Source organism: Chryseobacterium nakagawai (assembly GCF_900637665.1).
GTDB classification, from domain to species: domain Bacteria; phylum Bacteroidota; class Bacteroidia; order Flavobacteriales; family Weeksellaceae; genus Chryseobacterium; species Chryseobacterium nakagawai.
In genome coordinates this window covers 980,172-1,037,842 of the sequence record NZ_LR134386.1, presented here as the reverse complement: position 1 = coordinate 1,037,842, position 57,671 = coordinate 980,172, and the positions used below count along the sequence as shown (strand labels likewise).

General features: G+C 35.3%; 54 protein-coding genes and 1 tRNA gene (1 of these 55 only partly in view). 37 read left to right on the top strand and 18 right to left on the bottom strand.

All coding sequences use genetic code 11. The annotated features are described in order from the left end of the window. Window positions 1-43: 43 nt before the first annotated feature. The 6 genes from EL260_RS04690 to mce all read right to left on the bottom strand — a co-directional run bounded on the left by EL260_RS04690 (window position 44) and on the right by mce (window position 4,225). Entirely contained in the window at window positions 44-922 is an 879-nt protein-coding gene (locus EL260_RS04690; RefSeq protein ID WP_123859070.1) for a toprim domain-containing protein, read from the bottom strand. Between the two features lie 348 nt (window positions 923-1,270). Next, window positions 1,271-2,302 (bottom strand): AAA family ATPase, encoded by a 1,032-nt coding sequence (locus tag EL260_RS04685; RefSeq protein WP_123859069.1) that lies wholly within the window; start codon window positions 2,300-2,302, stop codon window positions 1,271-1,273. A gap of 87 nt (window positions 2,303-2,389) precedes the next feature. Further along, window positions 2,390-2,686, bottom strand: coding sequence for a helix-turn-helix domain-containing protein (locus EL260_RS04680; protein ID WP_123859068.1), 297 nt, complete (start codon window positions 2,684-2,686; stop codon window positions 2,390-2,392). Window positions 2,687-2,793: 107 nt separating this feature from the next. Continuing rightward, on the bottom strand, window positions 2,794-3,549 hold the full coding sequence (locus EL260_RS04675) for a hypothetical protein (RefSeq protein ID WP_123859067.1): 756 nt from the start codon (window positions 3,547-3,549) through the stop codon (window positions 2,794-2,796). Between the two features lie 141 nt (window positions 3,550-3,690). Further along, a tRNA-Ile gene (locus tag EL260_RS04670) sits at window positions 3,691-3,764 on the bottom strand. 62 nt (window positions 3,765-3,826) lie between these two features. Then, entirely contained in the window at window positions 3,827-4,225 is a 399-nt protein-coding gene (gene mce, locus EL260_RS04665; RefSeq protein ID WP_047095995.1) for a methylmalonyl-CoA epimerase, read from the bottom strand. A gap of 93 nt (window positions 4,226-4,318) precedes the next feature. Here mce and rbfA point away from each other — a divergent pair, with 93 nt between their 5' ends. The 9 genes from rbfA (at window position 4,319) to EL260_RS04625 (ending at window position 12,703) form a co-directional block, all read left to right on the top strand. Next, complete coding sequence (gene rbfA, locus EL260_RS04660; protein WP_123859066.1) at window positions 4,319-4,678, top strand: 30S ribosome-binding factor RbfA; 360 nt, start codon at window positions 4,319-4,321, stop codon at window positions 4,676-4,678. A 3-nt stretch (window positions 4,679-4,681) separates the two neighbouring features. Continuing rightward, window positions 4,682-5,887, top strand: a complete 1,206-nt coding sequence (locus EL260_RS04655) for an ABC transporter permease (protein WP_123859065.1) — start codon at window positions 4,682-4,684, stop codon at window positions 5,885-5,887. An 80-nt stretch (window positions 5,888-5,967) separates the two neighbouring features. Further along, on the top strand, window positions 5,968-7,755 hold the full coding sequence (locus EL260_RS04650) for an endonuclease (RefSeq protein ID WP_123859064.1): 1,788 nt from the start codon (window positions 5,968-5,970) through the stop codon (window positions 7,753-7,755). Between the two features lie 64 nt (window positions 7,756-7,819). Beyond that, complete coding sequence (locus EL260_RS04645; protein ID WP_123859063.1) at window positions 7,820-8,548, top strand: shikimate dehydrogenase family protein; 729 nt, start codon at window positions 7,820-7,822, stop codon at window positions 8,546-8,548. Between the two features lie 83 nt (window positions 8,549-8,631). Beyond that, a complete protein-coding gene (locus tag EL260_RS04640) occupies window positions 8,632-10,434 on the top strand; it encodes a DUF349 domain-containing protein (protein WP_123859062.1) in 1,803 nt (600 codons plus the stop codon). A 64-nt stretch (window positions 10,435-10,498) separates the two neighbouring features. Next, a complete protein-coding gene (gene ribD / locus EL260_RS04635; RefSeq protein WP_123859061.1) occupies window positions 10,499-11,524 on the top strand; it encodes a bifunctional diaminohydroxyphosphoribosylaminopyrimidine deaminase/5-amino-6-(5-phosphoribosylamino)uracil reductase RibD in 1,026 nt (341 codons plus the stop codon). A 64-nt stretch (window positions 11,525-11,588) separates the two neighbouring features. After that, on the top strand, window positions 11,589-11,753 hold the full coding sequence (locus tag EL260_RS25480; protein ID WP_164466604.1) for a bacteriocin-like protein: 165 nt from the start codon (window positions 11,589-11,591) through the stop codon (window positions 11,751-11,753). A gap of 42 nt (window positions 11,754-11,795) precedes the next feature. Beyond that, the gene (locus EL260_RS04630; protein WP_123859060.1) at window positions 11,796-11,981 is read left to right on the top strand and encodes a bacteriocin-like protein; all 186 of its coding nucleotides are present in this window, start codon (window positions 11,796-11,798) and stop codon (window positions 11,979-11,981) included. 116 nt (window positions 11,982-12,097) lie between these two features. Next, window positions 12,098-12,703, top strand: a complete 606-nt coding sequence (locus EL260_RS04625) for an IMPACT family protein (protein ID WP_123859059.1) — start codon at window positions 12,098-12,100, stop codon at window positions 12,701-12,703. Here EL260_RS04625 and EL260_RS04620 read toward each other — a convergent pair. Continuing rightward, entirely contained in the window at window positions 12,700-13,410 is a 711-nt protein-coding gene (locus EL260_RS04620) for a zinc metallopeptidase (RefSeq protein WP_123859058.1), read from the bottom strand. The two genes, EL260_RS04625 and EL260_RS04620, sit on opposite strands and share 4 nt — an antisense overlap. A 105-nt stretch (window positions 13,411-13,515) precedes the next feature. Here EL260_RS04620 and EL260_RS04615 point away from each other — a divergent pair, with 105 nt between their 5' ends. From EL260_RS04615 to EL260_RS04510, 23 genes are all read left to right on the top strand, one after another. Continuing rightward, window positions 13,516-14,649 carry a GNAT family N-acetyltransferase gene (locus tag EL260_RS04615; protein WP_123859057.1) on the top strand — a complete coding sequence of 378 codons (1,134 nt, stop codon included), beginning with the start codon at window positions 13,516-13,518 and terminating at the stop codon, window positions 14,647-14,649. Window positions 14,650-14,710: 61 nt separating this feature from the next. Continuing rightward, window positions 14,711-14,887 carry a hypothetical protein gene (locus tag EL260_RS25475; protein WP_164466603.1) on the top strand — a complete coding sequence of 59 codons (177 nt, stop codon included), beginning with the start codon at window positions 14,711-14,713 and terminating at the stop codon, window positions 14,885-14,887. A gap of 122 nt (window positions 14,888-15,009) precedes the next feature. Next, window positions 15,010-15,381, top strand: a complete 372-nt coding sequence (locus EL260_RS04610) for an NADH-quinone oxidoreductase subunit A (RefSeq protein WP_045492896.1) — start codon at window positions 15,010-15,012, stop codon at window positions 15,379-15,381. 100 nt (window positions 15,382-15,481) lie between these two features. Further along, entirely contained in the window at window positions 15,482-16,042 is a 561-nt protein-coding gene (locus EL260_RS04605; RefSeq protein WP_002983540.1) for an NADH-quinone oxidoreductase subunit B, read from the top strand. 6 nt (window positions 16,043-16,048) lie between these two features. Continuing rightward, on the top strand, window positions 16,049-16,543 hold the full coding sequence (locus EL260_RS04600; protein ID WP_123859056.1) for an NADH-quinone oxidoreductase subunit C: 495 nt from the start codon (window positions 16,049-16,051) through the stop codon (window positions 16,541-16,543). A 61-nt stretch (window positions 16,544-16,604) separates the two neighbouring features. Continuing rightward, a complete protein-coding gene (gene nuoD, locus EL260_RS04595; RefSeq protein ID WP_123859055.1) occupies window positions 16,605-17,828 on the top strand; it encodes an NADH dehydrogenase (quinone) subunit D in 1,224 nt (407 codons plus the stop codon). A gap of 102 nt (window positions 17,829-17,930) precedes the next feature. Further along, window positions 17,931-18,440, top strand: coding sequence for an NADH-quinone oxidoreductase subunit NuoE family protein (locus EL260_RS04590; RefSeq protein WP_048508762.1), 510 nt, complete (start codon window positions 17,931-17,933; stop codon window positions 18,438-18,440). 78 nt (window positions 18,441-18,518) lie between these two features. Further along, the gene (nuoF, locus tag EL260_RS04585; protein ID WP_123859054.1) at window positions 18,519-19,877 is read left to right on the top strand and encodes an NADH-quinone oxidoreductase subunit NuoF; all 1,359 of its coding nucleotides are present in this window, start codon (window positions 18,519-18,521) and stop codon (window positions 19,875-19,877) included. Window positions 19,878-19,882: 5 nt separating this feature from the next. After that, window positions 19,883-20,755, top strand: a complete 873-nt coding sequence (locus EL260_RS04580) for a hypothetical protein (RefSeq protein ID WP_123859053.1) — start codon at window positions 19,883-19,885, stop codon at window positions 20,753-20,755. 41 nt (window positions 20,756-20,796) lie between these two features. Further along, window positions 20,797-21,795: a 2Fe-2S iron-sulfur cluster-binding protein gene (locus EL260_RS04575; protein ID WP_123859052.1), complete on the top strand. Its 999-nt coding sequence runs from the start codon at window positions 20,797-20,799 to the stop codon at window positions 21,793-21,795. Window positions 21,796-21,879: 84 nt separating this feature from the next. Then, the gene (gene nuoH, locus EL260_RS04570) at window positions 21,880-22,944 is read left to right on the top strand and encodes an NADH-quinone oxidoreductase subunit NuoH (protein ID WP_123859051.1); all 1,065 of its coding nucleotides are present in this window, start codon (window positions 21,880-21,882) and stop codon (window positions 22,942-22,944) included. Window positions 22,945-23,096: 152 nt separating this feature from the next. After that, window positions 23,097-23,654 carry a NuoI/complex I 23 kDa subunit family protein gene (locus tag EL260_RS04565; protein ID WP_034703566.1) on the top strand — a complete coding sequence of 186 codons (558 nt, stop codon included), beginning with the start codon at window positions 23,097-23,099 and terminating at the stop codon, window positions 23,652-23,654. Next, the gene (locus EL260_RS04560; protein ID WP_123859050.1) at window positions 23,654-24,151 is read left to right on the top strand and encodes an NADH-quinone oxidoreductase subunit J family protein; all 498 of its coding nucleotides are present in this window, start codon (window positions 23,654-23,656) and stop codon (window positions 24,149-24,151) included. Before EL260_RS04565 ends, EL260_RS04560 begins: the two co-directional genes overlap by 1 nt. A gap of 4 nt (window positions 24,152-24,155) precedes the next feature. Next, window positions 24,156-24,485: an NADH-quinone oxidoreductase subunit NuoK gene (gene nuoK, locus EL260_RS04555; protein ID WP_045492868.1), complete on the top strand. Its 330-nt coding sequence runs from the start codon at window positions 24,156-24,158 to the stop codon at window positions 24,483-24,485. A gap of 2 nt (window positions 24,486-24,487) precedes the next feature. After that, the gene (nuoL, locus tag EL260_RS04550; RefSeq protein ID WP_123859049.1) at window positions 24,488-26,401 is read left to right on the top strand and encodes an NADH-quinone oxidoreductase subunit L; all 1,914 of its coding nucleotides are present in this window, start codon (window positions 24,488-24,490) and stop codon (window positions 26,399-26,401) included. 2 nt (window positions 26,402-26,403) lie between these two features. Continuing rightward, window positions 26,404-27,897 (top strand): complex I subunit 4 family protein, encoded by a 1,494-nt coding sequence (locus tag EL260_RS04545; RefSeq protein WP_123859048.1) that lies wholly within the window; start codon window positions 26,404-26,406, stop codon window positions 27,895-27,897. 152 nt (window positions 27,898-28,049) lie between these two features. Next, the gene (locus tag EL260_RS04540) at window positions 28,050-29,429 is read left to right on the top strand and encodes an NADH-quinone oxidoreductase subunit N (RefSeq protein WP_123859047.1); all 1,380 of its coding nucleotides are present in this window, start codon (window positions 28,050-28,052) and stop codon (window positions 29,427-29,429) included. Window positions 29,430-29,762: 333 nt separating this feature from the next. Next, complete coding sequence (locus EL260_RS04535) at window positions 29,763-30,836, top strand: hypothetical protein (RefSeq protein ID WP_123859046.1); 1,074 nt, start codon at window positions 29,763-29,765, stop codon at window positions 30,834-30,836. Window positions 30,837-30,869: 33 nt separating this feature from the next. Beyond that, complete coding sequence (locus EL260_RS04530; protein WP_123859045.1) at window positions 30,870-31,373, top strand: DUF4280 domain-containing protein; 504 nt, start codon at window positions 30,870-30,872, stop codon at window positions 31,371-31,373. Window positions 31,374-31,390: 17 nt separating this feature from the next. Beyond that, the gene (locus tag EL260_RS25775; RefSeq protein ID WP_185145893.1) at window positions 31,391-34,636 is read left to right on the top strand and encodes a peptidoglycan DD-metalloendopeptidase family protein; all 3,246 of its coding nucleotides are present in this window, start codon (window positions 31,391-31,393) and stop codon (window positions 34,634-34,636) included. Window positions 34,637-34,653: 17 nt separating this feature from the next. Next, the gene (locus tag EL260_RS04520; RefSeq protein WP_123859043.1) at window positions 34,654-35,787 is read left to right on the top strand and encodes a hypothetical protein; all 1,134 of its coding nucleotides are present in this window, start codon (window positions 34,654-34,656) and stop codon (window positions 35,785-35,787) included. A gap of 97 nt (window positions 35,788-35,884) precedes the next feature. Further along, the gene (locus EL260_RS04515) at window positions 35,885-36,796 is read left to right on the top strand and encodes a hypothetical protein (RefSeq protein ID WP_123859042.1); all 912 of its coding nucleotides are present in this window, start codon (window positions 35,885-35,887) and stop codon (window positions 36,794-36,796) included. 221 nt (window positions 36,797-37,017) lie between these two features. Further along, window positions 37,018-39,336, top strand: a complete 2,319-nt coding sequence (locus EL260_RS04510; RefSeq protein WP_123859041.1) for a GAF domain-containing protein — start codon at window positions 37,018-37,020, stop codon at window positions 39,334-39,336. A gap of 70 nt (window positions 39,337-39,406) precedes the next feature. Here EL260_RS04510 and EL260_RS04505 read toward each other — a convergent pair whose 3' ends face one another. Next, window positions 39,407-40,582: a Pycsar system effector family protein gene (locus EL260_RS04505; protein ID WP_123859040.1), complete on the bottom strand. Its 1,176-nt coding sequence runs from the start codon at window positions 40,580-40,582 to the stop codon at window positions 39,407-39,409. A gap of 26 nt (window positions 40,583-40,608) precedes the next feature. On the opposite strand from EL260_RS04505, the gene EL260_RS04500 reads away from it, so the two are divergent. Both EL260_RS04500 and EL260_RS04495 read left to right on the top strand, forming a co-directional pair. Next, window positions 40,609-44,322 (top strand): metallophosphoesterase, encoded by a 3,714-nt coding sequence (locus EL260_RS04500; RefSeq protein WP_123859039.1) that lies wholly within the window; start codon window positions 40,609-40,611, stop codon window positions 44,320-44,322. Window positions 44,323-44,643: 321 nt separating this feature from the next. Further along, window positions 44,644-45,342, top strand: coding sequence for a hypothetical protein (locus tag EL260_RS04495; RefSeq protein WP_123859038.1), 699 nt, complete (start codon window positions 44,644-44,646; stop codon window positions 45,340-45,342). Window positions 45,343-45,418: 76 nt separating this feature from the next. Here EL260_RS04495 and EL260_RS04490 read toward each other — a convergent pair whose 3' ends face one another. From EL260_RS04490 to ruvX, 5 genes are all read right to left on the bottom strand, one after another. Next, window positions 45,419-46,291, bottom strand: coding sequence for an NHL repeat-containing protein (locus EL260_RS04490; protein WP_123859037.1), 873 nt, complete (start codon window positions 46,289-46,291; stop codon window positions 45,419-45,421). A gap of 58 nt (window positions 46,292-46,349) precedes the next feature. Beyond that, window positions 46,350-47,117 carry a nucleoside triphosphate pyrophosphohydrolase gene (gene mazG, locus EL260_RS04485; protein ID WP_123859036.1) on the bottom strand — a complete coding sequence of 256 codons (768 nt, stop codon included), beginning with the start codon at window positions 47,115-47,117 and terminating at the stop codon, window positions 46,350-46,352. Between the two features lie 200 nt (window positions 47,118-47,317). Beyond that, window positions 47,318-47,875, bottom strand: coding sequence for a DUF5606 family protein (locus EL260_RS04480; RefSeq protein ID WP_123859035.1), 558 nt, complete (start codon window positions 47,873-47,875; stop codon window positions 47,318-47,320). 76 nt (window positions 47,876-47,951) lie between these two features. Beyond that, on the bottom strand, window positions 47,952-48,524 hold the full coding sequence (gene def, locus EL260_RS04475; RefSeq protein WP_123859034.1) for a peptide deformylase: 573 nt from the start codon (window positions 48,522-48,524) through the stop codon (window positions 47,952-47,954). Next, a complete protein-coding gene (ruvX, locus tag EL260_RS04470) occupies window positions 48,521-48,937 on the bottom strand; it encodes a Holliday junction resolvase RuvX (protein ID WP_123859033.1) in 417 nt (138 codons plus the stop codon). Before ruvX ends, def begins: the two co-directional genes overlap by 4 nt. A gap of 115 nt (window positions 48,938-49,052) precedes the next feature. Between ruvX and EL260_RS04465 the strand changes: the two genes are divergently transcribed. From EL260_RS04465 to EL260_RS25880, 3 genes are all read left to right on the top strand, one after another. After that, window positions 49,053-49,529 (top strand): SixA phosphatase family protein, encoded by a 477-nt coding sequence (locus EL260_RS04465; RefSeq protein WP_123859032.1) that lies wholly within the window; start codon window positions 49,053-49,055, stop codon window positions 49,527-49,529. After that, complete coding sequence (locus tag EL260_RS25885; protein ID WP_228445308.1) at window positions 49,510-49,818, top strand: hypothetical protein; 309 nt, start codon at window positions 49,510-49,512, stop codon at window positions 49,816-49,818. The genes EL260_RS04465 and EL260_RS25885 overlap by 20 nt, the downstream gene beginning before the upstream one ends. Before the next feature lie 119 nt (window positions 49,819-49,937). Next, window positions 49,938-50,390 (top strand): archaemetzincin, encoded by a 453-nt coding sequence (locus EL260_RS25880; protein WP_228445306.1) that lies wholly within the window; start codon window positions 49,938-49,940, stop codon window positions 50,388-50,390. A 220-nt stretch (window positions 50,391-50,610) separates the two neighbouring features. On the opposite strand, the gene EL260_RS04455 is transcribed toward EL260_RS25880, so the two are convergent. The 5 genes from EL260_RS04455 to EL260_RS04435 all read right to left on the bottom strand — a co-directional run. Then, complete coding sequence (locus tag EL260_RS04455) at window positions 50,611-52,155, bottom strand: serine hydrolase (RefSeq protein ID WP_123859031.1); 1,545 nt, start codon at window positions 52,153-52,155, stop codon at window positions 50,611-50,613. A 288-nt stretch (window positions 52,156-52,443) separates the two neighbouring features. Beyond that, window positions 52,444-53,724 (bottom strand): hypothetical protein, encoded by a 1,281-nt coding sequence (locus EL260_RS04450; RefSeq protein WP_123859030.1) that lies wholly within the window; start codon window positions 53,722-53,724, stop codon window positions 52,444-52,446. Between the two features lie 10 nt (window positions 53,725-53,734). Next, on the bottom strand, window positions 53,735-56,101 hold the full coding sequence (locus EL260_RS04445; RefSeq protein ID WP_123859029.1) for a TonB-dependent receptor: 2,367 nt from the start codon (window positions 56,099-56,101) through the stop codon (window positions 53,735-53,737). Between the two features lie 2 nt (window positions 56,102-56,103). Next, the gene (locus tag EL260_RS04440; RefSeq protein ID WP_123859028.1) at window positions 56,104-57,393 is read right to left on the bottom strand and encodes a lysine N(6)-hydroxylase/L-ornithine N(5)-oxygenase family protein; all 1,290 of its coding nucleotides are present in this window, start codon (window positions 57,391-57,393) and stop codon (window positions 56,104-56,106) included. 26 nt (window positions 57,394-57,419) lie between these two features. Further along, window positions 57,420-57,671: the final stretch of a GNAT family N-acetyltransferase gene (locus EL260_RS04435; RefSeq protein ID WP_123859027.1), read on the bottom strand. Its footprint extends 1,353 nt past the window's final position; only the last 252 of its 1,605 coding nucleotides appear in the window; the start codon falls outside the window, past its right edge; the stop codon is at window positions 57,420-57,422.

Genomic DNA, 57,671 nt, shown 5'->3' with positions numbered 1-57,671 from the left:
TTTGCACTAATATACCACCATATTTTACCTGTGTTTATTTTACTCACCTTCTCCTTTGTTTGACTTGTCTTTCAGGTAATGGATTTTTGTGTATCATCCAGTCATTTAAGTCTTTAAAATCTGAATATAAAACCCGACAATCTTCTGCGCTTTGATTTTCATTTCTAATAATTTCAACGGCACGATTTCCAGCTTCGTCATTGTCAAAATAAAGCTCAATATTTTCATAATTTCCTAGTGAACTTTTAATATTGTGAATCATCGAAACGGAATTCAAAATGAGATAATCGACAGGTTCTTTTTCTAAAAAATTCTCTACATTTTTAAAGGAAAGAAAATCGAAAAAGCCCTCGAAAATCCGAAGCGATTCTGATCCGTTTTTTATGGTTGAAATATCTTTTTTGCCCAAACAAATTTTAGAATATTTATTGCGGATTTCATAACCGCCAGAATCGTTCTTGAAACCAATTCCGAAATAGTTTTTATCATTCATTCGGTAATGAATTTCGTGTAAGAACTGAGTTTGATTTCCAACTTTTCTTACTCTTAAATATTCCAAAAGTGCAGGATGCTGGATTCCATTAACGTCCAGTATCTCATAATTTTTACTCGGGTTTTTGAACTTCTGATCAGGAATATTTTGATTTAGAAAAGAAGAAAAGTTCTGATTTTCTGCCCAAAGTAAAACTCCATTTACTGAAGTATTCAGATACTTCTTCATAAAGTCAGTATTGTTTCCACCGATTCCTTCTGAGAATAAGTACCACTTGTTAAGACTTTTATTGATTTTAAAAGAGGCTTGGGATTCGTTGGCAAAAGGGTTGAGATACCAAGCTTCTTTTTCATTTTGTTTCGCTGGAAGGTGTCCGAGAGAAAGGAGGACTTCTTCCAACGATATGCTGTTAAATTGTTTGCAGTTCATTTTTGTAATTTTTAATGTTTTTTGGTAATAAATACTAGGTATCCTGACGGTTCAAGCGGAAGGGTTTGGTTTGACTAATTTTTGATGAATTGACGAGTAGCAACGAGGTAAAATCTTAACTAAATAATTTTTCAATTAATTGAATTACAATTATTTGCGTAAAATATTTAATTGAAAATAATATTATTTCGTCTCGTCGTTAAATCATCTTGAAAATAGCTCGTTGCTGAGCGACGATGTAATAAGCGGTACAAATTACCGACGAGACGAATTTCTTAAAACTCAACGTTTATTCAATTCATTTTCAAAATGTTAACCTTAAAACAATCTCGTCGTTTTTCGTTGGTGTTATTGGCTTTTTTTATCGTGCTTATTAATCCTTCTTCGGATTGCAGATTCACTCACAGCCAATCTTTTTGCTATCTCTACATTCGATAGATTTTGATTTTTTAGTTCTAGAATCTCATCGATCCTATCCTTAGATTTTTCACTGATCTTCTTCAAATGTTCATCTTCCGAATTAAGATCAACAAACTTGAACTGTAAGAATGAATTTTCTTTCACTACTTCACATTCAATAACATTATTTTCGTGAAATTCAATCGGATAATTCCTGTTCTTAAGTTGTTTTATATATCTTACGTTCGAACCTTTGACAGATTCTCCGATGCAGAAAACGGTATCACAAAAATTGCTTAGAGCCTTGCTTCCAGCCAGATCCTCTAACTGGATTGGCTTGAAAATATCTCTTTTAGGAGTATGGGCAATGAGCAGGATTGCAAGACTTTTCTTTCGGGATAGGTCTAAGATGAGCTTCATTAGGGATAAAGCTTCTTTGCTTTTTTCATTGGTTGCCGATAAAAAAGTAATGTTATCTATGATCACAACCTGTGCATTTGATTTTTCAACCTGAAACTTTACAGATTCTATGATCAATTCTTCAAATGATCTCTCATCGGATTCTAAATGCTTATTTCTATCAATTTCAACACGAATAAAATCATCGCTGAATTGATGTGAGTTTTCATCTTCATCCGAGTATCTTCTTTGAAATGCTTTTGTTGAAAGCTCAAAATCAAAATAGATTGCAATTTGTTTATACACATCCAAAGTAATTATTGAATGTCCTTTTGTTATGCTGTCCGCCAATTGTACGGCTAAAATTGATTTTCCTTTTCCTGTATTGCTAAATAAAATTGCCACTTCTCCCTGATGCCATATGTTCCCGAAAAGGGGGTTGGGAGTGGGTAGCTTTTTGGCGATCTCTATCCATTCGTTCGCTAAATGATCCATCAGTATATTAATTTCATTAGAACTACTTACTGCACTATTGAACTGACCATCTGAAAGATTGGTCAACCTGTTTGGTTTTTTGTCCATAACTGTTTGATGATTGATAAAATACGGACTTATATCTGTCTCATATTTAGGTTTGAAACAAGAATTATTATAGCCATAACAGAGCGGTTATGCTTTTTTATTGGTACGGTGATTTTTTAAAAGATTTTCTGCATCTTTTTCGGAGTAGATCTTGTTTTCTTTTATCCAGTCGTGCAGTTCGGATCTGAAAAAGAACAGCAATCCATTGGTGGGCTTATAAAAGGGAATAAGTCCGGCAGATGTCAATTTTGAAAGTAGACTGTAGCTTATATTAAGATATTTGAGGACTTCGTTTGAGGTCAAAACATCTTTGCTGTTGATAAAGTTGTCCTTCAGGAGCTTCTTTATTTCGTTTAATTCTTGCTGTAGTTGAACTTGTGTCATATCAGTTGTTTTTGATTAATGACACAAAATTGTAGAAATGAACTTGGATGAAATCTTAGAAATTAACTTCTGACTATGTAAAGTTAATAGATAAATTGTAGAAAAAATTAACTTTTACCAATACTAACACATTGGCTTTTAGAGGACTTCATAGAACCCCAGTTGAGATTTTCATAGTTGTTATTTTTCTTCTTGAATCTTTTAAACAGTAATTGGATACGGATCTGATAAATACCTGTATAATGGTGGATTGCATCAATTAAAGATATAATATCATTATTTGAGAGATCTTCATTTAAATGGATCGTATTTGATTCTGCACTCCGTTTTCCTTCTATGAGTTCAACAAAAAAATCCAGCTCGTATTCGCAAACATCAAAATACTTATTTGCTTCTGCATTGTAAAAAGTCTCAAGCTTTTCTCTCGATCTTTTTGATAATTTTTTATTCGGTTTGTAATTCAAACAATCCTGTGAATTATTGTCCTTATGATAAATAAAATTAAAAACTGATTGAAGGTCATTTAATTTTTCCTGATAAAACAATTGTATAGCTTCGACCTTAAAAATTGATTGTAGATCACAATTAATATGACTTGTGTCCAAACTCTTCACAAATTCTCTGAGAATGAAATAATTTTCGCCTCGTAGAAAATAAATTGCTGGGATCATTAACATTGGCGCGCCAATAACCAAAGGCAAAATTGTAAGCAATGAAAAACCGTTGGCTTCAGAAATTATATTGCAGACTACAGCAATTGCAATGAGTACAGGGAAATAAAAAAAAGCGATATAAAATTTAAGTTTTTCAAAACGGATTGATAAAAATCGATCGAGTGTGTTAAAATATATATTTTCCATCATTATAATTTTTTTCAAAAATACAATTATTTGCAATTAAATGAAAACAATAACTATCTTTGAATCAGCAACTACATTATACTTTTGTTATACTTGAAACCAAAAAAAAGCACCTACATCACTGTAAGTGCTTGATAATTAAAGTGGTCCCACTTGGGCTCGAACCAAGGACAACCTGATTATGAGTCAGGTGCTCTAACCAACTGAGCTATAGGACCTCAAAACTTGGTTAAATTTTGTGTTTGCAAAAATAGTAAAATTTCTTTCACTACAAAATTTTTTATTGCTTTTCTTGGCAAAGTTCTACCAGTACACCGTTTGTTGATTTAGGATGAAGGAATACAACTAATTTGTTATCAGCACCTTCTTTCGGTTCTTCGGAGATAAATTGAAATCCTTCTTTTTTTAATCTTTTTACTTCCTCCAGGATATTTTCAACCCCAAATGCCAGATGATGGATGCCTTCTCCCTTTTTTTCAATAAATTTTGAGATTGGACTTTCAGGATTACTGGCTTCCAAAAGCTCTATTTTACTTTCTCCTGTTTCGTAGAAAGAAGTTACCACTCCTTCTCTTTCCACTGTTTCTTGTTTGTAGGATTCTTTTCCTAATAGTTTAGCAAAAAGTTCGTCAGAAACACCTAAAGATTTTACGGCAATACCGATATGTTCTAGCTTCATAAATACTAATAAATATAATTAATTCGTAAATTTGATACGATCACTGAATTTCAAAGTATCAATTCAAACAAAAGTAGTAAATTTGCATAAATTATGGAAAGTAACAGACAAAGAAAAGTAGCACAGATTATTCAGGAGGACTTCGCAGAACTTTTCCGCAAGCAGGCTGCTGACAGCAAACAAAGTATATTGGTATCCGTTTCAGATGTAAAAGTAACGGCGGATTTGGGTATTGCAAAAATTTATTTAAGTATTTTCCCTCAAGAACACCGTACTGCGGTAATGAAGGAAATTGAGGAAAACAAAACTCAATACAGAAACTTTATTGGCCAGAAAATGGCAAAACAGGTACGTATCATTCCACAACTCAGCTTTTATTTAGATACAGCTCTTGATGACGTTGAAAAACTGGAAAGAGAATTAAGAGGCGAAGGCGACAATCCTGTTTTATAGATCTTGAAGAATATTGCATTTTACATAGCATCCAGATACCTTTTGGCTAAAAAAGGCAGTACCGCTGTTACCTTTATTACATGGCTTTCAGTAGGTGCCATGACGGTTGCTGTGGCTGCAATGTTCGTTATTATTTCAGTTTTCTCAGGGCTTGAAAATCTAAACAAAGATTTAATCTCTAATCTTCATGCTGACCTGACCTTAAAAAGTATATCAGGTAAAACCATTAAAAACCTGGATCAGGTTAATAAAGTTTTAAATAGCAATAAAGAGATTACCAGCTACTCCCGTGTTATTGAAGAAAAGGTATACATCAGCTTTAACGGAAAGGGGGATATAGCCTATTTACGAGGTGTTGACTCTGCCTATACAAAAGTAAATCCTATTAATAAGGAAGTATTTTATGGGAATTACCCAAGTTTCAAATACTCTAACGAGGTATTAATGGAAAACAGTTTGGATAACCGATTGTCAATTCCGGTAGATTCTTCCAACCATTACGCAACGGTTTTCATGCCAAAACCAGGAACCGGAATCATCAGTAAAGAAGAAGATATTTATAATAAACGAGATATTTCAGTAACCGGAGTTTTCCCTGGAAAAGATCAGCTGGACAGCTATATTATCTCCCCTATTGAACTTACAGAGGAATTATTAAGCCTTCCAAAACATTCAGCTTATCAGATTGTTATTAAATTAAGAAATCCTGAAAATGCTGACACCGTAAAACAAAGCCTAATCTCTTCTTTGGGCAAAAATATTGAAATCAAAACTAAGGAGGAGGAAAATGCAGCTTTCTGGAAGATGATTAATACTGAAAAGCTATTTATCTATCTGATTTTTGCACTGGTTATTTTCATCACCACCTTTAATCTTGCCGGAGCTATCATTATCTTACAACTTGATAAAAAAGAACAGGCAAAATCTCTTATTTCATTAGGCTTTCCTTTAAGCCATTTAAGATTGACCTATTTCTACACCGGACTTCTTATTGTAATTTCCGGGGTAATTAGCGGTTTAATATGTGGAACAGCCTTATGTTATTTCCAGCTTTATACGGAATTTTTCAGAGCCAATGAAGTATTACCATTCCCTGTAAAAATTGTTGGAAAAAACTATTTTATCGTAGCTCTTACCGCATCTGTATTTGGCATTACAATCTCTTGGTTCTTCTCAAAAATCAGCAAAGAGTATATTACTAAAAATTAATATATTAAGTTTATACATTTAACACTAAAAACCTTTTTCGGTTTCATTTTTTTGTACCTTTACGCCCCAATTTTAAAAAAATGAAACGAATTTTATCTTTTTTCTTAGCGCTGATATTTATCGGCTCTTTCGCACAGCCTTCTGCTACTTATTATAATGCAGCAAACGGTTTAACAGGTGCTCCTCTTAAAACTGCCCTTAAAGGGATCATTACTTCTGGTCATCAAGATAAGGGTTATGGAGGTCTATGGACAGCCTATTACACGACTGATCGTGACATAAACTCAAATTTTGAAAATGATGGTACAATACTAGACATTTATTCTGAAAATCCTACAGGACAAGACCCTTACAACTTCACTGTAGGTAGCAGTCAATGTGGAACCTATTCTAAAGAAGGTGATTGCTATAACAGAGAACATATTGTACCTCAAAGCTTATTTAATAGTTCTTCACCTATGGTTGCAGATATTCACTTTATTCGTGCCACAGATGGAAAAGTAAATGGAGCAAGATCAAACTACCCTTTTGGCCAGGTAGGCTCTGCTACTTTTATTTCTAAGAACGGTTCCAAACTTGGAAATTCAGTTTCCCCAGGATATGGAGGAACTGTATTTGAGCCCATTGATGCTTTCAAAGGAGATGTTGCCAGAATGATTTTTTATTTTGTAACAAGATACGAAGATAGACTTTCTACCTTTGGTACTGGTAATATGCTTGGTGGCTCGGCTTTCCCGGGACTTGACTCATGGGAGCTTCAACAGCTTTTAGCTTGGAATGCTATGGACCCTGTATCTCCGGAAGAAATTAATAGAAATAACGCAGCCTTTACATTCCAAGGAAATAGAAACCCATTCATTGATAATTCTGCTTATGCAAATTTAATATGGGGAGCTCCAGTTGTTGATAACCAAGCCCCTACAGCACCGACGAATTTAGTAACCAATACACCAACTTCAAATTCTATCTCATTAAGCTGGACAGCATCAACAGATAATGTTGGAGTAACAGGTTATGATATTTATGTAGATAACGTATTTAAATCTAATGTATCTGGAGCATCTACAACAGCTACAATATCCGGATTACTACCTCTTACCCAATATTCATTCCATGTCATTGCAAAAGATGCGTTTGGAAATACCTCCCCACAAAGTAATATTGCAACAGGAACTACTCTTGACGGACCCGTAAACGTAGGAAACTGTGGTGATGAGAACTTTAGTAATATTCCAGCAAATGCAAATGACTATAAAACCAGAACATGGACAAACAATAATGTAAGTTGGACAGCAACCTTTGCAAGAACGGATCAAACCATTAATGGTAAAGCAATAACAATTCAAGGAGGTGATCTAACGAGCTCCAACGTACCTGGCGGAGTTCAGACATTAACAGTAACGACTCAACTTAAATTCAGTGGATCAGATGGCAACCTGAATGTTTTTGTCAATGATAATTTAGTAGGAACAGTCCCTTACAGCGTAACAGCAACAACAACACCAATCAATGTGAATGTTACAGGAAACGCCGTTATTAAAATTGTAAACCCTAGCAATAATAACAGAGTGGCAATAGATGATCTTAAATGGACTTGCTACAACGGATCTTTGGCAACTTCTGAAACCAAGAAAGACAAAGCAGAATTCACCATCTACCCTAACCCGGTAAGAAACAATGAACTGTTTGTAAAAGGTGAAAACCTTAGCAAAATTTCAAAAGCTCAAATCTATGACCTTTCAGGAAAAGTAATTGAATCAATTGCAAACCCTTTTAAAAACTCAAATAAAATCAACCTTAAAGGGTTAGTAAAAGGAACTTACATCTTAAAAACAGATAATTTCTCTACTAAATTTATTGTAGAATAATTATTATAAAATATTTCAAACTAAAGGCCGGATTTATCCGGTCTTTTTTTATAATTTTGATCGTATGGATTCCAATAAAAAATTAGGATTGATAGGACGAAATATTTCCTATTCTTTTTCTAAAAAATTCTTCGAAAATAAGTTCCAAAAGCTTATGCTTAAAGGTTTTTCCTATGATATTTTTGACCTGAGTGAAATCAATGAAGTAGAAAACCTTTTTTCCTCACCTGAATTGTTAGGTTTTAATGTAACCATCCCTTATAAAGAACAGATCATCAGCTATCTTGATGAATTAAGTGATGAAGCCGAAAAAATTGGTGCTGTAAACTGTGTTTTAATTCAAAACGGTAAAAAAACCGGGTACAACACAGATGCTTTCGGTTTTGAAAAGACCCTTCTTCTTCACAAAAAATCATCGCAGGACAAAGCATTGATCTTAGGAAACGGAGGGGCAGCAAAAGCAGTAAAGTATGTTTTGGATAAACATAATATTCCATCACAAACTATTTCAAGAAATGCGGAAATCAATTTTGAAAATCTGGATAAGGAAACCGTACAAGAACATAAGATTATTATCCAATGTACACCGGTAGGCACATTTCCAAATATTGAAGACTGCCTGGCTTTTCCTTTTGATGCACTTTCCTCCGAACATTTAGTTATCGATTTAATTTACAATCCCAACTATACTCAATTTATCATCAATGCTTCCGAAAAAGGAGCAAAAACAGTAAACGGTTATTATATGCTTGAACAGCAAGCAGAAAAAGCTTGGGAAATTTGGAATTTTTAAAAAAAATAACATAAATTAGTACTTTAATTGGCCTTACAGCTATATTTGAAGGATATTAACGCCACTCACATAAAAGATTTGCTATGACTACAGAAAACAATCTTTCTGAAAACGAAGAAAAGAAAAATCCTAACGAAGTATCACAGGAGACATCGGAAAACACAGTTTCTCATGATGCCCATCCTCATGGAGATGATGCTGAACACCTGGAAGAACATGAAGATGTCGAGATTTCTCTGGCTGATGCCCTTAAAGAAATGGAAAAACTCATCAATGCGCCTGATGCCGGTGAGAACTCCAAAAGATTCAATCAACTAAAAGAAAAAGCAAGTCATCACATCCATGATGAAGTGGAAGATAAAAAACACGAGTTTGCAGAAACTGGGAATGCTTCTGAAACGTTCAGTTATGAGCATCCTTCACAAGCTAAATTCTCTGCTTTAATTAATATCTTCAGAGAAAAACATGACCAATTCCAAAAAGGACAGGAAGAAGAGCAGAAAAAAAATCTGGAACACCGTCAAACCATTATTGAAAGATTAAAAAACCTATACACCAATTCGGAACCGGGAATCAATCTTTTCAAATCCATTCGTGAGATCAAAGAAGAGTGGTCAAGAGCCGGACAAGTTGCTAAATCTGAGTTTAAAATTCTTAACAATAATTATTTTCACCATCTGAATCAGTTTTATCAAATGCTTGATCTGAATAAGGAATTTTTGGAACAGGAATACAGCCATAACCTTGAAAAAAGACAGCATATTATTGCCCGTGCACAGGAATTGGAGAATGAACCTGTGATCCAAAAAGCTTTAAATGAACTTCAGTATCTTCATAAACTATGGAAAGAAGAAGCGGAACCTGTAGCAGAAGAATTCCGTGAAAAAACATGGGAAGAATTCAAAGAAATTTCCAATAAAATTCACGAAAGAAAATCTGAACTTTCTGCATCCATTGAAAAAGAACAGGCTGCCAATCTTGAAAAGAAAACTCAGATTATCGCTGAAATTAAAAAACTTTCAGAACCATCTGAAACACCTAATCATAATTACTGGCAAAACGCTATTAAAAGAGTTGAAGATCTTCGTTCCGATTTCCTGAAAACAGGAAGCGTCCCAAGAAAATTATCCAACCAGAATTGGAATGATTTCAAAACAACCCTTAGAGGATTTAATACAACAAAAAATAATTATTACAAATCTTTAAAAGGTTCTCAGCAGGCTAATCTGGAAGAAAAGCTAAAACTGATCCAGACCGCTCAGGATAATCAGAATAACGAAGAATGGGATATTGCTGTTCCATTATTCAAAAAGCTTCAGGAAGACTGGAAAAAAATCGGGCATGTTCCAAAGAGCATGACCAATAAAATCTGGGATGAATTCCGTGACGCTTGTAATGCCTTCTTTAACAATTATAGAGAAAAGAGCAATACTTCTACCGATAACTGGAAGGAAAACTACAAAAACAAAAAAGCTCTTCTGGACGAATTAAAATTGGTTTCCAATGACGAAGGAAGTATAGAAAAAATAGAAGCAATCAAAACAGCTTGGAATAACATTGGAAAAGTTCCAAGAGATAAAATTTCAATCAATTCTGAATTTAATAAAACACTAAGAGAGAAATTAAAGATCAATAAGATCAACGAACTTGAATTGAAAGAAGAAGGATTATCTGAAAATCAACTTACCGACAAAGCAAGAAAGATCAAAAATCAGATTTCTGATCTTGAAGCTGAAATCGTTAAACTTGAAAATAACCTTTCATTCTTCAATAAACCATCAAGAGAAAACCCTCTGTTAAGAGATACTTATAACACTATTGATGAAAAGAAAGCTCATTTGGAAACTTTAAAACAAAATCTCCACAGCATTATTGCCGGAGAATAAATATTAACAAAATAAATAAGGGCGGAGCAAAGCAATTTGTCTTCGCTTTTTCTTTTTTATAAATATGAATAACGACGAACTATATATTAAAAGATGTATTGAGTTGGCTCAAAAAGCCCTGGGCAAAACCTATCCTAACCCACTTGTAGGGAGTGTGATTGTTCATAACGGCAAAATCATTGGGGAAGGATACCATCACAAGGCAGGAGAAAATCATGCAGAAATTAATGCGATCAATTCAGTGGAAGATAAAAACCTGATTCCGGAATCGACGATTTATGTTTCTTTGGAACCCTGTGCTCATTATGGGAAAACTCCTCCATGCGCTTTAAAAATTAAAGAACTAGGCTTTAAAAAAGTAGTTATTGGTGCTATGGATTCTCACGATAAGGTTAACGGAAAAGGCAAAAAGATCATTCAGGATGCTGGCATAGAAGCCGTTTCAGGAATTCTTGAAAAGGAATGCATTGAACTGAACAAAAGATTTTTTACCTATCATGAAAAGAAAAGACCTTACATCATCTTAAAATGGGCAGAATCTGGTGATGGGTTCTTAGATAAAAATTATAAGCCCACTGCTGTTTCTAATGCTTTGGTCAACCAATTCGTCCACCAACTTAGAGCAGATGAACATGCTATTCTGGTAGGAACACAAACAGCTTTAGCCGATAATCCAAGTCTGACTGTAAGAAGCGTTGAAGGAACTCATCCTGTTCGTATTTTAATTGATTTTGATCTGAAAGTTCCGAATGACTTTAACATTTACAACAACGCAGCCAGAACTTTTGTTTTAAACGCTGTAAAAGAAGGAACAGAAGATCATATAGAATTCATTAAAATCAAAAAAGAAAACTTCCTGTCTGATTTGATGGAATCTTTATACAAAGAACAGATTCAGTCTGTTATTATTGAAGGTGGTCGTTTTACTTTACAGCAGTTCATTGATGCAGATCTTTGGGATGAAGCTATTGTTATTAAAAATGAAAATCTGAGATTAGAAAACGGTACAAAAGCGCCAGAATTCAGTCTTATTCCTTACAAAACAGAAAACTACAGAGATAACACCATCTCTTTTTTTAAATCAAAATAAACCCCATTTATCCCATTGAAATGAAATAATTTATTTACCTTAGTAATATCCTAAAAATATTACTATGAAAAATTTAAAGAAAGTTTCAAGACAGAGCTTAAAAAAAGTAAAGGGAGGTATTGCCCCTGAATGCTGTTCATTTTACCCACCTTCATTACAACACTGCTGTGCTACTCCTTCAAGTATGAGTTGTCCACCACCTTGGGCAGACGGATCATTCCCATGCTAATATTATGATATCGTACAAATTAATCAAACTAAAAATATGAGCATGAAAAATTTAAGAAAATTATCCAGAGCCGGGCTAAGAACAATTGAAGGAGGTGCTGTTTTTGTAACATGTACATTACCTAACGGACAACCTACAAGATGCAGAGATAAATGCCCTCAGGATTTTTGTGGCCCAACAAGCTACATGTGCCTGATTCCAATGGATCTTTGTGGAGATGTGATGTAAAAGAATTTCACATTCAAAAACATATAAGCCGTCATATTTTGACGGCTTAATTTATGATGATGATGCAGAATACTAAAGCATTTAATACTTTTGCATAAATAAAGCCGGAATACAGAATGACGTTTGAATATAAAACCATAGAAAAACCCATAGAAAACACTTTATTAAAAGAGAAAGGAAGTAAATTCATAGGATTTGCATTCCCGATTACCAATGAAAAAGAATTAAAAGCTGCATTGGAAAAAATCAGAGAAGAGCATCCAAAGGCCACACACCATTGCTATGCTTTCAGAATGGGATTGAATGGGGAAAATTATAGAGCTAATGATGATGGTGAACCTTCAGGAAGTGCAGGCCTGCCTATTTATAATCAATTATTAGCTAATGAAATCACCAATGTGCTTGTCATTTCAGTTCGTTATTACGGGGGAACAAAACTGGGTGTTTCAGGTTTAGTAAAAGCATATAAAGAATCAGCAAAGATCACCTTAGAGGAAGCCAATATCATTACTAAAGAACTGGAAACCGAAATTGAGATTCAATTCAACTTCAATCAGCAGAATACCATCTTTACCCTGCTTTCAAAATTTGATGCCAAGGTGGTCAATTTTGATGCTAATGAGAACTGCATCCTTACCGCCTCATTAAAACTGGCACAAAAAGAAAGCATCTCAGAAAAGTTATCCGAGATGCAATATATTTTATTTCAATTTAATGATTAATCCCTTCTTCCTCCGAGAAGCAAAGATCCCCAGTAAAGAAGTTGAGCTAAGGATCCCAAAGCTGCCACAACATATGTTCTTGCAGCCCACTTTAGACTATCCTGAACTCCTACAAATTCTTCAGCAGTTACAGTACCTGTATCTTTAAGCCATTTCATTGCTCTGTTACTAGCGTCATACTCTACCGGCAATGTCACAAAAGCAAATAAGGTGGTTACAGCAAACATAGCCACACCAATAGCCAGAATCGCTGTATTTCCATTAGGATTTTCTATTGTTCTGGTAGCTGCCATTATCGCAATACCTGCAATAAGAACAAACTGCATCAGATTGGAACTTATATTAACTACAGGAACCAATTTTGAACGTAAGTTCAACATTGAGTATCCTACTGCGTGCTGTACGGCATGTCCACATTCATGAGCTGCTACAGCTGCAGCTGCTGCATTTCTCTGCATGTACACCCCTTCAGAAAGATTTACTGTTTTATCTGCCGGATTATAGTGGTCCGTTAGCTGTCCGGGAACTGATATTACTTGAACATCATTAATCCCGTTATCTCTCAACATTTTTTCCGCTACTTCTTTCCCCGAAAGACCATTTCGAAGATGTACATTGGAATAATATTCAAATTTTGATTTCAACCTGGACGAAACCCACCAGCTCACCAGCATTGAAATACCAATAATGATATAATAACCCGTCATTTTTATTTAGATTTTGTGTTCAATTTTTAAGCATAATGATATAAAAACTGTGCCAAAGTATAAGATATTATTATTTATATTTGTCCTTAAATTACCTCAAAAAACATGTCTACAATTTCTATTATTGAAGTAAAAACAGCTGCTCAGCTAAAGCAATTCGTAAGGTTTCCAATGGATTTATACAAAAATAATCCATACTACGTTCCATCCTTTATTAAAGATGAAATGAAAATCTGGGATGCAAAGGAAAATCCGGCCTTAGATTATTCAGAGTCCAAACAATATCTGGCCATAAAAGACAATAAGGTAGTTGGAAGAATTGCTATAATTATTAATCATAAAGAAGAAAAGGAATTAGGCATCAAAAAGGTACGTTTTGGCTGGATAGATTTCATTGATGACCAAGAAGTTTCTAAAGCTTTAATTCAGCTTGCCATTGAATATGCGAAAGAGCATGGCATAGATAAGATTGAAGGGCCTATGGGATTTACCAATCTTGATAAAGCGGGAATGCTTACAATGGGGTTTGATAAACTGGCAACCATGATTGGAATTTACAATCATGCATATTATCCAAAACATCTTGAAAATCTTGGATTAACTAAGGAAAAAGAATGGGTAGAATACGAAATGAATTTCCCCAAAGTACTTCCTGAAAAAGTAGAGAAATTCAGCGGGTTAATTGCGCAAAAATACAAACTCAAGGTTCTTAAATTTAAATCTAAGGATGAAATTCTCCCTTATGTAGAGCCTATGTTTAAACTTCTAGATGAAACCTATAAACACCTTTCCACTTATACTCCCATTTCTGAAGAACAGATCAAAACATACAAGGAAAAGTACTTCCCTTTTATTGACAAAAACTATGTTATCTGTGTGGTAGATGAAAACCAGCAGCTGGTTTCCTTTGCTATCACGATGCCTTCTTATTCAAAGGCTTTACAAAAATCTAAAGGAAAATTATTTCCGTTCGGATGGTGGCACTTCTTACAAGCCGGGAAAAAGAATGATCGTGCTAATTTTTACCTGATCGGAATTCATCCTGAATACCAAAGACGTGGAGTAACAGCTATTATCTTTAAAGAAATTTTTGTGCGTTTTACAAGTATGGGAATCAATTTTGCCGAAACCAATCCTGAACTCGAAGAAAACAAAAGCGTTCAACTTTTGTGGCAAGACTACAACCCGGTGAACCATAAGAGAAGAAGAACATACTCACTTGAGATAAATGATAAATGATGAGTAAGTACAACCTTACCCCTTCACTCTAAAACTCCCCACTCTCAAACATTTTCGCCTTATGAAGCCACAACTTATCATTTTCGCTGTTTTAATCGCTGGATTTATCGCCTACAATTTCTTTTTTCAGTCTCACGATGGGAGGACAAATACGGTAATCAATATTGTTTTTGCAAGTGTTCTTTTTGGATATATTGCATTTATGGCTTACGCTCTTCTTAAGAAAATGAAGAAATAACCCGTTATTTTTATTGATTCTAAATTGTACGTTTTCTCTATTTTCATCCTACTTTTAAGCTGATAAATTTCATGCTTTCTTGTTTATTCGTTAAATTTGCAAATTGAGATAATAATGCAAAAATGAATTTACCTGAAAGTTATATTCCAATACTTATCCAGGCTGGTGTAGCAGTAGGATTTGTAGCTGTTTCTTTACTTGGAGCACATTTCTTAGGTCCTAAGCAGAAAAAAGGAGACTCTGTAAAAAACCAAAGCTGGGAATGTGGAGTTCCTAGTGAAGGAAACGCGAGAACACCATTTTCTATCAAGTACTTCTTGACTGCGGTATTGTTTGTACTATTCGATATTGAAATCGTATTCTTTTATCCTTATGCGGTAAACTTCAGAGAATTCGGTATGGAAGGATTCCTGGCTGTACTTACGTTCGTTGCGATCTTCTTCGTAGCGTTTTTCTATGTTTGGAAACGTGGAGCACTAGATTGGGATAAATAAATTTTAACATTAAAAGATTGAATTTATTTAAGTAGTTTAAAGATTGTGAAGGTCTTATTTTTTAATCTTTAAATATTTTAATCTTTAAATATTTACTAAAATGTCAGATAAAAAACCAGTAATAAGAACAGATGCACCTGCTCCCGAAGGCTATGAAGGAGAAGGGTTTTTCGCAACAAAACTGAGCAGTGTAATCGGGATGGCAAGAAAGTTTTCACTTTGGCCATTACCTTTTGCAACCTCTTGTTGTGGTATTGAGTTTATGGCTACCCTGAACCCTACTTATGATGCTTCAAGATTTGGAATGGAAAGAAACTCTTTCTCCCCAAGACAAGCAGATATGCTAATGGTTTGTGGAACTATATCCAAGAAATTAGGACCAGTTCTTAAAGAAGTATATACTCAGATGGCTGAGCCAAAATGGGTGGTAGCAGTTGGAGCTTGTGCTTCCAGTGGTGGTATTTTTGATACCTATTCCGTACTTCAAGGAATTGATAAAATTATTCCGGTAGACGTTTACGTTCCTGGATGTCCTCCAAGACCTGAACAGATCATTGAAGGAGTAATGCAGGTACAGGCTCTTGCAGAAAGCGAAAGCATCAGAAGAAGAGACATGCCTGAATATCAGAAATTATTAGATTCTTACAACATAAGCAACTAAACGGAAATGACAAACGAATTTGTATTAGAAGCAATTACCAGAGAATTTCCGGAATCTGTTATTTCAAGTTCAGAACCTTATGGAATGCTGACCGTTGAAGTGAAGAAAGAAGATATCAAGAAGATCATTCACTATCTTAAAGATTCATCACTGGAATTTAATTTCCTTACAGATATCTGCGGAATCCATTACCCTGAATTCCCAGAAAAGGAAATAGGTGTTGTATATCATTTACATAATATGATGGCCAACTTCAGATTACGTCTGAAGATCTTTATGTCCAGAGAAAATATCGAAGTGGATTCTCTTACTGAACTATATGCCGGTGCTAACTGGATGGAAAGAGAAACGTATGACTTTTATGGGATTAAATTTAAAGGACACCCAGATCTTAGACCTATTTTGAATATGGAAGATCTTGGATACCACCCAATGTTGAAGGAATATCGACTTGAAGATGGTACAAGAACAGACAAGGATGATCAAATGTTCGGAAGATAAAAAGCGAATGGCCAATGGCGGCTAGCCAATAGCCAGAAGCAAATAGCTAAAAGCAATCATTATGAAAGATAACTCATTATCTAATATACTAAACCAGTACGAAAGTAAGGAACAGATTGACGGACAATTATATACCCTCAATTTGGGACCTACCCACCCTGCTACTCACGGGATTTTCCAGAATATCTTAACGATGGATGGAGAAAGAATCCTTCATGCTGAGCAAACGGTAGGATATATCCATAGAGCATTTGAGAAAATTTCTGAAAGAAGAAACTACTCTCAGATCACTACTCTTACTGACCGTATGAATTACTGTTCTGCACCGATCAACAATTTAGGTTGGCACATGACAGTAGAGAAACTGATTGGCGTAAAAGTTCCAAAGCGTGTAGACTATATGCGTGTTATCCTAATGGAACTAGCAAGAATTGGTGACCACCTGATCTGTAACGGAGTAACCGGGATGGACTCGGGAGCTATTACAGGTCTTACTTATATGTTCATAGAAAGAGAACGTATTTATGATATGTATGAGCAAATCTGTGGGGCAAGGATGACTACCAATATGGGAAGAATTGGAGGATTCGAAAGAGATTTCACTCCTAAGTTTCATGAATTATTACAAGACTTCTTAAAAACGTTCCCTGGAAGATTCAAAGAATTCGGTACTTTATTAGAAAGAAACAGAATTTTCATGGACAGAACCATCGGTACAGGAGCCATCTCTGCCGAAAGAGCATTAAGCTACGGTTTTACAGGTCCAAACCTACGTGCAGCAGGAGTAGATTACGACGTAAGAGTTGCACAGCCTTATTCATCATACGAAGATTTCGACTTCATTATTCCTGTAGGAACTTCAGGAGATACTTACGACCGTTTCATGGTTCGTCAACAGGAAATCTGGGAATCACTTAAAATTATCAAACAAGCATACGAAAATCTTCCGGAAGGACCATTCCATGCGGATGTACCTGATTTCTATCTTCCTGAAAAGGCAGATGTATATAAGAAAATGGAAGCACTGATCTACCATTTCAAAATTGTAATGGGAGAAACAGATGTACCGAAAGGAGAAGTTTACCATGCTGTAGAAGGTGGAAACGGAGAATTAGGTTTCTATCTTGTGAGTGATGGAGGAAGAAGCCCTTATAGACTTCATTTTAGAAGACCATGCTTCATCTACTATCAGGCCTATCCTGAAATGATTACAGGTTCTGTAATTTCAGATGCTATTGTAACGATGTGTAGTATGAATATTATTGCGGGAGAATTAGACGCATAAATTGTAAAAAGTATCATTGTAAAATGTATTCATGATTTTGCAGTGATTAAAATAAATAAGTCATTAGTACATTGTACATTGTACAATAATACATTAAATAAAATGAGCGAAACAATAGCTTTTAAACCGGAAAGTTTAGCACAGGTACACAAAATTATTGCAAGATATCCTGAAGGAAGACAAAAATCTGCTCTTCTTCCTGTACTTCACTTGGCACAGAAAGAATTCGGAGGATGGTTAGATGTTCCTGTGATGGATTATGTTGCCGAACTATTAAGTATCAAACCGATCGAAGTATATGAAGTAGCAACTTTCTATACGATGTTCAATATGAAACCGGTAGGTAAATATGTTTTGGAAGTTTGCAGAACAGGACCTTGTATGGTTTGTGGAAGCGAAAAAATCCTTGACCATATCAGAACGAAACTGAACATTAAAGATGGAGAAACTACTGAAGACGGTATGTTCACCTTAAAACCTGCTGAATGTCTTGGAGCATGCGGATATGCACCAATGCTACAGCTTGGAAAGTTCTTTCATGAAAATTTAACGATAGAAAAAGTAGATGAAATCCTTGATCTTTGCAGACAGGGACAACTTGCTTTAGACTAAATAAATTTTAACACATTAAAAATAGCCATAAGCTAAAAGCCACGAGCCAATAGCTGAACGCTAAAAGCATAATAAACAATGAGTAAAAAACTTTTACTTAAAGACGCACATATAGAAGGTATTCGCTACTTTGAAACGTACCGCAAACAGGGAGGTTACACAGCTGCTGAAAAAGCCTTGAAGATGACTCCTGATGAAATTCTTGAAGAAGTAAAGACTTCAGGACTAAGAGGACGTGGTGGAGCTGGATTTCCAACAGGGATGAAATGGAGCTTTTTGGCAAAGCCGGAAGGCGTTCCAAGACACCTTGTAGTGAATGCTGATGAATCTGAACCTGGGACATTCAAGGACAGATATTTAATGGAGTTCCTTCCTCACCTATTGATTGAAGGAATGTTGATTTCATCTTTCTGTTTAGGTTCAAATGTTTCTTATATCTATATCCGTGGAGAATATTCCTGGATTCCTGATATTTTGGAAGAAGCAATTGAAGAAGCTAAAGCAGCAGGATTTTTAGGTAAAAATATTTTAGGAACAGGTTTCGATCTTGAAATCTATGTACAGAGAGGTGGTGGAGCATATATCTGTGGTGAAGAAACTGCATTGCTTGAATCCCTTGAAGGAAAAAGAGGTAACCCAAGACTAAAACCACCATTCCCGGCTGTAAAAGGTCTTTGGGAAAGACCAACAGTGGTAAACAACGTTGAGTCTATTGCAGCCATCGTTCCAATCATTGATATTACGGGTGCTGAGTATGCTAAAATCGGTGTGGGTAGATCTACAGGTACGAAATTGATTTCTGCTTGTGGAAACATCAACAAACCGGGGGTATACGAAATTGATATGACCATTACTGTAGAAGAGTTCATCTACTCTGATGAATATTGTGGTGGTATTAAAGACGGAAAAAGATTAAAGGCTTGTATTCCTGGAGGAAGTTCTGTTCCGATTGTTCCGGCTAATCTATTGCTGAGAACAGTGAACGGAGAGCCAAGATATATGAACTATGAATCATTGGCTGATGGTGGTTTTGCTACCGGAACAATGATGGGTTCAGGAGGTTTCATCGTGTTGGATGAAGATCAGTGTATCGTAGACCACACAATGACTTTAGCAAGATTTTATCACCATGAAAGTTGTGGACAATGTACCCCTTGTCGTGAAGGAACAGGATGGATGCATAAAATCTTAAAGAAAATTGAAAAAGGAGAAGGAAAAATGGAAGATATCGATCTACTTTGGGATATCCAGAGAAAAATCGAAGGAAATACAATCTGTCCATTGGGAGATGCAGCAGCTTGGCCTGTTGCAGCAGCAATCCGTCACTTCAGAGATGAATTTGAGTGGCACGTGAAAAACCCTGAGTTATCTCAGACCCAAAATTATGGATTGGCACATTATGCAGATCCTATCCCAGCAGTTGAAAAGAATGCGTAGGTAAAATGAAAAAGTTATTGGTTGTCGGCTTAATGATGTCGAATTTTGTTTTCGGACAGAAAAAAGATTCTTTACTTGTAGAAAATAATGCAGACTTGTTTAAAACTCCTGTTTCTAAGAAGCCGGAACCTTTAAGCAAAAAAGGTCAGATGTTCGCTTTTTATGGGTGGAACAGAGCAGCATTCAGTAATTCTGATATTCGTTTTAAAGGAAATGGATATGATTTTCAACTGAATAATGTAACCGCTCAGGATAGACCTACCAAATTTGGGCTTGTTTATTTTGATCCAAGTTGGTTTACTGTGACACAGTATAATTTCAGAATAGGATATTTTATTAAAGATAACTTAGCGCTTGTTTTAGGAATTGACCATATGAAATATGTGATGGACCAAGATCAAACCGTTAACTTTAAAGGACATATCTCAGATCCTGAATATGCAGCCATGGTACAGAACGGGCAAGTAAACCTTGCAGATGAGAAGTTCCTTACTTTTGAACATACAGACGGACTTAACTATGAAAACTTAGGTCTTGAAAAATACCAAAGTCTTATCAACAAGAAAAATGTTGATTTAGTTTGGTCTTATGGAGCCGGTATTGGATTTATGTTCCCAAAAAGTAATGTAAAGCTTTTTGGAAATGAAAGAAGTGACCGTTTCCACGTTGCAGGTATGGGGACTGATGTAAGAGCCAGTCTTAACTTAGTACTTTGGGATCATGTCATGGTAAGAGTAGAAGGAAAAGCAGGTTACATCAATATGTGGGATATTAAAACTACATTGAATAATAAGCCAGACAAAGCACAGCAGGATTTTGTTTTCGGACAGTTGATGGCTGGAATTGGATATACATTTAATACAAAGAAATATAAATAACAAAGCCTATTGCTTAATGCATAAAGCTTAAAGCATACAATATGAGCGAAGAAGTTAAAAAATTCAAAATAACGATAGACGGACAGACTACTGAAGTTTTGCCTGGTACTTCTATTTTGGAAGCGGCTAGACAAATCGGTGGTAAATCTGTACCTCCCGCTATGTGTTACTACAGCAAATTAGAAACCAGTGGAGGAAGATGCAGAACGTGTCTTGTAGAAGTTTCTAAAGGATCTGAAGCAGATCCACGTCCTATGCCGAAATTGGTAGCAAGCTGCAGAACGAATGTAATGGACGGTATGGAAGTTAAAAACCTTACTTCTGAGAAAGCTCAGGAAGGAAGAAAAGCGGTTACCGAGTTTTTATTGGTTAATCACCCGCTAGACTGCCCTGTTTGTGATCAAGCTGGTGAATGTCATCTTCAGGATCTTGGATATGAGCATGGAAACCTTGAGACAAGAACAGAATTCGAAAGAAATACTTACGAAGCTGATGATCTTGGTCCACACATCAAACTGAACATGAACCGTTGTATTCTTTGTGCTAGATGTGTATTAGCTGCCAATCAATTGACAGGTGAAAGAGAGCACGGTATTCTTTTCAGAGGAGATCACGCTGAAATTTCAACGTATTTAAATAAAGCTTTAGATAATGATTTCATTGGAAACGTTATCGACGTTTGTCCTGTAGGAGCATTAACAGACAGAACATCACGTTTTGCCAGCAGAGTATGGTTTACAAAACCAATGAACGCTTCTTGTAAATGCGATAAGTGTTCAGGAAAAACTGTAGTTTGGATGAAAGGTGATGAAGTCGTAAGAGTAACTGCAAGAAAAGACCAATGGGGTGAAGTTGAAGAATTCATCTGTGATACATGCCGTTTCGAAAGAAAAGCATTATCAGACTGGAATATCGAAGGTCCTAGACATATCGACAGACACTCTGTAATTTCACTTAATCATTACCAGAAGCCAAAAGACGAATTGATAATGATTGATAATCCTGGTGCCAAGGAAATCAGTGAAAAAGACGAAAAATAATTTTAATAAAAGACATCAGATTTCAGACCTCAGACTTCAGACCATCTGATATCCAGTATCTGACATCTTAATATCTAAATAAAAATGGATTTACTTACATTTAAACTTATACTTGTACTAGCACTTTTCCTGCTATCGTTAACGATTGCAGCCTACTCTACCTGGGCAGAAAGAAAAGTAGCCTCTATCATGCAGGATAGAATTGGTCCTAACAGAGCTGGACCTTTTGGATTACTGCAACCTCTTGCTGACGGTGGAAAATTCTTCTTTAAGGAAGACTTTACGCCTGCCAATGCTGAAAAATTTCTTTTCGTATTGGGACCGGCTTTAGTAATGTTTATTTCATTAATCACAGGAGCAGTTATTCCTTGGGGTAAAAGTTTAAATATTGCAGGTACTTCTTTTGATCTTCAGGTAGCTAACATTGACGTTGGTGTACTTTTCATCATCGGAATGGCTTCCATTGGGGTTTACGGAATCATGATCGGAGGTTGGGCTTCGAACAACAAATATTCATTACTAGGTGCTATCCGTGCTTCTTCTCAGATGATTTCTTATGAATTGGCCATGGGATTAGCACTTCTTTCTATTATTATGATGGCTGGAAGCTTAGACTTAAAAGTAATCACAGAAAACCAGACTCACGGAAAATTATGGGGAATTATTCCTTGGGTTTCCGGAATGAACTGGAATATTTTCTACCAACCGGTTGCTTTCCTTGTATTCTTTGTAGCAGCTTTAGCAGAAACCAACAGACACCCGTTCGATTTACCAGAGTGTGAATCTGAATTGGTAACAGGATACTCTACAGAATATTCTTCCATGAAGTTAGGTTTATATATGTTCGGGGAATACGTGAACATGTTTATTTCTAATGCTTTTATGGTGGTTCTTTTCTTTGGAGGTTATAACTATCCTGGGATTGAGTGGGTTACTCAGAACTGGGGAGAAAACGTTGCAGGAATCTTAAGTATCGTAGCATTCTTAACGAAAACCGTCATTGGAATTTTGATCTTCATGTGGATCAGATGGACGCTTCCAAGATTCAGATATGACCAGTTAATGCACTTAGGATGGAAAACATTAATCCCAATGGCATTGGTAAACCTATTAATTACAGGAGCTGTAATTTTAGCATTTGCAAACTAAGAAAATTTGAAAATGAGCTGATTTGAAAATTTGATAATGAAATCAAAGTTTTATCTTTAGCCTATCATATTCAATCATCAATATTAAATAATTAAGATAGCAGACAAGATTAGTCTAAAATCTGGTGTCTAACATCTAATATCTATAATTAAATGAAACTTACAAACAGATCAAAAGTTGTTTCCAATAAAGAAATGACCCTTGCTGAAAAAATCTACCTGCCTGCGATCTTTACAGGGATGGGGATTACATTTAAGCATGCTGTAAGAACCGTGATAAAGGGTGCTCCCGCAGTATATTCGTATCCGGAAGTACAGAAGCCAAGAACGACTATCTGGAGAGGTCAGCACGTTTTGAAAAGAGACGAGGAAGGCAGAGAAAGATGTACAGCTTGTGGACTTTGTGCGGTAGCTTGTCCTGCAGAAGCTATTACAATGACTGCTTCTGAAAGAACTAAAGAGGAAAAAGGGCTTTACAGAGAAGAAAAATACGCTTCAGTATATGAAATCAATATGCTAAGATGTATTTTCTGTGGTATGTGTGAAGAAGCTTGCCCTAAATCTGCAATTTATCTTACGGATAGATTGGTAGACGTAGAAACCAACAGAGGTTCTTTCATCTATGGAAAAGATAAATTAGTTGAAAAAATAAATGAAAGGATTGACATTACGACAAGACAATCCGAGAAACAAAAAAATGCGGTAAAATAATGGATCAGTTTTTATTTTTCTTGGTGGCGTTTTTAGCAGTGTCAAGTGCGGTATATTTCGTGTTTGCAAAAAATCCTTTATATGCTATTTTGTCATTAATTGTTACGATGTTTTCAATCGCCGGAATGTACATTCTTCTGAATGCTCAATTCTTAGCAATTATCCAGATTATAGTGTACGCAGGTGCCATCATGGTACTTTTCCTTTACATTCTAATGATGCTTAATCTTAATAAGGCAGACGAAAGTAAGAAGGGTAATACTTTAAAATTTATTGGAGTTTTTACTGCAGGTCTTCTTTTAGTAGGAGTTTTAGGGGTATTCAGAGGAGTTCAGCAAAACCATATTGTTGTGGAGAATGTAGACAGAAGTGTTGGTCTTACTAAAAATCTGGGTAGACTTTTGTTTAATGAATATGTTTTACCGTTTGAACTTGCTTCTATCCTGATTTTAGCAGGTATTGTAGGTGCGGTATTAATCGGTAAAAAAGATTTATAAAATTATGGGAGAAGTAAATACATTTATACAAAGCATCCCTTTGAACTACTTCATTATCCTTTGTTCAGTATTATTCTGCTTAGGAGTGATGGGCGTATTGCTTAGAAAAAATGCTATTGTGATTCTAGGCTGTGTAGAGCTTATGCTTAATTCTGTAAACCTTTTATTGGCTGCTTTTTCAGCATACAAAGGGAATGGAGATGGACAGCTTTTAGTGTTCTTCATTATGGTGGTTGCTGCTGCTGAAGTAGCAGTAGGTCTGGCAATTATTGCTATGCTGTATAGAAATACCCGTTCTGTGGATGTTAGTATATTTAATAAATTAAGAGGATAAGAATGGAGAATTTAGTATATGCAATAGTACTTTTACCACTTTTAGGGTTTCTTATAAACGGTTTATTTGGAAAAAATCTTCCAAAAATAGTGGTGGGTTCTTTGGCAACTGCGATGGTTTTCGGATCATTCTGTATTGCTGTAAGTCTTTTCATGAATTTCAATTCTGAAAGCCAGCCTGTAATCGTAAAAGCTTTTGAATGGTTTAGAGTTAATGGTATTCAAATCAATTTTGGATTCCAAATCGATCAGCTATCTTTAATGATGGTTATGATCATCACAGGTATCGGTTCACTGATCCACTTGTACTCTATCGGATATATGAGTCATGATAAAGGATTTTATAAGTTTTTTACTTACCTGAATCTTTTCATTTTCTCAATGTTACTTTTAGTAATGGGAAGCAACTACCTTATCTTATTCATCGGATGGGAAGGTGTAGGTCTTTGTTCTTACCTGTTGATCGGATTCTGGTACACCAACGAGGAATACGGTAAAGCAGCAAGAAAAGCTTTCATCATGAACAGAATTGGTGACCTTGCGTTATTGATCGGTATATTTATGATTGCTGCTCAGACCAACGCTGTAGATTACCTTTCAGTAGCTGAAAATGCTTCAAAATTTGAATTAGACGGAACAGTGATCATCTTTATCACAGCGAGTTTATTCATCGGTGCTACCGGTAAATCTGCTCAGGTTCCATTATATACATGGTTACCGGACGCAATGGCGGGACCAACTCCTGTTTCTGCATTAATTCACGCAGCAACAATGGTAACAGCGGGTATCTATTTAGTAGTAAGATCAAACTTCTTATTTACTTTAGCGCCAACGGTACAAGGAGGAATTTTATTAATCGGATTCTTAACTGCAGCTTTAGCGGGATTCTATGCGCTACGTCAGAACGACATCAAAAAAGTATTAGCATATTCTACCGTTTCACAACTTGGATTCATGTTCATCGCTTTAGGTCTTGGTGCTTATACAACAGCAATGTTCCACGTAATGACGCACGCTTTCTTTAAAGCTTTGTTATTCTTAGGTGCAGGTTCTGTAATCCACGCGATGAGCAACGAGCAGGATATGCGTTTCATGGGAGGTCTTAAAAAATATATTCCTCTTACACACGCTACATTCCTGATCGGAACATTAGCCATCTCAGGTTTCCCTTTATTATCAGGGATGATCTCTAAAGACGAAATTCTAGTAGCAGCTTTCGCTAAAAATCCAATGTATTGGGTAATCTTATTTGTTTTAGCGGCAATGACTGCAACCTATATGTTCAGACTGTATTACTTGACATTCCACGGAGAATTCAGAGGTACTGAAGAGCAAAAACATCACTTACATGAAAGCCCATCTAATATGACATTACCATTGATCGTATTGGCTATCCTTTCTGTAATTGGAGGTTTCATCAACCTGCCACACTTCATCGGCCACGGACACTATGCTAAACTGATGGAATGGTTGAAGCCTGTTCTTACGGAACAAAGCTACAGCCAGATGGAAGCTACTCTTTCAGGAGTACCTTTCAATACTGAAATGATCTTATTAGCAGCAACAATCCTGATGTTCTTCTCTGTATGGTTCATCGTTAGAAATACTTACGTGAAAAAGAAAAAGATGGCTGTTGCAGAAGAAAACTATACCGGATGGGAAAAGCTTTCTGCTAAGAAATTATACGTTGACGAACTTTACAACGCATTGATTGTAAAAACTGTTGAAGGATTAGGACGCGGAGGAAAGATGTTTGATAAGGGTATCTTAGACCGTTTTGTAAACTTTGTAGGTGATGGTGCTGAAGACAGCGGAAAAGCTATGAAGCGTGTTCAGAACGGAAATGTAGAGACGTATATTCTTATCATGTCTTTAGCTGTGGGAATTATATTAATTGTTAACTTTTTATTACAATAATAATGTCTTGTTTATTATTAACATTATTACTATTACCTCTAGTAGGTTCGGGATTAGTTTTTGCGTGGAAGAGTAATTCCAGCAAATATTTGGCACTGGGAATTGCATTGGTTCAAATGCTTCTTACGTTTTATATACTTTCGGATTTTGATTTTACTCCGACAGTAGACAGCGTATTGCAGCATGAGATCAATTATCCATGGTCACAATTTATGAAGAGTTCTCTTCACTTCGGTATCGACGGGATGAGTATGCTTCTTTTGTTGTTAACCAACATTCTGGCGCCAATCATTATTTTATCATCTTTCAATGAAAGTGTAAACTACAGAAATACATTCTACGGATTGATTCTGTTAATGCAATTTGGTCTTGTAGGAGTGTTTACTTCTTTAGACGGATTATTGTTCTACATTTTCTGGGAAGTAACTTTGATTCCAATTTGGTTTATTGCCGGACTTTGGGGACAAGAGAATAAAAGGTTTGAATTCACTACGAAATTCTTCGTATATACATTCGTTGGATCTTTATTTATGTTAGCCGGTTTGATCTATGTGTACAACCACTCTGCATCATTCGCTTTAACAGATCTATACAATGCGCAACTGAATGAAACACAACAGACAGTGGTATTCTGGTTCATTTTCTTTGCTTTTGCAGTGAAGCTACCAGTATTTCCTTTCCATACCTGGCAGCCTGATACCTATACCTACTCTCCTACTCAAGGATCGATGTTGCTATCCGGTATCATGCTTAAGATGGCAGTGTATGGTGTAATGCGTTATTTACTTCCAATCACTCCACTTCCGATTGCCGGAATTTCAGGACAGATTGTAATCATCCTTGCGATCGTGGGAATTGTTCACGGAGCATTGATTGCCATCATCCAGACGGATATGAAGAGAATCATCGCTTATTCATCTTTCTCTCACGTAGGATTGATGGTAGCTGGTATCTTCGCTTCAGCGGTAGTTACTTTAAGAGGAACTTTCAATGTTGAAGGTGCTGAAGGAGCATTGGTACAAACTTTCGCTCACGGTATCAACGTAGTAGGATTATTCTACTGTTGTGATATTTTATACAAAAGATTTAAATCAAGAGACATCAGACAAATGGGTGGTTTAGCTAAAGTAGCACCTAAATTTGCAGTATTGTTCCTGATTATTATATTAGGTTCAATGGGAGTTCCATTGACAAATGGATTTATTGGAGAATTTATTTTGTTAAAAGCAGTGTATGATTTCAACGGAACAGCAGCTGTAATTGCTGGTCTTACGATAATTCTTTGTGCGGTGTACTTATTGAGATTCTACGGAAAAGCAATGTTTGGAGAAGGAAATGCAGAAGTGCTAAGCACAGCAAAAGATTTATCTGGTGTAGAATTCTCTGTATTGGCAAGCTTAGCGGTTTTTGTGATCTTACTTGGTATTTTTCCACAACCGGTAATCGATATGGTGAGTAGTTCAGTGAAGTTTATCTACACAGCGATGGCTAACTAAAAAATTAAAAGATTTAAAAATTAAAAAAATAAGAGATTAGAGAGAATAAAGATAAAAGACGAAGAGATAAGAGACAGGAAATTTTGAACCTAGAACTTTTAACTCTGAACCATAAACTTTAAACTTCAGATCTCACATCTCAAATCTATATTATGAGTGTTTTAATTATTGTTTTCCTAACGGCAGTTATTGCGTTATTTTCGGGAGTTTTCGAACAGGGAAAATTCGCAAGATACATTGGGATTTTCGGTTTAATCATCGCATTGTATGTAAGCTTTATGCCTGAATGTTCATTCTTCGACCATTACAAGCATATGTATGAATACAGTGCCAATGCTGCATTATTCACTAAATTATCCATTGTAACAACCTTATTGTTATTCTTCTTGGGAGGCTTTGCGTTCAGCAATCACAGAAGCCACCAATCAGAATTATATGCATTGATGTTATTTGCATTAGTTGGAGGAATCGTTCTTTTTGGATACCAGAACCTGGTAACCATGTTCTTAGGTGTTGAAATTCTTTCTATTCCATTATATGTAATGGCTGGTGCTAACAAAACTGATCTGAGATCAAATGAAGCTTCAATCAAGTATTTCCTAATGGGTGCATTCGCGACAGGTTTCCTACTTTTCGGAATCGCGTTCATTTACGGAAGTGCTGGAAGTTTTGATTTATATAAAATCCATGATTTTGGAGTAGCTAATACAGGGAATGTGATGTTTATCTTAGGAGTATTATTAATCCTTTGTGCATTGGCATTTAAAGTAGCATTAGCTCCTTTCCACATGTGGAGTCCTGATGTCTATGCGGGATCACCGTCATTGATTACAGCTTTCATGGCAAGTGTGGTAAAAATTTCAGGATTCTTCGCATTGTTCAGATTGATGACAATTGGTTTCGCTGGAGTTACTCATGAATGGATCAATGTTTTGGGAGTATTCTTAATCATTACTTTATTGTTGGCAAACGTTATGGGTCTTGCTCAAACGAATGCAAAAAGAATGTTGGCTTATTCTTCAGTTTCCCACGCAGGATATATAGGATTGGCATTTTTCGGAATGACAAGCCTCTCTACTTATAACTTAGCGTTCTATTTGTTCGCTTACTCATTATCTACAGTAGGAGTTTTCATGTGTCTGATCTGGGTAGAGAAATTAAAAAGAGAAACTTCTTTCGGAGCATTTAAAGGATTGGCAAAAACAGAACCTTTATTGGCAACAGCAGCAGCAATCTCTATGCTTTCAATGGCAGGAGTTCCGCTAACAGCTGGTTTCATGGGGAAATTTGCTTTATTCTCCCAGGCAATGAACGGTGCCGCTTTCTTAGTATTAGTAGCAGTATTAGGTTCTGCCCTATCAATCGCTTACTATTTAAGACTGATCATCGCCATGTTCTTCTTTAAAGAATCAACATTCAAATCATCAGAAAAAGTAACACTTACTTACAATATTGTTGCTGTATTTATAATTGCAGCAATTATTATCCTGGGGATCTTCCCGGATCTGTTTGCAAAAGTGTTCGGATTATAAAAAGTGATCCATACTATATCAAAAACCTTTCAGATAATCTGAAAGGTTTTTTTGTGTTAATACGTTTAAAAGATAATGGAAATAAGCACTTACTCTATATTTAATCTTTGCTTTACTTCAACAAAGAAGAATATATTCATACAAACAGAATAAAATCACAACAAAGAAAATTTCTACCCAGATTAAGGAACTCCAAAGTCTAAAATTACTCCCTGATTTCAGGGATATTGATCTATTAATAAGACCTTTAACAAGATTTTAAAGGTTTTTTTTTCTAAATTTCACGCTGAGAAATGAGTCTCAGTATTTTAATAATCATTAATCACCAATCACATGATTACTTATATGACACTTCCAGATGATACGTTGGAAAAACTTGCCTCTGATCTGAAAGTAGAAAACCCAACATATCTCAAAGATTTTCATAATAAGCATTGTGCTGTATATGACAAGCTTGCAGAACCTGTGAAAATAAAACCAGGAACATTGCTTCTTATTCCCTTTGGTGAAGAAATCCATAAACTCAATCAAGAAATCAATAAAAATGGTGATAGTTTGTACTACCATCCGCCCCATGGAAAAATACCATTTCCAATCCCATTACTAAGTGGGGTTTATACAGTAATACATCAAAAGCTCGAAAATGGAACCATACAGAACAGTTATTCATACCAGATTGAACTAAAATACCTGAGAGCTGAGCAAGATGATCATTCCTTTTCATTACACATATTTGGTTCTCATAAAAATGGAGCAGAATCTGACAATAAAATTTCCAGCTTATCAAAAGCCTGTGCAGCGATCTTATTTCCTGTAGAAATCAAAATAGGTAAAACAGGTAACGTTACAGAGACAAAATTTCTTCATTCAGGAACAGTTATCAACAACGAATTAGATGATCTAAAAAAGTATTTTACAGATGATCTATCTGCATCTTATATTGAACAAGTGAAAAAAGTGTCTGAAGATCATAATCAGATTTTAAGAAATACAAAACAGACATTACCTGTTCAGTTTCTTTTTGGTTCTTTTTACAGAGCAAAATATAAAGATTGGACAGATTCTGACCTCTACCATGAATTTATTCCCTGGCTGCCGAATGCCGCCCCTATTCGTTTTGAACTTTATAACCGCATCTTTCCTAAAGATAGAGACAATGATATAATAAAGATCAAACAATTTGGAAAATCATGCGACTACCGAAATCTGAATCAGCTTTATAATAAAGATTATGAATACCGTGAACAGTCTCCTATCAATCACTATTCAGTTGTCTGTCGTCATGAAGCTGAATATATTTTAGATCTTACCAATTTGATGGTTCAAAAAGTCACAGCACATTTTGAAATTAAGATCGGAGATGTAACGGAACAGGATATTTTTTCTTTAGAAAAACAATTAAAATAGGATCTTTAATACAATACCAAAAAAGCACAAAATATGTCTAATTCACCATCACCACATGACGGAAAACACTTTGTCATTCAGAAAGGAAAAGCACAATGCAATCAGGGAGATCAATTCCCGCAGTTTAAAGTAACTACCCACCAGAAACATTATTGGAATAATGAAGAGGGACAGGCTGATTTTTTGGCTGTTACCGAGCAAGATCTTCAATTTACACCTCAGGGACCTAGTTTTGGGAAATGCAAATTGAAACCCATACCGGGAGGATATCTTCCCTGCGTTTATGCTCCTGCAGGAATATGGCAGAAGACCTATGAAAAAGTAAAAGTGATGGGTAATAGCTGTGTCACAGAAATATCAGAATTGATGTGTTCAACAGGTGGGAAAATTACCATCATGGAGCATGGCCAAACCGCGTCAATGAGCAAACAGAATGTAAAAAAAGCTGATCCACAGGAGCAACATAACATCAATCCTTTTGTGAATTTTAAAGAATTTCAGAAGGAAACAGAAGATGATGAAGTGGATGCTTATTAACTAAAAACTTTTCGGCCATGTCAAAACAAGGAATTTATAAAATCTCGGGAAATACAAAACCAAAAGTTGGAGAACAGGTTACCTATAAAATTGATGAATGGTACCCTGCTACCCCATTAGAAAAAAGAAACCCGGCACTCGTTACCTGGCATTTATTCAAAAAGGTAAATGGAAAATTTGTTCCTACCAATATCAAGAAAGTGGGAATAAGTAGTTTTACTTTTAATACAAATGCTTACAAAGATACCTTCAGAATTGAAGCCTATCTTCATAATCCAGAAGAAAGAGTTCCCATGGCTTTAGAAATACAGCCCCAGCCAAGCGATGTTCCAAGAATCAATAAAGTTGAATTAAAATATATAGACGATACTCCGGGCACAGTGTTCAGTTTCATGGAAAAACTGGTTGCAGAAGCCAAATGTACAAATTTGGAAGCCCAATATCTGCAGTTCAGTCTTTGGGAAGATGATGCCATCAATTCAGGTCACACCAATAGTAACCTACTCATAGAAAGCAAAAAAGAAAAGGTAAAAAACGGAATTGCGAGAGCAGAGTTCATGCTGACAAAAGCTCTGATGAGAAAAGCTATGCAGGGAGAAACCGACCCTCAACAATTGGAATTTTATGTAACTGTAGAATATTATTCACATAGAAAGCATACCACCAATAATGTAAATGTAAATACTCCTGGGGAATTGCATCCTTCATCAGGGCAACCACAACCACAACCACAACCACAACCACAACAGCCACAGCAACCTCAACCGCTGCCTCAGCAGCCACAACCTGAACCAGATCCACAATCAGCTCATGGGACTGCTCATAATACCCAGCCGCCAACCCCTGCAGCGCCTGGAGGAACCTCTCCTACTACAGTTAACCCTACAAATGTTGAAGATCTTATCGATGCTTATTTTGCAAAAAAAGAATATATCAAGAAGACGGGTGAGGAAGATGGTACCCATACTTATACTTTTGGAGGAAGTAAGAGTTCCAATAAAACATCTACAGCAGATGAAAAAAATAAAGTAGCTCAAACTATTCTTAACAAAATAAAAGAAAGTCTGAAGGTCTCAAAGAAATATACTACACTCGAAATAATTACTGCCGCATTAACTGCTGAAGCTTACGGAAAAGATACCGCAAACCAAAAAACCGTTACCTTTAAAACTTTCAAACTGGGGGTAGACTTTAAAAAAGTAGATACTGCTCCACTTGACGAAAAATTATATCTGGTAGCCAGAACCATGCTTCTGGATGGACAACAGGTGACTATTTCCATCAAAGAAAAAGATGGGATCATTAAAGGATCTCCGGATGCTTTACTGCCTGTTCTGGAAATTACAGAAGCACAAATGGAACAGAAAACTCCTGCAGGACAAGCAGTTCCGGGAACTGAAAAAACAGCTTTCACAGGAATAGTAAAAAACAATATTGTCCAAATCCCGATCCATCTCCGCCCAAAATCAGAAGAAGAGCTGAAACAGTGGCAAGATAATATAAACAAAGGAAAAGAAGACGGAACTTACACTTATACATTTGGAGGTCCTACCAACATCACTAATGAAACACAAAAGGCTTCTACTGCTAAAATCATTCTCGAAAATGCTCAGAAAGGTAATGCTAAAAACACTAAAATAGAAAACGGTAAAACTTCCAGCGAAGAAGAAATAAAAAAAGTTTTAGTCATAAAAAATTATCAGGCCGGAGAAACCATTACCTTTAAACTTCTGAAAAAAGTACCGGAATTCTTATACCTTCACGTCAAAACTCAGGGCCAGAGGCAACATGATAAAAAGTTTCTGAATAAGGTTGGTGCGTATTTTGAGATCGGCGGAGGAAAATGCTCTTGTAATAGGGATCTTACAGTAAGCGAATTTAAAGAGATTTTAAAACACTTAAGAGAATCTGAAGGGTTAGAAATTAATAATATTTGGAACCCACAGAATCCAGGTGGTGCCAGCCCTAGTGATACCTCAATAGCTTCTACACTAGACAAGCTAAATAAAGTGATGAAAAAATATGAAATAAACTCCTGTATAAGAAGGGTATATTTTATTGCTGAATGTTATCATGAAACGGATAGATTCCGATCAACCAAAGAATACACCAGTTCACATACCGCTGGTTATGATCCGTATAGAGGAAGAGGTATCATTCAATTGACTCATAAAGAAGCTTATGAAAGATATTCTTTTTACAGAAATCAAAATAGCTTATTAACAAACCCTGATGAAGTAGCAACAAATTTAGATTTAGCATTTGATAGCGCAGGATGGTATTTTAAACAAGGAAAACTTTTATCAGTTGGTGATTCTTGGAGCCCTAACAGCACGGATCGACAGAGATATAACTTAAATAATCGCTCTTATCCTAAATCAAATTATGATACCAAGTTTACCACACCGAATGGCTCAATTGTCAAAAGATATGGAAGTATTGATTTAAATTTGGTAGCAGATAATGATGACATTGTTGTAATTTCATATTTGATAAATGGAGGAAACAAAGGACTTGAAGAAAGGAAAAAATATGTAACAGGACTGAAAAAAATACCCGTTTTTATCTGTGATAAAAATAAGACACAACCTTCCTCAGGAGATTGGCATGACCCAGTAGATAATCCTATGAGTACAAATTTATACCAAAATGGTAACTTTGATAACACTTCAAAAATATGGGGATTGTTTGGTGATGATATCAGGAGAGAGGTTTCTAGAAAACATACAGGACTCGATTTCTTTGCTGAAAGAGGAAAACCAATCTATGCTTGTGTTGATGGAACCGTTTATAATAGACGTTGGCATTCTGGATATGGAAATACAATTACGATAAAAGTAAAAGATCCTCAAGCTTTTATGGAAAGAAAAAGGACAGATTACACACGTAAAACAACTAGAGAAATGGAAAAGGGTGCAAGTTGGTCAGATTCTGGTGATATATTTTTATTTTATGCACATTTGCACTCTGTAAAAGACTTTACATTTGGACAAGAAGTAAGATGTGGCCAGCAATTAGGAACAACAGGAAGATCAGGTGTGACAGGGGGCACATGTGCACCGCATTTACATTTTGAAATATTTTGTAGGTATTCAATGGGGGTAGGTACAAGCTATAGAATAAATCCTGCGTATTTTGTCAATTATAAATTTTATGATGAACAGTCTGAAAGTGAAAGAAATGCACAGACCAATGAGAAAAATAAAGGCAAAATTAACGAAGTTAATGGGGCTGCTAAATTAAATGAAACGAATTTAAACTAAATAATTATTTTGTTAAAATGAAAAATATAATCCATTATCATATATTATTTCTAGTTATTTTATTTTCTTGTAAAAAAGCCAATTCATTAAACACCGCAAATGAAAAAGCCAGTATAGTAAATACTACAAATAGTACAAAAGAGAATTTATATACAGAAATTTTAAATAGTAGTAAGCAAACAGATTACGATCTAAACAAGAAAGTACAAAAGCTAGATTTAAATCATAATTCACTTACTGTAAAAATTAGGTATATTTCTGAAAGAGCTTATATTTCTATTGAAAATAATAAAAAAGAATTTGTTTCCTGGAAGCCTGTTCATATCAATTTTTTTTATGATACCTCATTTGACCTTGCAGAAAAGGACATCCATATTTTATTGAAAGAAAATGATACTTCTGAAGGATATTTGTTACTGCCTTCGTTTACAGAACAGTTTTCTACTTATTCCCTTTATCAGTTTAGAAAAGATGCACTTAATTTTATAGGAACATATGAAGTTTCAGAATTTGTGAAAGGTACTTTTTCTTTTGATGAGAACTCTAAAAATGTATATATAGAAGCCTCTACTTCTAAAAAATTGAAACTTAACAAAATTGAGCAAAATCAAGACGAAAAATTTAACAATATTGAAGAGGATATCAAATTATTAAATGGAAAAGCAGAAGAAAAAAACGCTATAAGTATTAACAAATATCTCAACAACAATCAATATTTGGTTAAAACTTTTGACATCAATAAGGATGGGATTTTAGATAAAATTATTAGCAGTAAACCATACGAAGGAGAAGATTTATTAATCTTTTTAGGGGATAGTGGTTCCAATTATAAATTTGTTTTAAAAACAACTAATTTCTCGCAAGATGGAGGAAATCAAATTTCCGACATTAAACAAACAAAAGACGGATTCGTACTAATAACTGCATTTCCAGATAGAGGAGAATCTCGTAGCAATTATTATATATCAAGTAGTAACGAATCTTTTATTTTAAAGAAAATAGAACAAGAATCCTATTCTTGGCAGGATGGATATACAGAAACTTGTATACAAAATTTCAATTTCGATCTCAAAAATACATTAGAATCATTATCTAACACCATTGCTAAAACAAAGTCTAATTGCACGAAAAAGTTTGACAAGAAAAATTAATACTAAAAATAGAACTTGATAGTTATGCTTAAAATTGATCAAAATCAGCTATACCGTATTTTTAACTGATTCAAAGATATTCAACCCTAATCACTACATGACAAAGAAAGCCATTCTAATCTTCCTATTCATCATTTCCATTCTATCTTCCTGTAAAAAGAAGACCCTGGAACAAAAAATAGAGAATCTTCCTCCAGCACAAACTACAGCAGCGCCAGCTCCCCTCAAAGAAGCCATAACTGATATGGAAAATAGTTCCTTTACTCTAAGCTGTGGTTCAGGATGTGCAGTAACCTATACTGCAGAAAACATTTCACAGGATAAAACTTCAGTAAAAGTAAAGTTCAAAGTGGAAAACTATATAAATGAAGAATTGACGGAAACCAATGATGAAACCTACTTTTTCTATTACAGCAATACCGGGGAGATTGATAAAATCATCAATGAGGAAACCCATAAAAACATTCTGGATGAATATTTCCTCAGCGCCCAGGAATCATTCAAAGAATTTGCAGCTTCGCTGATTAGGGATAAGAAAATTAAGATTTCACACTCGAAGGGACAAGATAGCTCTGCCAAAGAAAATTACAAAATAACCACTTTACCCTTCGACCATGAAGATTACTATTCCATATGTTATATAAAATTCAATGAAAAAGAATGTGCCAATAGATATCCACAGTACTCTTATCCTGAAAATAAGAATATTCTTGAAGAGTATGGCATCAAAGATACGCCCAGCAGCTTTTTCATACTTCCAAAAGTCAAGGGCCTGCAGCCTTTCATTCTTGCCTATACGGACTCCGATGTAGAAGGCTATGATCTGCTAATAGCCACAAACAACAAATTGCTTTCATCATTACAAATTGCAGAATTTGATGGTGAGACTGTCAACGATTTCATTATTACCAAGAATTTTGACATTGAACTTTACACAAGAAAAAATACCACTGAAAAAAGGATATTAAAAAAGAAATATAAAATACAGCCAGACGGAAAGATTAAGTAAGACTCACTCAAAATACATTACCCATTTATTCAATTATTCTCCAAAAGAAAAGATGACTACAGATATTTTTATAAAGTAAATCAAAAACGTACAATGTTCTATTCATTTTGATTATTTCTTCAAAAAAATAAAACAAACCAAGGGTAAAGAATTATTTTTACCAATATAAAACAGAAGTGAAAGTAGTCTTTTTTTCATAACTTTACTTTAAATTTCAGCTCTTGGCCAATCTTTACAAAAAAGACTCCCCATTTCAGGTTTATATCTCGTTCAAAAAGTATTTGGATGTATTGGAACATATCCGGTATAATGACCGTTTGGAATACAGGGTAAACTATGCAGAATCTCTGATCGAACAAACCCGGAATTTTCAGGAACTGAAAGAAGGATTTCAGGATATAAGCATTCTGGAAAAAAATGAAGACCTCATCCGATCACTGCTCACTGATCTTTTTCCTACAGGACTTACCCGAAATGAAATAAAAGCAGCAAGTATTCCTCTTTCCAACATCACTTTCAACTATACAGAGAGGTTTAAGGATATTCTTAAAGATGCAGGAAAAGATTTTGAAATTGAGCTGAGAAACATCAGTGATAATGAATTTTATGTGTTTTGTTGCTGCCTGATCCTTCAGAGTTATTTTAAAAAAGATATCAAAAGTACCATCCCGTTTTATTATGATATCCCAAATAAGCAGGGAATTATGAAACATTATAAGATAACGGTAAATTCAGATTTTACAGAAATTTATCCTACTGAGGATGCAAAAATTCCATCCGATGATATCATGGATATGCTGTTAGAAAATCTGGATGATTTTAAATTGTGGAAAAAATATTTCCCATCACAATCCTGGATATTGAAAGGTTTTACCATTATATCGTTGGTAGACTGTACCTCTGAAGTAGCGCTTTCTGATCTTAAATCAAGCATGATCGAGATTGATCCTGAAAATTTAAACCCGAATGAGAACCTGACAGAGATTTTCAAATCCTATTTTGATGTTCCGGAGCTCAGTTTCGGATTGATGACCTTTAACAAGAAAGAACAGAAGCTTGATAAGCTCCCGATTTATGAAAGCTTGCTTACCAATCATATTCTGGATTTCTGGATCAATACATTTGACGAAGAAACCCGTAAAACGACTTTTAACAATTTAAACCATAATTCAAAATCCATTGTAGTATCTAATGTAGATAATCTGGATGAGAATGTCAGGCAGCTTCCGTCCTTCAATATTTTAAAGGATAATAATGTCAACAGCTTCATGGTTATTCCTATCATGAAAGACAATGAACTTCTCGCTATTATGGAGTTCACCTCTCCCATTGCCGGTAGCTTCAATGGTTTAAAGCTCAAAAAACTTGAGTTTTTTACTGATATGGTCTTATTCTCTCTCAGCAGATTCTATTTTGAAAAAAATTATCAGATAGAAGCTATTATACAGCGGGAATATACAACGATCCATGATAGTGTGGTATGGAAATTCAGAAATGAAGCAGAAAAATATTTTACCGCTTCTCTGGGAAGAAAAATACATACTTTAAAGGAGATATCATTCAAAAACCTCACTCCCTTGTTTGGAGTATCAGATATCCGTTCGTCATCTGAAAAACGTTTTAATCTGATGCTTAAAGACCTCAACCATCAGATTGAATGGCTTAATGATATATTCGCTCTCACCAATTCTGATTCTGAAAAATTCCTATTGGCATTGGATGTGTTTGAAAATGAATTAAATAACGAAATAAAGGCCGATACAGAGCAACGCTTCCAAAGAGTATTAAGAGAGGAAATTCATCCTTTTTTACAAGGAAAATTAGAGGTGAGAACCCCTAGACCAGTGAAGGCTAAAATTCAGGATTATTTTTCTCAGGTCCTTGTCCAAACAGATCTGTTTTACAGCCACAGAAAAAATTTGGATGATTCTATTACCCTTGTCAACAGAAAACTGGCAGATATGCTGGATGAAAACCAGATCAAAGCGCAGGAAATTTTTCCGCATTACTATGAACGGTTTAAATCTGATGGTGTAGAGCATAATCTCTATATTGGGCAATCTATTTCTCCCGATCTGCATTATACCTCAAAAGTAGTACATAAACTAAGATACTGGCAGCTGAAAACCATCTGCAAAATGGAACTTGAATTTCAGTCCTTTAAAAAAGACCTTCCTATTCCACTGGATATAGCTTCTCTGATCTTTGTGTATAATGAAAAAATAGATATCCGCTTCAGAATGGATGAAAAACGTTTTGATGTAGACGGAGCCTATAATTCTTACTATGAAATCATAAAAAAACGTCTGGATAAAGCTCATGTAAAAGATTCTTCAGAACGAATTACTGCTCCCGGAAAAATTACCATTGTTTATTTCGGTATGGAAAATCAGAAAGAATATCTGGAATATGTTACCAAACTCCAGAAAAAGGGTATTCTGGAACATGATGCAGAATTTTTAAAGGTAGAGGACCTTCAGGGGATTACAGGATTGCTGGCATTGAGAGTTTCAATCAGTCAGGAGCATTCTGTAAAATAAAAACTTCTTTTGAATAATAGAATTTTCAGCCAACATACAAACTGACTGAAAATCATGATTTATTTTTTCATTAAAGGCTAAAGAAAGCAAATCCGAAAGACAGTACGGAAATGATAATTCCGGCCATAAAGATCTTATAGGTAATGGATAAAAGCTTATACTTTCTATCAAGAACTTTTCCAAGATAATACAGGTCTTTTACCATAGAATCATAGATATAATCTCTGTCTTTGATCAAATCCCTCATGGCATTATGATAATCATCAAACAGCATTTGCTGGAAGTTTCCGAAAAACAGAAGATTTACTTTTCTGTTTGCAATATCCTCAGAAGTAAATGTCGTTTTTGTTACATTAGGTTTTGTAGATAAAATAGCAAATACTATGGTCAGCACACTGGATAACAACAGTACAAAACTTGGGATAATCAGGTGTGAATTTTTAGGGGCATCCAGCTTTGGGACCAATACTGAAAGACAAACCGAAATAATAACAGCATTTACAGACAATAGAATATTCGCTTTACTGTCTGCAATATCACTTAATCTTGTATGATTATTAAGCGTTACTCTAAATAAAGTATCTACACTCCTGTCTGATTTTTCTTTGTCCTTTTTATTCTCAGATTTACTATCCGTATTCTCTTTTTTCTCCTCTTCTTTTCCTAACTTCTTTTCGATTTTCTTGATGTTTTTCTTTTTTAAAGGTTCCCAGTTTTCTTTTGCATAATCGGTATAAAAAGAATGCTTATTTTTAAGCATATCCAGATTTCCGGCATTCCATTCTTCATTGGAAAAACATCTTACATTGGTCAATTCCCATTCCTTTCTTAAAGCATCAGAAATATCATTATAGTCATGACCTGCAAAATGACTGAAATCAGCATCTTTTACAATTTTTTCCAATAAATTCTGGGGTACATAGGTAATTTTAGTCGCTAAGATCAATTTCTCTACATCTGCGATATAGCTTTCCGGATAATTTTCCTGATGAAGAAAATCTTTCATGATCTCCACTCCCCTTTCTTCATGATTCATGGCACATTCTATATATCCCGTATCATGAAACCATAGGGCTACAAGTACTTTTTCCTGATCTTCTTCAGAAACAGGGGTATGCTTCATAATCTCCTCAGCCTTATTGACCGTATAGGCAGTATGAATAAAATTATGATAAAAATATACTGAAGATAACTTATCTTTGAATAAGATTTCAACATAATTTTTAGCTTTGTCTAGAATGCTCATTCCTGAATTTTTGTTATTGTAAATTTATGAATTTATCCTTTAAAACTCATCTAAAAAATACTTCTATTGTTCTGAGAACAGTAATGTCTGCCGGAGTCATGTATTCCTGCGCAACATATAACGTACAAAAAGGCAAAAACTTATTTGAAGTAAAAGATTCTGAGATAAAATCTGAAAATGATTTTAAACTTTTCCTGATTGGAGATGCCGGAAACGCTGATGAACCTCAGGCACAGAAAACACTGGATTTACTTAAAAACAAACTTGATTCTGCAGACAGTAACTCGATGCTCATCTTCCTTGGAGATAATATCTATCCCAACGGAATGCCTGAGAAATCAGATAAAGGCTATGCTTTAGCAAAACAAAAACTTGAAGATCAGTTTTCCATTACTAAAAATTTTAAAGGAAAAACCCTGGTCATTCCTGGAAATCATGATTGGTACAGTGGTTTAAGTGGATTAAATGCTCAGGAATCTTTGGTGAAAAAATATTTTGATGATAAAAAAGCATTTTTACCCAAAAACGGATGTCCTATTGATGATATCAGCATCACCAAAGATATTAAACTGATTGCCATTGATACGGAGTGGGCCATTACAAACTGGGATAATTATCCTGGGATCAATAAAGGCTGTACCATCAAAACCCGTGAAGATTTTTATACAGAGTTTAAAGATCTTATTATCAAAAATCAGGGTAAAAGAATCATTGTTGCCTTACATCATCCGGTTATCAGCAGTGGAACCCACGCAGGGTTTCATTCAGCAAAATCGCATCTTTTTCCTCTTAACAGTAAAATACCGGTTCCTGGAGTTGCCAGCGCTATCAATATACTCAGAAGCTCTTCAGGAATAAGTCCTGCGGATATAAACAATCAACACTATGCAGAACTAGCCAACAGGCTGAAAAGTATTGTTCAGGATAAAGAAAATGTGATCTTCGTTTCCGGCCACGATCACAACTTACAATATCATGAAGAGGGAAACATACGACAGATTATCAGTGGTGCAGGCTCTAAAACAAATCCGTCTACCATTACTGAAAAAACAGACTTTTCTTATGGAGGAAGTGGCTTCGCTGTCCTCAATATCAGAAAAGATCAGAGTACCGATGTGGAGTTTTTTTCCACAAAGGATGCTAAGCTTCAGAAATTGTCACAAATATCTGTCATATCCAAACCAGATGTATTTGTGAATAATTTTCCCAATACATTCCCAGCTACGGTATCTTCAACCATCTATCCGGTACCGCTTACGCAAAAAGGAGGGCTCTACCGATGGCTTTGGGGAGATCATTACAGAAAATACTATGGGATGTCTATTGAAGCCCCTACAGCCAATCTTTCAGAGCTGAACGGTGGTTATACTCCATTCAGAGAAGGAGGCGGAAACCAGTCTAACAGCTTAAGATTAAAAGCAAATGACGGGCAAGAATTTGTAATGCGTGGAGTGAAAAAAAGCGCAGTTAGGTTTCTTAATAATATGGCTTTCACAAGGAGTACTTTCGGTGAAGAGCTTACCAATAGCTTTCCGGAGAAATTCCTTTTAGACTTTTATACTACCAACCATCCTTTCACACCGTTTACCATAGGAAATATGTCAGAAAAACTGAATATTTTCCATAGCAATCCGAAGTTATACTATATTCCCAAGCAACAAGCTTTAGGAAAGTATAACCAAAACTATGGGGATGAAATGTATATGATTGAGGAACGCTTTTCTTCAGACCCTAAGACACTGGCTTACCTTAATCATGCAAAAGATATCGTTTCTACTGATGATGTCCTGAAAAACTTAACCAAGAATTACAAATATTCCGTAGACAAAGAGTCTTACATCAGAGCAAGGTTATTTGATATGCTGATTGGTGACTGGGATAGACATTCAGATCAATGGAAATGGGCACAATATGAAGAAGGAGATAAAATTATTTATAAACCAATTCCAAAGGATAGAGATCAGGCTTTCAGCAAATATGACGGCGCTGCCTTTAAAATTATTATGAATGTTCCGGCCATCCGCCACATGAAAACCTTCACGGAAGACATCAGCAGTGTGAAATGGCTGGCTATGGAACCTTATCCAATGGATCTTGTCTTTTTAAAAGGTGCTACCCAGGAAGAATGGGAAACCCAGGCTAAGTATATCCAGGAACATTTAACAGATGCTGATATCGATGATGCATTCCATAATCTCCCCAAAGAAGTTCAGGATGAAACCATCGCTGATATTCAGCGAAAACTAAAAATAAGAAAAACAAAATTACAGACATACGCATCCAAGTACTATAATGTACTACAGGAAAAAGTTCCTTTGGCAGGAACTGTAGGACCCGATAAATTTGTGGTTACCAAAAATGGTCATTCTGTTCTTGTACAACAATATAAATTAGGTAAAAACAAAGATAAAAATGAATTGGTTTTTGAAAAGACTTATCATGATTCAAAAACAAAAGAACTTTGGATCTACGGGTTAGAAGATGATATTTATGAAGTAGTAGGTAAAGGACGTCCCAAAATGAACATCAGGCTAATTGGTGGATATAATCATGATGTTTATAATGTAGCAGACGGAAGGAAAGTAAAGATCTACGACTTCGAGTCTCAAAAGAATACTTATAATGCAGGAAATGCTACTAAAAATATTGCGGATGATTATGAAATAAATACCTATAATTACAAGCATCCGAAGTTCAATGCCTTCGCAGGATATCCGAATGTTGATTATAACCCTGATGACGGGGTTATTATTGGTGTTTTAGCTAATTATACGGTGAATAATTTCATCCGTGATCCCTTTACTCAAAAGCATAGTTTAAAAGCCAATTTTTATACTGCTACTGCAGGGTTCAGCCTCATTTATAAAGGAATTTTCAAGAAAGCAATTTCTGGATGGGATTTTAATATTGATGCAGCATATACCACTCCGAGGTTTTCCCAAAACTTTTTTGGGCTTTCCAACGACAGTCCTTATGATAAAGAAAATACGGAAAGAGAATACAACAGGGCAAGAATTTCTAAGTTTAATGTTGCTCCTTCCATCTCAAAGAAAGGCTGGATGAACTTTAGCCATCAACTCCAACTTACTTTTGAAGATAATAAAGTACAGAGAAAAGACGGGCGTTTTATCAACACTTCTCCGGATGTAAGACCTGAAGTATTTGACAGCCAACAGTTCTTAGGGGCTAATTATACTTTCAGTTATAAAAATGCAGACAACCCTGCTTTTCCAACCCTGGGAATGGAGTTGATGTTGAACGCAGACTGGAAAGCTACTTTTTCCAATTTTAATAGAAATTTCCTGACGGTAAAAGGAAAATTCGCTATTGACCACAGAATTGATAAAAAAGGAATTTTCGTATTTGCCAATGCCAGTAATGCCATGTGGATCAACAATGATAGTTTTGAGTTCTATCAGGCAGCGGCCATCGGAGGTAATAATGGAATGAGAGCATTCAGAAATGAAAGATTCTCAGGAAGATCATATTTCACTAACAATTCTGAGATCCGTTGGGATTTTGGAAGAATCAGAAACAATATTGTTCCTGCCAATCTGGGGATTCTTGTTGGGTATGATATCGGCCGTGTATGGAATGACGGTGAATACTCCAGAAAATGGCACCAGTCTGTAGGAGCAGGAGTTTGGCTAAGCATTGTGGAAATGATGTCTGCCAGACTTAACTATTTCTATGGCTCAGATGGCGGAAGAATCTCTGCCGGTGTAGGAATGAAATTCTAATACAACAAAAATATATATTTTTAAATAAAAAAAAGAATCAACCAGATTGGGTTGATTCTTTTTTTGCTATAATTTTTTATCATTTCGTACCGCAATAAAAATAAATAAAATTTAATATTCAATACTTTAATTTACAGATTTTCAATGATAAACAAAATATGAATTTCAATAATAATCCATATTTCAGGCTTCATATCCTTCGCTTATCCATAGGTTAATATGCTTATCGTCTGTTAAAAAAAATAAGTATTTCTAAAAAATTATATTTGTTTAAAATTATTCACTAAAAAACACTTCGGAATGATAAAAAGGCTATTATATATGGCATTATTTGCTATATCCACAATTACAAATGCACAAGTAGGGATACATACTCCTACACCACAAAGCACTTTACATGTTAATGGTTCTCTTCAGGTAGTAAAAGATCTCAATGTAGGAGGAACTGCAAACACTAAAGGAAACTCAGGAAACAGAGGTGAATTCCTTATGTCGAATGGTATAGAAAATCCTCCGGTATGGAGAAGTATAGAATCCGAAAACTTTTTGAAAGTTGTTTTTGTAGGGAATAAAACAACCATTAGTCCTAGTAGTGGAAGTTATAAAGGAACCCATACAGCTCCAGTGAGTACCCATGAAAATTATTCGCAAACTTATGTTTATAACATTAGTAATAAAATTGACAATGCTTATCTGAACTATAATACCAGTACTGGTCTTTTTAACGTAGTCAAACAAGGATACTACAATATTGTACCTTACATGACGTATGACCTCAATTTAAATGGAAATGGATATACTGCCGGAACTGCTAATTCTTACATACAGAAAGTATCATCTTCTACGGTAACGCTTTCAGCAATATCTACAGGCCACGGAGAACGTACTACAGGACTCAATCATAATCTTTCGTCTATTAATTTCTTTAATGTGGGAGAAACATTCAGAATCCGCTGTCGTTACACTCAGGATTTCAGACTGTCAAATGGAAATATTCATATCTCTTATCTAACGCCATAACATCATTCTCCTTATAAAAAATCCACAGCAAGCTGCTGTGGATTCTTATGATGTATATTGTAGACAGAATATCTTACTAAAGTGAAAATTGATATACATTCCCGCTTTCCTCCTTTCCTTTTTCATCTGCGATCATCAATGTTTTATCATTAACAAAAACAATGGCTTCTTTCTGTGAGTTATGGTTTAATGGAATCTTATTAATTTTTACTCCATTGAAATCATCAGCATTAAAGCCTGTAAGGACATGTACATTTTTATGAGTTAGCAGCACAATCTTATCTTTTGTACTGTTGATGGTTGCTGAAGTGATAGCCGCATCATTATATCCGCCCTGTAACTTTAGCTTTCCAATCAGTTTGGCTTCAAAGTCTCCTTCTTTGTTAGGAACTTTAAATACCAGAAAAGTTCCGTCAAAGCCTTTACTCCTATTCTTAGTGAAAAGATAGAAGTTGCCATCCATCTCTACAAATGCCTCACAATCATACAGAAGGTTAGATTTTTTTGGTGGAAACTCTGTTTGGCCTTCATAGTGAAACTTAGTGGTTTGGATAACCTTTGTAGTGGTTTGGCCAATATCTTTCAGATCTGTTTTTAAAATAGCAAGGTCCCTTCGGTCATTATCATTATTTCCAAAATCGCCGATATAAATATTTCCCTGAACATCTGATATAATATCTTCCCAATCTGTATTTTCAGCATTTTCAACCGGAACTTTACCTACCATCTGACCCTCATTATTAAGGCCATAAACTGCATTTTTATTTCCTCTATCCTCTATTACCCAGATTGTTTTCTTATCTTTTGATACCGTGATACCTGAAACTTCCTTTAACTTTTTAGGTAACGAAAATTGCAGCTTCAGATCATCTCCCTTAGCAGGTGAGTTCTGAGCTTTTGGATTACAACTCAATAAAAACATAGCGGGTAATATAAGAAAACGTAACATATTTATTTTTTATTTTTTTAAACTCTATATAAGTAGCATTAATTATTCCAATCGGAGATTAAGATAAGAGTTTGGCATTTTCCCAAAGGACATCCATTTCTTCCAAAGACATATCGGCAAGCTTTAAGCCTTGTTCTTCTGCAAGACCTTCCATCTTTTGGAATCTTGAAATAAATTTAATATTGGTCCTTTCCAATGCAGAATCCGGATTGATTCCTGAGATTCTTGCATAATTAATTAACGAGAAAAATACATCTCCTAGTTCCTGCTCTTTTTTATCTAAATCTGTTTCCGCATGAAACTCCTGGATCTCTTCATCTACTTTTTTCCAGGCATCTTCCGCATCGTGGAATTCAAAACCAATACCTTTTACTTTGTCTTGAATTCGATACGCTTTTACCAAGCTTGGAAGACTTTTCGGAACACCTCCTAAAATAGATTTATTTCCTTCTTTTAATTTTAATTTTTCCCAGTTTTGTTTTACTTCTTCCTCATCCTTCACTTCAGTATCTCCATAGATATGAGGGTGGCGGAAAATCAGTTTTTCATTAAGAGAATTAATAACATCAGCAATATCAAAGCTTTCTTTTTCGGAGCCTATTTTAGAATAAAAAACCAGATGAAGCAGTACATCTCCCAATTCTTTTTTAATCTCCTGCAAATCGTCTTGTAAAATAGCATCAGACAGCTCATAGGTTTCTTCAAGGGTAAGATGTCTAAGAGACTGCAACGTCTGCTTTTGATCCCATGGGCACTTCTCACGCAAATCATCCATAATATCCAGTAATCTCCCGAAAGCTTCTAATTTTTCCTGTTTTGTATTCATAGTAATTGGAAATTCAATCTTATACAAATGTAAGGGTTATTCGGTCACCATTACAAACGTTGAGAATTAAAGTTGCGGGATACGGGGGTGTGATGGATTAAGCCTAACAGGTTTCAGAAACCTGTTAGGTTTTTGGGTAATAAAAAAACCTTGTCAAGAAAAATCCTGACAAGGCTTTGTATTGTTAATTCAAAACTGAATTATCCTTGTTTTCTGTGTGTACTTTTCGGAGCCGATTTTGCTGCTGAAGTAGCTTTTACTTTTGGAGCTGCCGGCTTTTCTGCCTTTGGAGCTGCTTTTTTAGCATCAATATCTAAGCTTACTTCTTCTGCAGGCTCACCGTCTAAAGTTTCAGGCTCAGCCTTTACGAAGCTTTCAGGAGTGATATATCCTGCTTTATGAAGAATATTATACCACTGAGCCAATTTCTTGATATCAGAAGCATATACTCTTTCAGTATCATAATTAGGAAGAGAAGCTAACATAAAATCTTTCAAATCTGCATCTGAAGATTTGTGAGAGATGGTCTCTTTATAATCGTTATTTTTAGCTACATTTTCAAAAACTTCAAACAAAGGAACTTCCTTATCAAATGTAAACATTGCGATATTATCTAATAAGCTTACTTGGCTAGAGTTTCCAATGCTTACTTTTTTCTTGTTGGTAACATCTTCAATGATGAATCCGTTTCTTAATTGAGAAACTAATTTGTAAAGTCCTGGTTTTCCAGAAATTGAAATTATTTTTTCTAACAGCATAATTTTATTTTTTGTAAATTCTGCAATCAGCGCTAAGCTTTTTGCTTTTTATTATTTCTTTTAATCCTTGTTTAAATTATTTTGGAAATCTCATTTTGTAACCAATACTTACATCTCCCTGAGAAATCTTTGATAGTTTTCCTTTTACCAATTTCTTCTTCAGAGCGCTTAAGTGATCGGTAAAAAGAATCCCTTCAATGTGGTCGTATTCATGCTGAATTACGCGGGCTCTAATATCGGAAAAAGTTTCTGTATGTTTCACAAAATTTTCGTCATAGTATTCAATAACGATTGTGCCTTTTCTTTTCACATCTTCTCTTACATCCGGAATAGACAGACAACCTTCATTGAACTTCCATTCTTCTCCAGATTCTTCAAGGATACTGGCATTGATGAATACTTTTTTGAATTCCGCCAACTCATCCTTAATATCCTCATAATCCTCATCTTCCGCAAGAGGAGTAACGTCTATTACAAACAAACGGATATCCAAACCGATCTGAGGCGCTGCAAGGCCAATTCCATTTGCGCTGTACATCGTTTCGAACATATTATCTATCAGTTCCTGTAATCCGGGGTAATCTTTTTCTATATCTTTTCCTACTTTTCTCAAAACAGGATCCCCAAAAGCTCTTATCGGTAATATCATCTTAATCTTTGTTCTAAAAAATTCTGCAATATGATGGTTGCACTTACTTTATCTATTAATCCTTTTTCCTGTCTTTTCTTCTTACTTTTTCCACTTTGGGAAATAAAGAATGAAGCCATTTTGGAAGTAAACCTTTCATCAAAACGATGGACTGCAATATCCGAAAATTCTTTTTTAAATTCTTCAATGAATTTTAAAATATCCGTTTCCACCTCTGAAATATTTCCTTTCAAATCTATGGGAAGGCCAATCACTACTTCATCCACCTTATTTTCATTGAAATATTTTTTCAAAAATTCCATTAAGGTTCGGTTCTCTACAGTATCCAGCCCACTGGCTATAATCTGCATATCATCCGTTACAGCGATGCCACAACGGGCTTTTCCGTAGTCTATTGCAAGGATTTGTCCCATAAGTCTGCAAATTTAGTAAAATTTACTGATTTTATTCATTACGCAGTTTTTTTATGTAAATCATGTTTTATTCCATATTTTTTTTTATAATTTTAATCTTCCAAAAAACAGATATATGAAGAGACTCATCCTCGTAAGACATGCGAAGAGCGACTGGCCGGAAGAAACGGAGGATTTTGACAGACCTTTAGCAGACAAAGGCCTGGTAGATGCTATGAACATGTCCAGATTCCTGAAAAGCAATAACATTTCCATTGATTATTTTGTATCAAGCCCAGCATTACGTGCTTTGAACACTTGTAAAATTTTTAATCAAACGTATCAGTTAGGTTGTTCTACTAATGAAAAATTATACAATCCCTCGGAAAGAAATTTTGAATCTGTAATTTATGACCTGGATGATACGATAAGCTCAGTTGCTATTTTCTCTCACAATAATGGAATTTCTAATTTTGCCAATTCCATTTCAGAAGATATTTTTCATTTTCCAACCTGTGGAGTTGCTGGTTTTGAAGTAGATTGCAATTCCTGGTCTGAATTTGACGGAGCCAGAAAGAAACTATTGTTCTTTTATGAGCCAGGGAAAATATAAATTCATCTCTACTCCTTTTTATGTCATAGTCTTTATACTCTTTTTTTCATGTCAGAAGAAAAATAAGACCTATTTTGAAGCAATTACCATCAATGATGTAAAGCTGTCTGCCGCTCCCAAACCCGGAAGCTGGAGGTATAATCATGATGAAAAATTTCAGCAGTTTGAAGATTTTCAAAAATCAAAAAAGATAAAACCGGAACCTGAAAAAAAACCATTTATCTTCAGCCTATTGGTGAATTCACTGAATTACAGAAGAAAGAAATTGAATTCACTAAAGAATATTTAAAAATTTATTTTCAGCTAGAAACGAAAATATTACCAATAATATCCAACAGTATTTTCCCAAAAACTGTAAAAAGAATTTTCAAGGATGTATTAGCCGGATATGTATTGGATAGTGTTTTAATGAAAAGAAAGCCAAAAGATGCTATAGTACTTATGGGAATCACAGAAAGAGACCTTTTTCCAAAGCCTGAATGGAACTATGTTTTTGGATTTGCATCCTATGAAAATGGAGTGGGTGTTACTTCAATCTATCGATTTGCCAACGGGCATCTTACAGATTTTAATTTTAATGAGAGCCTTACAAGATTGATGAAGATCAGTTCCCACGAAATTGGACATATGTTTGGGATCAACCATTGTCTGAATGCTAATTGTGTAATGAATGGAACCAATACTCTTACTGAAACAGATTTTCATTATGCAAGGGCCTGTTCTCTCTGCCAGAGAAAACTCAACTCAAGTATTCCCTATGATAATAAAAAACGGTTGCTTGAATTAAAAAATTTCTTTGAAAAACATCATCTCAATTCAGAACTTGCCCGTACTGAGCAGGATCTCAATCTGCTCCAATAAACTACATTCATTTTACACATCTATATTCCCCTCCACCGGAGGGTTGACATCTTTTTTGATGGATGGTAATATCTTCCACAGATTTCACAATTTACACAGAAACTTGTGTAAATCTGGTTTGAATTCTTACAGCCGCCTTATTTATATATCCAAATGGGATCTACAAGAATAAAAAAGAACGAACCAAAGTCCGTTCTTCAATATTTATTGATTTTCCAATCTACTTTCTTTTCAGGTCCAGATCATCAAAGTCAAAGCTGAAATCTGTGACATCGGAAATTGCTTTTAATTTTGCTGATTGAGCTTTTCCGTTTTCATCATAATCGAATATAATAAATGCATCAGCATCATAACTTCTGTCATCCCATTTAATGATGAATGAATTATTGGAATAAGGAAGCAACTCTCCTTTTAATCTTGGGGAATTTTTACATGAAATTTTGTAAATACTTCCCTGTTGGGCAATGTCTACATCACCGAACCAAACGTCGTTATAGATTCCTGTAAACTGTTCTGCTTTGGGTTGAAGTCCTTTTTCCTTTTTAAAGGCTTCTGATTTTGCGAAAGCTTCTTTCTTTTGTTTATCGTACTCAGTATTCACTTTTGCCATTCTTTCTCCATACGTTTTCAGCCAGTTTCTGTCTGCTACTCCAAGGTAAGAATCTTTCACTGTATTGGTAATCGTGTTGAATGCGGCTCCGGATTGTTGATTTGTTAGTACTATGATCCCTAATTTAAGATCAGGAATTAATGTAAACTGCGTTACAGTTCCAATCAACCCTCCTGTATGCTGTACCTGTTTGTGCCCTTTCACATCGCTTAAGAACCAGCCTAAACCATATCCGTAGAAACTGGTATCATAAGGATTTTTAGCAGCTACTCTATCCGGAATCTGTAAGCTCCATAATTGCTGAACATTCTTATCAGAAACTAATTTCTTACCATCTTTGGTAGTGAAATTATTTAATAAACATTCTGCCCAGGTGGTCATGTCTTTAATATTACTCATGATCCCTCCGGCGGCATTTCCGGTTTCATTCCAATCGTGAGGAACGGCAATCGCTTTTCCATCTACAGGAGCGTGGGCATCAATTTTATTTGTTACTGCTTTCGCTCTGTTGTAGCTTCCAAAGCTGGAAGTCATTCCTACAGGTTTCATGATTCTCTGCTCAATAAATTCGGCCCAGCTTAATCCTGAAATTCTGTGGATTACTTCACCGGCAACGATGAACATGATATTATTATAATCTAAAGTTGTTCTGAAAGGGTTTTCTGGTTTCAGGTATCTCACATTGTGAACAATATCATTAACGGTTAAGCTTCCTCCTTCCGGAAAAAACATTAAATCTCCTTGTCCTAATCCTAGTCCGGCTCTGTGAGTAATAAGATCCTTGATCGTAATATTTTGAGAAACGTAAGGATCATACATTTGAAATTCAGGGATGTATTTTGAAACTTTATCGTCCCAATTCAATTTTCCTTCATCTGCTAAAATTGCTAATGCTACACAAGTAAAACCTTTGGAATTGGAAGCAATTCCTACCAAAGTACTATCATCCATTGGTTGTTTAGAGGTAAGAGAACGTACTCCAAATCCTTTGGAGTAGGTAACTTTTCCGTCTTTTACAATTCCTACCGACATTCCCGGAACGTCAAAAGTTTTCAAAGTATTTTGGATCAGATCATCCAGTTTTTTCTCTTCAACCTGTGCATTCGCTAATCCTACGGTTAAAAGAAAAATGAAAAAAGAAAATTTCTGCTTCATTATTTTTTTAATTTTCCCAAATTTAGTAAATAAGTGAGTATGGAATAATAAAATTGTGATTTATATGACGGGAAGCTTGAGGATGAAAGACGGAAGTGCTCTTAAACTATAAATAAAAGGAGGTTATTAGAAGCTTAACTTGTAGTTCAGGTTGAATTTTAATAATCTTGTCTATGATAACGACTAGCTTTCAGTTCTACACGTCCTTCCTTATCACAAAAAAACCGGGAGAAAACTCTCCCGGCTGTCGTTAAATCAAATGATCTTATTGTACTAACAAAAAAGAAATTATTTTTTAGAAATGACATTCACACCCATTAATCTTCCGCTTCCTTTAAGTTTAAACTCAACTTTAGTGTTTTTAGAAACCGGGTCATAAGAACTTAAGCCTGAAAAGTTATCAGCTTTATTATTAGACATGAAATAGATTCTGTTTTTATACAAGAATGGGTTTTGATAGTTGTAGAAATTATCTACCGGAATATCCAGTTTTACAGCCTTCTTCGTCTGAACATCAATTTCGTTCCAGAACCAGATATCATTTCTGTAGCTTACCCCATGGCCTCCTGCATAATAGGATGCACCTGTTGAAGGAATGGTAGTATAAATTTTATTGTTATAAGCGAAGATTCTGTTAAACTCCGCCGGCTGTACATAATTCTTCATATCAATTTCAAAACCAGCATCGAAGACAGTTTGCCCGTTCTTTATTCTTAAAATTTTTGATGAATATGCTGATTCCTGAGCTTTCATATCTGATGCTGCTACCATATAAATATCTTTGGTTACCTCATCAATACTCCATAGGACATGGTCAGTGAAAAGTCCCAAGTTGGTAGTATTAGGATATTTTGTAACATTTTCCACCTTTTTTGAGGTCAGGTTATAAACTGCAACAGCCACTTCTTTTACAACAGGTTTGATCTGCCAGTTCGATCCTTTTTTACCAATCTGTAAATCAAGATACAATTTATCATCTCTTTTTATTAGAATTAATTGTCCGGCAGCCTGATAAGCTGTTTCTCCTGGTTCAAGCACTGCAGGGTCAATAGTTTGAGCTAATGAAGACAGGTCAATTTCTCCTGTACGCTGCATGGTTCCCGGATTAAAGGTTTGGATTTTAAGCATTCCTCTGGAACCATCCCAATAATATCCTTCTGTATCACTTACGACAAGATAATTAGGTTCAAATCCATTATTTTGAGTAGCAATAAACCCTTTTGATGAAATATTTCCGGCATTATCTGCTGTCAATTTAGAAAATCCTTCTTCTGAAGAAGCGGCTCCTCCCAATCTGTACATGTTTTCTCCAAAAGCTTTCCCTCCTGCAGAATAAGCAATCTGGTAGAACGGCTTTTTATCAGCTAATGAAAGTTCTCCCTGAGGCAGTTCTGAGAATGAATAAATATTTCCTCCCCATCCTGCTGTACTGTTATAAATGATCCAGCTGTCTTTAGCTGTTGTGGTTGGCTGTTTCTGCTCTTCAATACTGTCATCGCTGCTGCAATGGGTAAAAAGCAATAGGCTTAATGCAGATAAAATGATTGAAATCGATTTTGATTTTCTCATGATTATAATATTAAAAAATTGTATACGTTAATTTCAAATGGTATGATCTTGTAGGTTTCTGTGCATTATAATTATCATACAGTCTTTCGTTCGTAAGATTATTAATGCTAAAATTAATGGCCAGCTTAGGATCTGCAAGGAAATAGGTAATTCCTACCCCTACATCTACCATTCCCAGTCTCCCGTCATTCGGGATCAGAAGGTCACTGGAAGCTATAGTTGCTTTAGAAAACAATCCCGGCTCAAGGTTTTTCGGTACAGGGTATAACAGAAAACGATGCACATAATTAATGTTGTAGTACAGCTCCACCTTATCCTTCATTTTCAGAATATCTGAAAAATTCACTCTCAGATAATGATTCCCAAATAAGTAAGGAATATTCGGCTGTCGGGCATCTTCCCAGATCTTTTCAGAACCGGAAAGGTTTTTAAGCCTTATATCCTGGTAGGTAAAATTGAATCCTGTCTGAAGATTTTTTATAGGCTGATAATTGATCTCATACTCTAATCCAAGAATTCTGTTGTCATAATAGTTCTGATACCTTCCATAAGGATTATCCGGTATCATGAATATGGTGTTTTTGACGTTTCTGTAAAAGAGATTTAAACTCGTATTCAGTTTATAATTCGATGAAGTATAATCCAGAACAACATTTACATTATCACTTTTTTCCGGCTCCAGATCAAGATTTTCTTTGATTAAAATTCCATCTCCGAAAATTTCAGTTTCATCAGGAAGACGAACCGCTTTTTCATAGGATAATTTCAGGATAAAGTTTTTAGGCTTATAACTTATACCAGCCATATATCCGGAGGCATTCTTACTCCGGTCAGAATCCCATGCGAAATTATATTTATCAGTAGTATATCCTTTAGAACTGAAGAAATAATTCTTTACCCCAAGTACAGTTTCTACTTTACGGTCAAGCCAATGAGATACCAATCCCAGTGCTGCAATATTCTTGTTGTAAACCGCCGGGGTTTTAAGAACATCATCTCCGTATACATTGACAGCCCCATAAGGATCACTTCCCTTCCTTCTTTGATAGAAATACATATTTCCAAATTCCAGGCTGTGATTATTATTGATTCTGAATGCGGCATTGAGCCTTGTATGAAACATATTGTAATTCATCTTCAGATCATTCCCTTTATTGATCTCACCAACGCTGTTTTCATTACTGAAAGTGTATTCTCCCAGCCAATTATATCTTCGTCTGCTGATGTCCACAAAAGAATTGTTATATCTCGCGAAGGCAGTCATCAAATCTACTTTAAGACGATTATCAAAGAACATTTTTTTATACTGAAGATACCCTGTCACATTATTTTCCTTTGCGAAAGCTTCTCCGTAAGGTTTTCTCATTTCGAGGTCATTCTGAATTTCCTTATAAAAATGAGAATAGATAAATCCTACTCTAAAGTCATTCGCCCAGCTTTTATTCCTTACTCCGGTGTAAACCTCCATATAAGAAGCTTCGGTATCGTCATGAAATCTTCTGGCTTCCACTTTTTTAAGATTGGCCGTTTCAGGATCAATAACTTCACCGAGAATTTTATAATTATTTTTGGAAAACACATAACTAGCCTGGGTTCCTATATAAAACAAACTGTCTTTTTTCCCTATAAATACAGCATTAAGATGTGATTTATAGGTACTGAATGACGCAATCTCATTTGATATCTCAAGGTTATCTTTCTGTATCGGCTTTGAGATAAAATTAATCCCGCCTCCTAAAGCGTCCGATGCCAACGATATAGGCATTACCCCTTTGTAAACATCTACTCTATCCAGCATATTGGGAGACAAAACATTAGGATTAAAGCTGTGACCATAAAATTCAATGGGAACACCATCCCTAAAAATTCTGACTGCTTTCCCCTGAAGCCCTCCCAGATTGACCTGAAATGCGGAACCAACGCCCCCTTCAGTTCGGAGCTTAACTCCGGTCGCCATATTCAGTATTTCACCAATATTGTTTGCCTGGCTTTTTACCGCCTGCATATCAACGATTTTTACACTTAGCGGTGTTTCCTTTAATTTTTCAAGTTTCTTTTTACCTCTGATATAAACTTCATCAATCCGGTTCGCATTTGAAATCTCTATTTCGTATTTCTGGTGCGATTGACAATCGATATGTAGCGTATCATTATAAACAGCTTTATTCTGATACAATACAGACACCTTTACAAGACCATCAGAAACCTCAGCAAAATCAACAGTTCCCTGTTTTGAAATCTTTTTCTTTTCCCCGTTAATAACTACATATACTTCATCATGATTATAATTCTTGATGTTTTTAACAACTAAGGTAATTGGGCAGGCAGCCAATGCTGAGGAAGAAAAAGCCGAGATCAGAAAAAATATACGCTTCATAGTTATATAGTTTCTAATGCTCCGAAATGCTGAAAAGCAATGTTTTTTTCCAATGGATAATATTCGTGTCCTAATATTTTGTTGATAATGGTAGCATTTCTATAAGGTCCCATTCCTAAATCTGATGTGATAATCCCTTGTGAATCTACACAACCGTTCTGCATAAATATCTCACTGTCATTGACATCCACCGTATAGTTTTCTGAGGACAATAATGTTCCATCATTTTGACTCTTGTTCAGACGATCTTCAATAGGTTGTAAGAAATGGGGAACTTCATATCGGTAACCCGTAGCCAGGATAAGATAATCCGTATTTACTGAAAACGTTTTCTCTTCTTCCAAATGCCTCATATTTAGTGTATAACTTTCATCGTATGACATTTCTTCAAGCAAACTATTGGTCAGTATTTTTACGGGAAGTGGTTGTTCTTCTTTCATCTGCTGATGATAAAGTTCGTCATAAATAGTACTTATCAATTCATCATTGATTCCTTTATACAGAATATCCTGCTTGTTGATCACTTCCCTTCTTTTGTTTAATGGAAGTCTGTTGAAATAGGAAATATAATCCATGGAAGTAAATTCATACGTGAATTTCGAATTTTCCATAGGAAAGAATCTATCCGCAGCCGTTACCCAGTTTAGTTTCAAGTCTAATTCCGGTCTAGCAGTAAGAAGATCAAAAAAGACTTCACCTCCGCTTTGTCCGGAGCCTAATACTGTAATAGTACTGCCTTTCTTCAAATATTGTTTTCTGTGTAAGTATTCAGAAGAGTGGAAAATATGTTCTTTAGAGAAACGTTCTGTGATTTTAGGCACATTAGGAATTGAGCCTACCCCTAATACAATTTTATCGGTAAGATAAACTTTCTTTTCACAATTAATAAGATCAATGACTGAAACTTCGTAGCAATCATGGATTTCATTATAGTCTATTTCTGTAACAGTATGGCTAAAATTAAGGCTTTCAATTTGTGAGGCTACCCATTTACAGTAAAGGTTATACTCCATCCTTGTTACATAAAAGCTTTCCTTAAAGCAGAAGCGGAAAATTTTACCTTTCTCTCTTAAATAATTGATATAAGTAAAAGGGCTTTTTGGATTTACAATCGTTACCAGATCCGCCAGAAAAGGAACCTGAAGGGTTGTCCTGTCTATCATCAAACCACTGTGCCATTCGAACCTGGGTGCTTTATCAAAAAATATGGTTTTCAGGTCATGTTCTTCAAGCAAAGCAGCAAGACTTAGATTGAATGGTCCTATTCCTATACCAATGATATCATATTTCATAAATTATCTTTTTCAGTATTCAAGTATTATGTTGTAATGTTTATTTTCAGGACCGAGTTTTTAAAGATATCTTCTGTGGTTTCATAGAATTTCTCACGGTCGAGGAAAGTCAGATTGGATGTTTTATAAGGCAGCGCCAATGATCTGTTGAATTCACACCCTACTTTGGTAATCAGGTTGTGAGTTCCTTTATGGGATGCGGAAGCCTCACCTATCATTCTTGTCAGTTGTGGGAAAGAGAAGAAATATTCCATACACATGGCTAGTGCGTTCATTGA

What these genes read in the sequence shown, in the direction of transcription:
- nuoD (WP_123859055.1), top strand. Translation starts at nt 16,605, where the DNA reads ATGAAAGATAACTCATTATCTAATATACTAAACCAGTACGAAAGTAAG.
- EL260_RS04445 (WP_123859029.1), bottom strand. Translation starts at nt 56,101, where the DNA reads ATGAAGCGTATATTTTTTCTGATCTCGGCTTTTTCTTCCTCAGCATTG.
- EL260_RS04520 (WP_123859043.1), top strand. Translation starts at nt 34,654, where the DNA reads ATGAAAAATATAATCCATTATCATATATTATTTCTAGTTATTTTATTT.
- EL260_RS04545 (WP_123859048.1), top strand. Translation starts at nt 26,404, where the DNA reads ATGTCTTGTTTATTATTAACATTATTACTATTACCTCTAGTAGGTTCG.
- EL260_RS04490 (WP_123859037.1), bottom strand. Translation starts at nt 46,291, where the DNA reads ATGTTACGTTTTCTTATATTACCCGCTATGTTTTTATTGAGTTGTAAT.
- EL260_RS25475 (WP_164466603.1), top strand. Translation starts at nt 14,711, where the DNA reads ATGAAGCCACAACTTATCATTTTCGCTGTTTTAATCGCTGGATTTATC.
- EL260_RS04645 (WP_123859063.1), top strand. Translation starts at nt 7,820, where the DNA reads ATGGATTCCAATAAAAAATTAGGATTGATAGGACGAAATATTTCCTAT.
- EL260_RS04580 (WP_123859053.1), top strand. Translation starts at nt 19,883, where the DNA reads ATGAAAAAGTTATTGGTTGTCGGCTTAATGATGTCGAATTTTGTTTTC.
- ruvX (WP_123859033.1), bottom strand. Translation starts at nt 48,937, where the DNA reads ATGGGACAAATCCTTGCAATAGACTACGGAAAAGCCCGTTGTGGCATC.
- EL260_RS04650 (WP_123859064.1), top strand. Translation starts at nt 5,968, where the DNA reads ATGAAACGAATTTTATCTTTTTTCTTAGCGCTGATATTTATCGGCTCT.
- nuoF (WP_123859054.1), top strand. Translation starts at nt 18,519, where the DNA reads ATGAGTAAAAAACTTTTACTTAAAGACGCACATATAGAAGGTATTCGC.
- EL260_RS25775 (WP_185145893.1), top strand. Translation starts at nt 31,391, where the DNA reads ATGTCAAAACAAGGAATTTATAAAATCTCGGGAAATACAAAACCAAAA.
- EL260_RS04560 (WP_123859050.1), top strand. Translation starts at nt 23,654, where the DNA reads ATGGATCAGTTTTTATTTTTCTTGGTGGCGTTTTTAGCAGTGTCAAGT.
- EL260_RS25880 (WP_228445306.1), top strand. Translation starts at nt 49,938, where the DNA reads ATGAAAAGAAAGCCAAAAGATGCTATAGTACTTATGGGAATCACAGAA.
- EL260_RS04630 (WP_123859060.1), top strand. Translation starts at nt 11,796, where the DNA reads ATGAAAAATTTAAGAAAATTATCCAGAGCCGGGCTAAGAACAATTGAA.
- EL260_RS04675 (WP_123859067.1), bottom strand. Translation starts at nt 3,549, where the DNA reads ATGATGGAAAATATATATTTTAACACACTCGATCGATTTTTATCAATC.
- ribD (WP_123859061.1), top strand. Translation starts at nt 10,499, where the DNA reads ATGAATAACGACGAACTATATATTAAAAGATGTATTGAGTTGGCTCAA.
- EL260_RS04540 (WP_123859047.1), top strand. Translation starts at nt 28,050, where the DNA reads ATGAGTGTTTTAATTATTGTTTTCCTAACGGCAGTTATTGCGTTATTT.
- mazG (WP_123859036.1), bottom strand. Translation starts at nt 47,117, where the DNA reads ATGAATACAAAACAGGAAAAATTAGAAGCTTTCGGGAGATTACTGGAT.
- EL260_RS04515 (WP_123859042.1), top strand. Translation starts at nt 35,885, where the DNA reads ATGACAAAGAAAGCCATTCTAATCTTCCTATTCATCATTTCCATTCTA.
- EL260_RS04590 (WP_048508762.1), top strand. Translation starts at nt 17,931, where the DNA reads ATGAGCGAAACAATAGCTTTTAAACCGGAAAGTTTAGCACAGGTACAC.
- EL260_RS04450 (WP_123859030.1), bottom strand. Translation starts at nt 53,724, where the DNA reads ATGAGAAAATCAAAATCGATTTCAATCATTTTATCTGCATTAAGCCTA.
- EL260_RS25885 (WP_228445308.1), top strand. Translation starts at nt 49,510, where the DNA reads ATGAGCCAGGGAAAATATAAATTCATCTCTACTCCTTTTTATGTCATA.
- EL260_RS04455 (WP_123859031.1), bottom strand. Translation starts at nt 52,155, where the DNA reads ATGAAGCAGAAATTTTCTTTTTTCATTTTTCTTTTAACCGTAGGATTA.
- EL260_RS04565 (WP_034703566.1), top strand. Translation starts at nt 23,097, where the DNA reads ATGAAACTTACAAACAGATCAAAAGTTGTTTCCAATAAAGAAATGACC.
- EL260_RS04690 (WP_123859070.1), bottom strand. Translation starts at nt 922, where the DNA reads ATGAACTGCAAACAATTTAACAGCATATCGTTGGAAGAAGTCCTCCTT.
- EL260_RS04535 (WP_123859046.1), top strand. Translation starts at nt 29,763, where the DNA reads ATGATTACTTATATGACACTTCCAGATGATACGTTGGAAAAACTTGCC.
- EL260_RS04440 (WP_123859028.1), bottom strand. Translation starts at nt 57,393, where the DNA reads ATGAAATATGATATCATTGGTATAGGAATAGGACCATTCAATCTAAGT.
- EL260_RS04530 (WP_123859045.1), top strand. Translation starts at nt 30,870, where the DNA reads ATGTCTAATTCACCATCACCACATGACGGAAAACACTTTGTCATTCAG.
- EL260_RS04610 (WP_045492896.1), top strand. Translation starts at nt 15,010, where the DNA reads ATGAATTTACCTGAAAGTTATATTCCAATACTTATCCAGGCTGGTGTA.
- rbfA (WP_123859066.1), top strand. Translation starts at nt 4,319, where the DNA reads ATGGAAAGTAACAGACAAAGAAAAGTAGCACAGATTATTCAGGAGGAC.
- EL260_RS04575 (WP_123859052.1), top strand. Translation starts at nt 20,797, where the DNA reads ATGAGCGAAGAAGTTAAAAAATTCAAAATAACGATAGACGGACAGACT.
- mce (WP_047095995.1), bottom strand. Translation starts at nt 4,225, where the DNA reads ATGAAGCTAGAACATATCGGTATTGCCGTAAAATCTTTAGGTGTTTCT.
- def (WP_123859034.1), bottom strand. Translation starts at nt 48,524, where the DNA reads ATGATATTACCGATAAGAGCTTTTGGGGATCCTGTTTTGAGAAAAGTA.
- EL260_RS04620 (WP_123859058.1), bottom strand. Translation starts at nt 13,410, where the DNA reads ATGACGGGTTATTATATCATTATTGGTATTTCAATGCTGGTGAGCTGG.
- nuoH (WP_123859051.1), top strand. Translation starts at nt 21,880, where the DNA reads ATGGATTTACTTACATTTAAACTTATACTTGTACTAGCACTTTTCCTG.
- EL260_RS04615 (WP_123859057.1), top strand. Translation starts at nt 13,516, where the DNA reads ATGTCTACAATTTCTATTATTGAAGTAAAAACAGCTGCTCAGCTAAAG.
- EL260_RS04505 (WP_123859040.1), bottom strand. Translation starts at nt 40,582, where the DNA reads ATGAGCATTCTAGACAAAGCTAAAAATTATGTTGAAATCTTATTCAAA.
- nuoL (WP_123859049.1), top strand. Translation starts at nt 24,488, where the DNA reads ATGGAGAATTTAGTATATGCAATAGTACTTTTACCACTTTTAGGGTTT.
- EL260_RS04500 (WP_123859039.1), top strand. Translation starts at nt 40,609, where the DNA reads ATGAATTTATCCTTTAAAACTCATCTAAAAAATACTTCTATTGTTCTG.
- EL260_RS04680 (WP_123859068.1), bottom strand. Translation starts at nt 2,686, where the DNA reads ATGACACAAGTTCAACTACAGCAAGAATTAAACGAAATAAAGAAGCTC.
- EL260_RS04640 (WP_123859062.1), top strand. Translation starts at nt 8,632, where the DNA reads ATGACTACAGAAAACAATCTTTCTGAAAACGAAGAAAAGAAAAATCCT.
- EL260_RS04685 (WP_123859069.1), bottom strand. Translation starts at nt 2,302, where the DNA reads ATGGACAAAAAACCAAACAGGTTGACCAATCTTTCAGATGGTCAGTTC.
- EL260_RS04605 (WP_002983540.1), top strand. Translation starts at nt 15,482, where the DNA reads ATGTCAGATAAAAAACCAGTAATAAGAACAGATGCACCTGCTCCCGAA.
- EL260_RS25480 (WP_164466604.1), top strand. Translation starts at nt 11,589, where the DNA reads ATGAAAAATTTAAAGAAAGTTTCAAGACAGAGCTTAAAAAAAGTAAAG.
- EL260_RS04600 (WP_123859056.1), top strand. Translation starts at nt 16,049, where the DNA reads ATGACAAACGAATTTGTATTAGAAGCAATTACCAGAGAATTTCCGGAA.
- EL260_RS04465 (WP_123859032.1), top strand. Translation starts at nt 49,053, where the DNA reads ATGAAGAGACTCATCCTCGTAAGACATGCGAAGAGCGACTGGCCGGAA.
- EL260_RS04625 (WP_123859059.1), top strand. Translation starts at nt 12,098, where the DNA reads ATGACGTTTGAATATAAAACCATAGAAAAACCCATAGAAAACACTTTA.
- EL260_RS04495 (WP_123859038.1), top strand. Translation starts at nt 44,644, where the DNA reads ATGGCATTATTTGCTATATCCACAATTACAAATGCACAAGTAGGGATA.
- nuoK (WP_045492868.1), top strand. Translation starts at nt 24,156, where the DNA reads ATGGGAGAAGTAAATACATTTATACAAAGCATCCCTTTGAACTACTTC.
- EL260_RS04480 (WP_123859035.1), bottom strand. Translation starts at nt 47,875, where the DNA reads ATGCTGTTAGAAAAAATAATTTCAATTTCTGGAAAACCAGGACTTTAC.